The sequence below is a fragment of the Rheinheimera sp. 1928-s genome (genome assembly GCF_029269265.1).
In the GTDB taxonomy this organism is placed as follows: Bacteria; Pseudomonadota; Gammaproteobacteria; order Enterobacterales; family Alteromonadaceae; genus Pararheinheimera.
Genome location: NZ_JARIXP010000002.1, coordinates 1 through 57,671, shown reverse-complemented (window position 1 = coordinate 57,671; position 57,671 = coordinate 1). Strand labels below are relative to the sequence as shown.

Genomic DNA, 57,671 nt, shown 5'->3' with positions numbered 1-57,671 from the left:
TGTCGTCACGACCGACACTTTGCAGGTGGCTGCGTTAAAGCGGCCCTTGCAACTGATTAAGCTGACTAATCCGGCCGGACTTAGTGTGACCTTAAGTAATCTGGGTGCAGGTTTGTGGTCAGTGCTTATGCCAGACTTGATGCCTGAATCAGGTTCCGCTGAAAAAACAGAACTTTTGCAAAACTATCAGGACCCAAGCCATTTTGCCCGCAACCCTTATTATTTCGCCGTGACTATAGGTCGGGTGGCGAACCGCATTGGGGCTGCCGCTTATATGCACAAAGGTCAGGTGCAGTCGTTGCTTGCCAATGAAGGCCCCAATCAATTGCATGGTGGCCCTGATGGTTTAGGCAGTCGTTTCTGGAGTTTTGATATAGACCAGCAAAAAGACAGAGTCAGTGTCACTTTTCGCATCACCAGTTTAGAGGGCGATCAAGGTTTTCCTGGGCAGTTGGATGTGCAGCTGCGATATAGCTTGCTGGCACATCATGAACTGGTACTGGAATACAGCGCTGTGTCTGATAAAGATACGCCGGTCAGTCTGACCAATCATGCGTATTGGGCTATTGGTGGTGTGGGACAAGACACAGTACTTCAGCAGCAATTGCAGCTTGATGCCGATTTTATTCTGGCTTTGGATAAGCAACTGGTACCGACAGGCGAGTTAGTGCCGGCAACTGGCGCTTTTGATTTTAAAGCGGGCAAGCGGATAGGCCAGGATATTGGCCAGCTTGAAAATGGCTATGACCATTATTTTGTATTGAATAAAGACCGCGATCAGAACCGCCCTGCGGCTTTAGTGCGGGATCCTGTTTCAGGCCGAACTTTGCAGCTCTTTACTGATCAACCTGGTATTCAGTTTTATAGCGGTAATTTTCTAGATGGCAGCATAGTGGGTAACCAAGGCACGCCAATAGAGAAATACGCCGCTTTATGTCTGGAGCCTCATGGTTATCCAAATGCGGTCAATAAACCAAATTTTCCAACAGCTTTGCTTAAAGCAGGGCAGTTGTACCGGCAGTGCAGCCGTTTTGTATTGGGGTATAGCTAAAGCTTTAAAACAAAGAGTTCAATCAAAAAATCGCGGGTCCGCCTTTAAAAAAATATCACAAGGGCCTGTTTGACAAGGGGAGTCGACGTATGAAGATCAAATCCATAGTTGCAGGTCTTGGCCTGTGTTTAGTTTGTCACAGCAGTTTTGCCACCACTGTAGGTTTTGCTCAGGTGGGCTCGGAAAGCGGCTGGCGCACCAGTTTTTCCGAATCAGTCAAAGCTGAAGCAAAAAAGCGTGGCATCGATCTGAAGTTTTCTGATGCCCAGCAAAAGCAGGAAAACCAAATCAAAGCGGTGCGCAGTTTTATTGCTCAGGGAGTGGATGCCATTATCATTGCCCCTGTGGTTGAAACCGGCTGGACTCCAGTGCTGAGAGAAGCCAAACGCGCCCGTATTCCAGTTGTGATAGTGGACCGTAATGTGCAAGTGCAGGACGAGTCGTTATTTGTTACCCGTATAGCCTCAGACTTTGTTGAAGAAGGCCGCAAAGCTGCGACCTGGCTAATGAGCCAACCCCAGGCTCAGAGCAAATGCAATATCATCGAATTGCAAGGCACAGTGGGTGCTACAGCAGCAATCGACCGTGCTAAAGGTTTTAACGAAGTCTTGGCGAAACATCCGCAAGCCAAAATTGTCCGCAGTCAAACCGCTGAATTTACCCGAGCCAAAGGCAAAGAAGTGATGGAGTCCTTGCTAAAAGCTGAGCAGGGTGGCAAAGAAATTTGTGCATTGTGGGCTCATAACGATGAAATGGCTTTAGGCGCTATTCAGGCCATTAAAGAAGCTGGCTTAAAGCCAGGCAAAGATTTACTGGTGGTGTCTGTGGATGCGGTACCTGATTACTTTAAAGCCATGGCCGATGGTGATGCCAATGCCACAGTGGAGCTGAATCCGCATTTAGGTGGCCCGGCTTTTGATGTGATTGAAGGGTATCTGAAGGGTAAAAAAGACACAGAAAAGCTGATCCGTACCACAGGGGATTTATTCCTGCAGGATACGSCTGCTGCTGAATATGAAAAAAGACGCCTGAATTAATCAGCTTTGTTGTGCCAGCAGCACTAACTGCTGGCTTTTCAGGAGGTTCTGATGTCAGAACAGATCACTAAGCCAGTGCTACAACTGCGGCAGATAAACAAAAACTTCCCTGGTGTAAAAGCACTGCAGCAAGCCCAGCTGAGTTTATATGCCGGTGAAGTACATGCCTTATTAGGTGAAAATGGCGCTGGTAAATCCACTTTAGTTAAAGTGATGACAGGGGTGCTGCAAAAAGATAGCGGTGAGTTGCTGCTGGATTCAACAGCTTTAAGTTTTGCTACGCCTAAAGATGCGCAACAAGCTGGCATCAGCACTGTGTATCAGGAAGTGAATTTACTGCCGAATTTATCGGTAGCACATAACCTGTTTTTAGGTTCAGAACCTAAGCGTTTTGGCTTAATTGATAAAAAAGCCATGGCAAATCAGGCACGGCAATTATTAAGCAGTTTTGGTCTTGCTATTGATGTCACTGCGCCTTTGTCTGAATTCTCAGTTGCAGTGCAGCAACTGGTGGCTATAGCCCGTGGTATAGCCCCTAAACGTGGTGCAGCTTGTACCAAAGTGCTGGTGCTGGATGAGCCCACCGCCAGTTTAGATGCTGATGAAGTACAAACTTTATTTCAGGTGCTGCGCCAGTTGAAGCAACAAGGTGTGGCCATCGTTTTTATTACCCACTTTTTGGATCAGGTGTATCAAGTCAGCGACCGCATTACGGTCATGCGTAACGGCTGTTTTATCGGTGAATACCAGACTGCCCACTTAAATAAAGCCGAATTGATTGCCGCTATGCTGGGTAAAGAGCTGTGTCAGCAGCGCCATCAAGCGCCTTGTCTGGCAGTGGAACACTCAGAAGCTATTTTAACAGCGCGGCAGCTCAACTCTGGTCAGTCGGTGCAGCAGTTGGATCTGGATTTACCTCAAGGCCAGGCTGTGGGTTTAGCGGGTTTATTAGGTTCAGGCCGCACTGAAATTTGTCGTTTGTTATTTGGTTTGGATCAAGCCGATGGCGGTACGTTAAGTTTTGCAGGTAAGCCCATTAAACTGAGTAATCCGGCACAAGCCATAGCCCTTGGTATTGCGCTGTGTCCTGAAGATCGTAAAACCCAGGGCATGATTGCACCTTTATCCATTCGTGAAAATATCAGCTTAGCGCTGCAGGCCAAACAAGGCTGGTGGCGGGTGCTTTCTAAAAAGAAGCAGCAACAACTGGCTGATTTTTATATTGAAAAACTGCAAATCGCTACACCTGATGCAGATAAGCCTATAGGCCAGTTAAGTGGTGGCAATCAGCAAAAAGTGATTCTGGCGCGTTGGCTGGCGGTAGAGCCACAGCTGTTGTTACTGGATGAGCCCACCCGAGGCATAGACATTGGCGCTCATGCAGAAATTCTGCAGCTGATCCGGCAGCTCTGTCAGCAAGGAATGTCTTTGCTGGTGACATCGTCTGAGCTGGAAGAACTTACGGCATTTTCCAGCAAAGTGGTGGTCATGCGTGACCGGAAAAAAGTAGCTGAGCTAAGTGGTGAAGATCTGAACCCGGATCGCATTATGGCTGCTATAGCGGGAGCCAGCGTATGACGAACGAGGCAACAATTTTGAATTCTACCCCTGATCAGTTAAAAGCAGCCAGGCAGGCGCGTTATAGCCCTGGCCAATCGGCGCATCAATTTAGCTTATACCTCTATCCGTTGCTGGCTTTAGCTTTGTTATTGCTGGTGAATTTACTGTTAGACCCACAGTTTTTCTCTTTGCAATGGCAGGAGGGCCGCTTGTATGGGCCTTTGATTGATATTGTCAATCGCAGTGCACCTGTGGCTTTGCTGGCCATCGGCATGAGTTTAGTCATTGCCACAGGCGGTATTGATTTGTCGGTCGGCGCTGTGATGGCGATTTGCGGCGCAGTGTGCGCTAACTTATTAGTGCTTGGCGACTGGTCTATTCCTGCGGTGATAGGGCTGGCTGTACTGACAGGTTTAGGCTGTGGGTTGGTCAATGGCTTGATGGTCAGTTATCTCGGCATTCAGCCGATAGTCGCCACGCTGGTGTTAATGGTGGCAGGTCGTGGTGTGGCGCAGCTATTAAACCAGGGCCAGATTGTTACCTTTCAGAACCCTGACTTTGCCGCTTTAGGTTCAGGCTCCTTTTTAGGTTTGCCCGTGCCAGTCTGGTTAGTCTTGCTGGCGCTGCTTATTATGCAGTTGCTGCTCAAACGCACAGCCTTGGGCTTATTTATTGAAGCGGTAGGCTGTAATGCTAAAGCCAGCCGCTATTTGGGCATAGATGACAGAGGCATTAAGCTGACTGTGTATTTACTGGCCGGTGGCTGCGCGGCTCTGGCAGGCATTATCGCTACAGCAGATATTCAGGGTTCAGATGCCAATAACGCTGGTTTATGGTTAGAACTGGATGCCATTTTAGCCGTGGTGATAGGGGGCGCAGCTTTAACAGGAGGGCGCTTCTCTCTGCCTCGTGCTGTGATAGGAGTGCTGATTATTCAGGCCTTAAGCACCACCATAGTCGTCAGTGGTTTACCTTCTAAATTTAATTTATTAATCAAAGCTTTAGTCATATTGCTGGTGCTGTTGCTGCAGTCTGAACTCTTTCGTCATCAGCTTAAAACCCTGTTGAGTTTTAACAAGCTGCGTGGAGGAAAAGCCTGATGTCCCGCACTTATTTACCTTTGTGGATCACTTTTGCCCTGGTGCTGTTGATGTTTGGCGCTGGTGCCAGCCAGTTTGATGGTTTTGCCAGTCTGCGAGTGGTTACTAACTTAATTAGCGACAATGCCTTTTTGCTGGTGACAGCTTTGGGTATGACGCTGGTGATTTTATCTGGTGGCATCGATTTGTCCGTCGGTTCTGTGATTGCATTAAGCGGTGTGGCGGCAGCCTTATTGATTGGGCCTTATCAATGGCATCCGCTGCTCGCCTTTGCCCTGATATTGCCTTGTGCTGCGCTGTTTGGCGCAGGTATGGGCGCCTTAATTCAGTATTACCAACTACAGCCTTTTATTGTCACTTTGGCGGGCATGTTTTTAGCCCGGGGTGTGGCGACTTTATTAAGTGAAGAGTCTGTCGCTATTGAACATCCTTTTTATGATGCAGTGGCCGAGTTTGGGCTGGAGCTGCCGGACGGTGGTTGGCTGGGGGCAACTTCTTTGCTGACTATAGCTTTGGTGCTGCTGATGTTGGTACTTACTCACTACAGCCGCTTTGGTTCTTATGTCTATGCCTTGGGTGGTAATAGCCAATCCGCCCAACTGATGGGCGTTCCTGTCGCCCGTACTACCATTTTGTTGTATGCCTCCAGCAGTATGCTGGCGGCCATGGCCGGTATTATTTTTAGTTTTTATACCTATTCAGGTTATGCGCTCTCTGCTGTAGGAGTGGAGCTGGATGCCATAGCAGCAGTAGTGATAGGCGGTACCTTACTGACTGGCGGCAGCGGTTTTATTATTGGCACTGTATTAGGTGTCTTACTGATGGGCCTTATTCAAACCTATATCAATTTTGACGGCAGCTTAAGCAGCTGGTGGAGCAAGATAGTCATAGGCGGTCTGCTGTTTTTCTTTATCGCTTTGCAAAAGCTGCTGAGCAAACAATGGCAAAGTAAAGCCGGAGGAAAGGCATGAGCGACTTTACCTTATTGCATAGCATCCCGCTTAAAAACAAATTAGGTGAAGGTATTGTCTGGCATGGTGCCAGCGAGTCGGTCTGGTGGACTGACATTCATGGCCGCTTTTTGTATCAGCTGTTTTGGCCTTCATTGCAGTTAAATACCTATCCGCTGCCTGAACGCATCAGCTGTTTTGCTTTATTAAACCCAAATGACCCAATGCGCTCTGGCTATTCGATGCTGGTGGCTTTTGAGTCGGGTTTTGCTTTGTATCAGCCAGAAACACAACAAGTGTTTTGGTTGGTTAAACCTGAAACGCATTTATCCGGCAATAGAATGAATGATGGCCGAATCGACCGTCAGGGCCGATTTTGGGCTGGCACTATGAAAGAGCATGATCACGGCCAGCATGGCACTTTATACCGGCTGGATCAGCGGGGCTGTGATGCGGTGATCACCGGCTTACAGATTCCAAATAGTCTGTGCTGGAATAAAAACAGCAGCCTGATGTATCACGCCGACTCACCCACAGGCGTGATTTATTCTTATGGCTTTGATGCAGAACAAGGCACTGCTTCGCAGTCGAAATTGTTTGCCAAAGTACCGACGGGGGCAGAACCTGATGGCGCAATAATAGATGCGGAGGATCATCTGCTTTGTGCTTTATGGGGCGGCGCTGCTATAGCGCGTTATTCGCCTTCAGGGCAGCAAACTGCATTACACACTTTGCCTGTCAGTCAGCCGACTTGCCTGGCCTTTGGTGGGCCTGATTTAAACCTGCTGTTTGTTACCACAGCACTTCAGGGATTAACAGCTCAACAATTAGAGGCAGAACCAGATGCCGGTAGTTTATTGATTTATCAGTCATCTTATCAGGGCTTGCCTGAGTCTGAACTGGCGGTAATGGATTGGATTGCTTTGCAAAAAAGCGGAGGTCTTTATGTTGAAGCTGGTTAATTTTTTACTGATAAGCCTGCTGAGTTTTAATCTGCTGGCGCAAGATGTGATCAAAAGCGACAGCGGATTACTGATTAAAAACCGCGCCGATCCATGGGTATACAGAGCTGCTGCTGATTCCTATTATTTCACAGCTTCAGTACCGGAATTTGATCGTATTGAATTACGCCACAGTTCAAGTATTAAAGGGCTGGCAGAAGCCGCACCTAAAGTCATCTGGCGCAAAAAAGATAAAGGCCCAATGAGCGCTAATATCTGGGCTCCTGAACTGCATCGTATAGACGGAGCTTGGTATATCTACTTTGCCGCGGGTCAGGCCGATCAAGCTTTTCATATTCGCACTTATGTATTGAAAAACAGCTCTGCTGATCCATTGCAAGGAGAGTGGCAAGAGCTGGGGCCGCTCAACACAGGCTGGGATAGTTTTAATCTGGATGCCACTCACTTTGAGCATCAGGGCCAGCATTATCTGGTGTGGGCACAGCAGGATAAAAACAAAAGTTATAACAGCGCCTTGTGGATAGCCAAAATGCGCAGCGCCACAGAGCTTGAATTACCCGCCACTTTACTGACAGAACCCACTCTGGATTGGGAGCGTTTAGGTTATAAAGTCAATGAAGGCGCTGCAGTACTGATCAAACATAACAAAATCTGGCTGGCCTATTCCGCCAGTGCCACCGATCACCGGTACGCTATGGGGCTGCTGAGCGCTTCAACAGATGCTGATTTATTGAAGACTGCAAGCTGGAGCAAAGCGCCGAAACCTGTGTTTTACACCAACGACAGCCTCAAACGTTTTGGCCCGGGTCATAATAGTTTTGTACTGGCTGAAGATGGTGTCACTGACTTAATGCTGTACCACGCCCGTGATTACAAAGAAATTCAGGGCAATCCGTTACAGGATGGTAATCGCCATACTCGTGTCCGCCCCTTGTACTGGACAGATAAAGGCGAGTTAGACTTTGCTCAGGACAAGCCTGACTAACTCATTGTTCCGCTGTGCGTCATCAAAAAATACACGCCTTGTAACAATTTTGTTGCAGGGCGTTTTTGTTTTTCGATTAGTCTTAGACTTTTGCTTTGCTCATTCTCTTTCCGTTACGCCAAGAAGTGAGCGCAGGGCAAAGCTTTGATATAAAACACAGGCAGGGAGAAGGTATGAAGTTAAAACAGTCGGCTTTGGCGCTGATGCTTGGGCTGGTGATCAGTTCGGCGCAGGCAACTGAAGCTAAAGATATTCAAAGCTTTACGCTTAAAAATGGCATGAAAATTCTGGTGCTGGAAGATGCATCTATTCCTAATGCCAACAGCTATTTATTCTGGAAAGTAGGGTCACGCAACGAATACCCTGGCATTACAGGTATTTCACACTTTTTTGAACATATGATGTTTAACGGCGCCAAAAAGTATGGTCCAAAGATGTTTGACCAAACCATGGAAGCCGCAGGTGGCGCCAATAATGCCTATACCACAGAAGATTTAACCGTCTATACCAACTGGTTCCCGGCCAACGCTCTGGAGACTATTTTTGATTTAGAAGCCGACCGCATTGGGCATCTGGATATCAACGCCAAAATGGTCGAAAGCGAACGAGGCGTCGTCACCTCTGAGCGTTCAACCGGCCTTGAAAACTCCAACTTCCGCACTATTCAGGAAGCGCTGAAAGGTGTGGCCTTTTTAGCCCATCCATACAGCTGGTCTGTGATTGGTCATGAGTCTGATATCAAAGCCTGGACTTTGGATGATTTAAAGCGTTACCACAAAACCTACTATGCGCCGAATAATGCGGTGATGGTGGTCGCCGGCGATGTGAAATTAGCCGAAGTGAAAAAGCTGGCGGAGCAGTATTTTGCACCTATTCCCTCTCAGCCAGAGCCTGAAGCTGTGCGTACTGTCGAGCCGGAACAAAAAGGTGAACGCCGGGTTTATGTGCAAAAAGCTTCAGTCACCAGCCCAAATTTACTTTTAGGTTTTCATATTCCGGCCAGCTCCAGCCCGGATTATTATGCGCTGGATTTATTGAATTCTATTCTGAGTCAGGGCAACAGCTCACGTTTGTATCAGGGCCTGGTGGACAAAGAACTGGCGGTGGATGTGTTTAGTTATTTGCCTATGTCCTTTGACCCGAACTTATTTTATATGATGGCCATAGCCAATCCCGGTGTAAAAGCTGCGGATCTCGAGACGGCGCTGATTGGCGTTATTAATAAAGTGGCCAAAGAAGGTGTCAGTCAGGACGAGCTGGAAAAAGCCAAAAACCAAAAGCTGATGCAATTCTATCGGGAAATGGAAACCATCAATGGCAAAGCCGATATTATCGGCACCTACGAGCTGTATTTTGGCAGCTATCAGAAGTTGTTTGATGCGCCGAAAAACTATCAAAAAGTGACACCTGCTGATATTCAGCGAGTGGCGCAAAGCTACCTGAAAAAATCCAACCGCACTGTTGCTGTGCTGGACTCTGCTGAGGATAAAGATCTATGAGCCATTTCACTAAAACTCCAAAAGCTGCGGCGCTGGTTTTACTGAGCTCTTTTGTTTTTGCGTTGCCGGTTATGGCAGAGCAAGCAAAGAACCAAAGTAGCTTCCAGTTACCTGCATACGAGCAATTGAAGCTGGATAACGGCTTAACGGTATTTTTACTGCCTCAACACGAAGTGCCGTTAATTACAGTGCAGGCCACAGTGCGTGCTGGTGCTGTCAACGACAAGGTGGCAGGTTTAGCTCAGTTAACCAGTCAGGCGTTATTATTGGGCGCTGGTGGGAAAAGCAAGGCGCAAATTGAACAGATGGTCGACTTTTTAGGGGCCAGTTTAAACAGTGATGGCTCTATGGAAGGTTCCAGTCTGCGCGCTGATTTTATGGCAAAAGACACAGAACAAATGCTCGCTGTATTTCATCAGGTGCTGACTCAACCTGCTTTTGACGCCACAGAGTTTTACAAGTTAAAAGCACGTCAGGTGGCTGCAGTGGCTCAGGCCAAAGAAAGCCCGCGCATGGTGATGGATCAGTACTTTAATAAACTGGTATTTGGCGCTCATCCTTATGGCAACGCGGTTTCAGGCACCGCAGCTTCATTACAGAGCATCAGTCAGCTGCAGGTGAAAAACTTCCACCAAAGTTATTATCAGCCCAATAATACCGCTATCAGCATAGTGGGCGACTTCAAAGCTGAAGTGATGAAAGCGCAGTTGCAAAAGCTGTTTGCCAGCTGGAAAAACGGTGCAGCAGTGCAGCAACCTGATTTAACGGCAGCTTTGCCAAAGGCAGAGAAAGCCAAAGTCTTGCTGGTGAATAAAGCCGATGCGATAGAAACCACTTTTAGTATTGGTGGTATCGCCATTAAACAGGATAACCCCGATTATGTCGGCATCAGTGTGGTGAACACAGTGTTAGGCGGTCGTTTTACCTCCTGGCTGAACGACGAGCTGAGGGTTAACTCAGGTTTAACTTATGGTGCTGGCTCAGGTTTTGATCGTTATTCAGCCAGCGGTACTTTTAATATCGGCAGTTTTACCAAAACTGAAAGTACTCAGGCTGCTGTAGATTTAGCGCTGAAAACCTATCAGCGCCTATGGGATAAGGGCATCGATCAGGCCACACTGGATTCAGCCAAAGCTTATGTCAAAGGCCAGTTTCCACCTCGTTTTGAAACCAATACGGCCTTAGCTGGCTTGTTAGGTGATATGTATCTGTATGGTTTTAACCAGGACTATATCAACAGTTTCCAAAGCAAAGTGGATCAACTGACAGTGGCTGAAAGCAAACGCCTGATCAACAGCTACTTCCCTAAAGACCAGCTGCAATTTGTGCTGATCGGCAAGGCTGAAGCTATTAAAGACATCGCCAAAACTTATGGTGAAGTCAAACAAGTCGAAATTACCGCAGATAGTTTCTGATCTATACCCAATGGATTTCGACATGGGCGTAGGCGGCCAGGCTGTGCATCCCCATGAGCTTAGCTGTACTAAGTGATTGGGGTGAACAGACGCAGCCAACACCCGCGCATTTTGAAAGACGAATGGTACAAAGCTATGGCCCTGCCGCTGTGCAGGGCCTTATACTCCAGGTATTCCTTCGTTAACTAAGTACAGCGCTTGAAGTCTCAATTCAAACTGCTCAGTCTGTTGCTCAGCCTTTACTTGTTGTGCTCTTGCAGCCCACAAGGCAACTCGGCTTTTTCTCAGCATATTTATATCTGGCAGCGACTCTGGACAGCTGAACACGCCGGGGCTTTGGCACAAAGCAAAACAGATTTCCCTGTATTGAGGGTTTTAGCTTTGCAGCTGCATCAGGCCAAAGCTGGCCCTGTCTGGACAGAAGCTAAGGTAGACTTACCGCTACTGGCTGGCGATGGGCGTGCTGTGCATATGGTGGTGCGGCTTGATGGTCAGCTCAAGCAATTACCACAAGCTTTATTGCAGCAAAAAATCTTGGCTTTGCTGCAGCTATGGCAACATCAAGGCGTAAAGCTGACTCAACTGGAATTGGATTATGACTGTGCCAGCAGCCAGCTCGGCGCTTATGCGCTCTGGATAAAAGAATTACGTCAGTTGTTGCCTCAGACTCTGGCTTTAAGCATTACAGCTTTACCAGACTGGTTAGGCAAGCCGGGGTGGCTTGAATTGCAGCAGCAGGCGGATCAACTGACCTTACAAGTGCATTCAGTATTATCGCCAGAGCAGGGGCTGTTTCAGGCCGGGCTTGCCAAAGATTGGGCACAACAATTAGCGCTACAGGCGCAAAAGCCGTTTTATATTGCTGTGCCTTCGTATCATTCCGCTTTATTGCAACAAGAACAGGGTTGGCTGGTAGAAAGTGAACAGCCACTACAAAGTCAGGGTAAACGGCAGGAGCTATGGTTGGATGCTGCAGCAGTGCAAGATTTTAGTTTGTGGTTGCAGCAACAACACTGGCCGCTGTTACAGGGGCTGGTCTGGTTTCGTTTACCTTTGCCATCCGACAAACGCAGCTGGTCTTATGCGCAGTTGCAAGCTGTTAGTTCGGGCAAACCTTTGACCGCCGATTTAAAGTTAAGTGTGCAGGGCACAGCGCCTCAGTTTGAACTGGTGGCGGAAAACCATGGTTTTGTGGCGGCTCAGTTGCCAGCCCAAATCCGCTTGTCGGGCAGCTCCTGTACTGCTGCTGATGCGGTCTCAGGCTACAAGCTGCACTTTTCAGCAGATAAAAATCAGCTACAGTTTGTTTTAACCAAAACTGAGGCTGTGCTGCAACCTGGTCAATCTTTAGTGGTAGGCTGGGCTTTATGTAAAAACTTAACCCTCTTTCATTCTCAAGGATGATTTTATGCTGAAATTTAACAGAAGCTTGCTGTTCAGCAGCCTTGCGTTATGCAGCAGTGCCTGGGCCTGTGGTCCGGATTTTCCGATGATGCTGAGTTCAGACAGAGCTCACACCTTTGCAGCACTGACAGAACCGGTATTTTTAGTGGAAGTTCAGGCTTTGGCGGCAGCTGTACCTCAGCTTGTCTCTGAGTCATCAAAGCCAGGCGATACGGTTTTTGCAGACAGTTATGATTATCAGAACGAGCGCTGGCTCAGTGCTACAGAACAAGCCGAACAGCAGTTGCTCAGTAAAGAGCAGGCCTTAAAAGTGCAGCAAATGCGTCAAAGCGCCACAGTGCAGCAGGCGTTAGCTGTGGGTGAAACTTTACCTGCTGAACTGCGTTTCTACACTGCAGCTGCTGTGGCTTTTGCACAAAAAGACGATCAGCAGGCCATTGCCTTGTTTCGTCAGGTGTTGGCTTTGCCTTTGGATCAACAGCAGCAAAGACGCAGCTGGGCTTTGTATTCACTCGGCCGGGTTTTGCTTCGGCAATACGATGTGGATCATAGGGCCGAAGTGGCAACTTTGTATAACCAATTACAGCAGGAAGTCGCTGCTGGCCTTGCCGATCCTTTGCAGTTGGCTGTGGCCAGTTTAGGTAAGCAGGCCAGGCTTGCGAAACAACAAGGGGATTGGGCGAGCGCTATAGCTTTGTATGCAGCGCAAAGCCGCTGGAGCGAAAGTGGCCGCGCTTCTTTATTGTGGTTAAGCAAAGAGCTGGCCGCTATGCCGGATCAGGAGTTAATGCCTTTAGTGCAAACTCCAGCTGTGGCTGCATTATTAAGCCGTTACCTGATGACGCAGTTCAGCGCTTTAAGTTATATGGATCCAGAGCAGTTACAGCGTTTGCTTGTTGTGCTGAATCAGGTGCCGGATATTCAACTGCACAATGCAACACAGCTGGCCGTTGCCGCCTATCAGCAAGGTCAGTTCGCTTTGGTTGAGCAGTTATTGCCTCATGTGGATCAAACGGCTTTGGCTTTTACTCTGCGGGCAAAAATGGCGTTAAAAGCCGGTGATAGCCGTAAAGCTGCGGAGTTTTATGCCAAAGCCAGTAAATCTTTTGCCCCAGAGCTCACCCAAACAGAAGTGGTGCCGGTACAGCAAGATTACTACAGCAAAGTTTCAATCGAAGACTTACAACGACAGCAGTATTGTCGTGTGCAGGCCGAACACGGCATTGTCGAATTAAGCCGTGGCGATTATCTGCAGGCGATTTCTCTGCTGACGGCTGCCGGTATGGAGTATTGGCAAGATACGGCTTATATCGCAGAGCGGGTGCTGACGCTGGATGAACTGACAAGTTTTGTGGCTTTGCATCCTGTGGCTGCGGTACCGGAAAAATCTGAGTGGCATTATTTTGGTGATACCCCAGTTGAGGTGTTATTGCATCACTTAACGGCCAGACGATTGATGCGCACTGGTCACTACCAGCAGGCTCAGGCTTATTTTGTCGAGCCGGAATTAAAGCAACTGGCAAAGCAGTATCAGAGCTATGCAGAAGCGGCAAAAAGCAGCTGGACTGACAATGCCAAAGCCCAGGCTTTGTTTGAACAGGCAAAACTGACCAGAGAGCATGGCCTGGAATTACTCGGCTTTGAACTGGCACCTGATTATCAGGTGTTTTATGGCCAGCTTGAACCTTACGAAGATGAAGTGAAAGCAGCCACTTTACCTCTGGCTGAGTTACAGCGTTTAGGCAATTCAGCGCCAAAATACAACAGCAGATTTCATTACCGGCATTTTGCCGCTGACTTGTCGGCACAAGCTGCAAAGCTGGTACCGCAAAACAGCCAGGCTTTTGTGGCAACTTTGTGTCATTCGACAAAATGGCTATTAATACGCCAGCCAGAGCTTGCCAAAGGCTATTATCAGCACTATTTGCAACATGGGCCTTATGTCAGCTGGGGGGCTGAATTTGGTCAAAACTGCCCAGAGCCTGATTTTGTCGCAGCCAAACAACGGCAATACGACAACTGGCAACAGCAATTACGCCAGTCCGTCCGGCCTTTTAAACTGCCGATTTATACAGCCGCTGTTTTGATGGTCGCGGGGCTGGGCGTTTTGCTTTGGCGGCGCAGACAAAAACAGGGCAGGGCTTCATAGCGCCTGACTGATTTTTTTGGAAATCTATATTTGTAATACAATAATATTGAATTATCATTAACCCTGTCTGCTTCAGACGAGCCAGCAGCATAGCTGGCCTATCCAACATGACAGGGGATTTTTATGACGACTTTTACTTTACGATCTACGTTAAGGCCCGCTTTTAAAAAGGCGCCTTTATGGCTGGCGCTGAATTTAGTCTTGCTTTGCGCTTGTGGTGGTGGTTCTGAAACCACTGTAGCTCCGCCAACTATAGGCAACCCGCCGCCTGTGGTGATACCGCCACCTGTGCCTAATGCACCCGCTTTTAGCAATGTGGCAGTACACGACCCTTCGGTTATCAAGGTAGGCTCAGAGTTTTATATCTTTGGCTCTCACTTAGCAGCGGCGAAGTCCACTGATTTACAACACTGGACCTTAGTTGCTGATGGTGTGAACGCCAACAATAAGCTGATGCCCAATGCCGCAACAGAGCTGAAAGAAACCTTTGACTGGGCTCAAACTTCAACGCTTTGGGCTGCCGATGTGATTGAAATCGGTGGCAAGTTTTATATGTACTACAACGCCTGCAAAGGCGATTCACCGCGTTCGGCTTTAGGTATTGCAGTGGCAGACTCAGTCGAAGGGCCTTACAAAAACCAGCAGCTGTTGCTCAAATCCGGTATGTGGGGTGAAGCCAGCGAAGATGGCTCAATTTACGATGCAACCATTCACCCCAATGTAGTAGATCCTGATGTGTTTTTTGATAAAAACGGCCGTTTGTGGATGTTGTATGGCTCCTATTCGGGCGGCTTATTTATTCTGGAGCTGGATAAAACTAGGGGTATTCCTTTACCGGATCAGGGCTATGGCAAACACCTGATGGGCGGTAATCACAGCAGGATAGAAGCCGGATACGTACTGTACAGCCCGGACAGCGATTATTATTACCTCTTTGTATCTTTTGGTGGCCTGGATGCGAACGGCGGTTACAACATACGTGTGGCGCGCTCCAGTAATCCTGAAGGCCCTTATTTCGATGCCTTGGGTAATTCAATGGCTGACGTCAAATCTAACCCGGCTTTGCCGTTATTTGATGACGCCAGCATAGCGCCTTATGCCGAAAAATTAATGGGTAACTTTTTGTTTGAACGCCAAAGCAGCGAGGCCGGCACTGGTATTGGCACTGGTTATGTCTCACCTGGCCATAACTCGGCTTACTATGACGAAAGCTCTGATCAGTATTTTTTGATATTCCACACCCGCTTTCCACAGCAGGGAGAGCAGCATCAGGTACGGGTGCATCAGATGTTTATCAACAAAAACGGCTGGCCTGTGGTAGCGCCGCACCGTTATGCCGCCACTGAAGATAAAACAGTGACAGCAGAGCAAGTCGTGGGCAGCTACAAACTGATTGAACATGGCAAAGATATTTCGGCCGACATTAAAAAGCCGGTCAGTATTAATTTGTTGGCCAATGGCACTATCAGTGGTGATAAAACAGGTAGCTGGGTGTATGGAGTTAATCAGCAGATCAGTATTAACCTGGATGGCAGTTATGAAGGTGTGGTATCACGGCAGTGGCATGAAACACCGGCCAAATGGACTGTGACTTTTAGTGCATTATCCACTGAAGGTAAAACGGTGTGGGGTTCGCAGAACTAGCAAAACAGGGATTGCAGAAAAGAAAAAACCCAGCCGAGGCTGGGTTCCAATTTATGGCAGGGGTACAGGGATTCGAACCCCAGAATGGCGGGATCAAAACCCGCTGCCTTACCGCTTGGCTATACCCCTGCAGAACTGTTGTAGCTAAAATTGTGTAATTTGATGATTACACTGCCACTTCAATTAAATGGCAGGGGTACAGGGATTCGAACCCCAGAATGGCGGGATCAAAACCCGCTGCCTTACCGCTTGGCTATACCCCTGCAGAAACTGCAGAATTCTTACTTGCTTGGTGCGGAAAGAGAGACTCGAACTCTCACGCCTCGCGGCGCTGGAACCTAAATCCAGTGCGTCTACCAATTTCGCCATTTCCGCAAACACTGGACGAACAAATTAAGTGGTGGCTACAGCGGGAATCGAACCTGCGACCCCAGCATTATGAGTGCTGTGCTCTAACCAGCTGAGCTATGTAGCCACTATGTCTTAGTTGTCCTAAGCAAGTGGCGCGTATTATGCTCATCAGGCTTTTTTGCGTCAACCGTTTTTTTGCCACATCTTTATCTATTCGGTTTGTTTGCTGGTTTTCTATGCAAGTTGATGTCAACACAACCAGTTTTTTCGGTTTTTCCGCTCTGTACTTGGGCTTATACGACTGATGGGGTAGTATCGGTTTGTTATTAAAACTAAAAAATAAACTCCGCCGCTATGGAGTCAGTAAGAGGAAAACCAATGTCCACAGATGTAAAACAAGCCCGTTGGCCACGGCAAATCCCCTTTATTATTGCCAGTGAAGCTTGTGAGCGTTTCAGCTTCTACGGTATGCGCAATATTTTAACGCCCTTTTTAATGACAGCTTTGCTGTTATCTATACCTGAAGAAATGCGCGCCTCTATGGCGAAAGAAGTATTTCACTCCTTTGTCATTGGTGTGTACTTTTTCCCTTTATTAGGCGGCTGGCTGGCTGACCGTTACCTTGGCAAATACAACACCATTTTATGGCTAAGTATTGTGTACTGTATTGGTCATTTGTTTTTGGCCTTGTTTGAAACCAGTAAAGAAGGCTTTTACACCGGCTTGTTTCTGATAGCGCTGGGGTCGGGCGGCATTAAACCTTTAGTTTCGGCTTTTATGGGCGACCAATTTGACCAGAGTAATAAAAAGCTGGCGCAAAAAGCTTTTGATATCTTTTATTTCACTATTAACTTCGGCTCCTTTTTTGCGTCCTTGCTGATGCCGCTGACTCTCAAGCACTTTGGTGCTGCCGTGGCTTTTGGTATACCAGGCATACTGATGGCACTGGCCACCTTGTTTTTCTGGCTAGGCCGCAAACGTTATGTGCATATAGCGCCAGAACCTAAAAATCCGCACAGCTTCTTAAAAGTGGTAAAAACCGCTTTATTCGCTAAAGAACAAGGCAAAGCCAATGGCGGCCTCTATCTGGCTTTAGTGGGTTTTGCTTTGGCGATTTTTAGTTTAAGCCAAACCCCAACTTTAGGCTTTGTCGCTGCTTTTTGTTTAGCTTTAGTGCTGGTGATGGGCTTTGGTGGTGCTGGTGCAGCTATTCAGTTGGAAAGAGCTCGGGGTGTTCATCCTGATATAGCCGTAGATGGTGTGCGTTCAGTGCTGCGTATTTTAATTTTGTTTGCGCTGGTCACTCCCTTTTGGTCTTTATTTGATCAAAAAGCCTCGACCTGGATTTTACAAGCCAATGATATGAGCAAACCTGACTGGTTTGAACCTGCCATGATGCAGGCCTTAAACCCGCTGTTGGTCATGCTGCTGATCCCTTTTAATCATATGGTGCTGTACCCGCTGTTGGAGCGTTGTGGTGTGCGTATTACCGCATTACGCCGTATGGGTGCTGGTATTGCCTTTGCGGGCTTAAGCTGGATTGTGATTGGTTCAGTACAGCTGGCGATGGACGGCGGCACTGTAATGTCGATAGTTTGGCAGGTATTGCCTTATGCACTCTTAACCTTTGGCGAAGTATTGGTATCGGCCACAGGCTTAGAGTTTGCTTACAGTCAGGCACCTGCTGCCATGAAAGGCACTATTACCAGCTTCTGGCAGTTATCGGTCACAGTAGGTAACTTATGGGTGCTATTAGCCAATAACAGTATTCGCAGCGAAACAGTTCTGTCGCAAGTAGAAGCGACAGGCTTATCGGAAACCGCCTTTTTAATGTTCTTCTTTGCGGGTTTTGCCTTAGTGGCAGCCGCTATTTTTGCCTTGTATGCACGTAGTTATACTATGTTGGATAATTATCGGGCTGCGGCTTAGTTTTACTTAGCATAACAATAGGGGCAAGACGCAAGACTTGCCCCCGTTTTCAGCTCTTAAGTAGAGGGTGAAGTCGCTGCGGGAAGGGCATAGTCCACGCAGACACGCCGTGAATACATCCATGTAGGGCTGCGTAACGTGTTGTTTCGCTATCCCTGCGAAACATGGTCTGCTCAGCACTATACCCATCCTCGCTTTTTAAGCTGCCAGATAGTAGATAAATCGCCGTGGTATCAACTCAAAACATTGGGGCACACCGCAAGACCCGACCCCGTTTCCGGTTTTCAGGCTCGCCTTTGGCATCCCTGCCAAAGACGGTCTGCTTAGAACCATACCCATCCTCGCTTTTTTGAGCTGCCAGATCGTAGATGAATCGCCGTGGTATCAACTCAAAAGGTTGGGGCACACCGAAAGACTTGACCCTGTTTTTATTCTGAGCTGAGTTAAAGTTATGGGGATGCTGTAGAGGGTTAGGTCGCTGCGGGAAGGGCATAGTCCACGCAGACACGCCGTAAATACATCATGTAGGCTCGCCTTTGGCATCCCTGCCAAAGACGGTCAGCTTAGAACTATACCCATCCTCGCTTTTTAAGCTGCCAGACATAAAAGCAATTAAATTAATCGCCGTGGTTTCAACTCAAAACGTTGGGGCACACCGCAAGACCTGACCCTGAAGTTGGGTTTGACCCCGTTGGTTTGCGTAGGTTAATTCAGTGTGGCGTAATTGAATCTTTCCATGGGAAAAAGAAGATCCGATAAGTTTCTTCCTTTTTTGTTACATGATTGAAATTAGCAAAAACCATTTCATAATGATTCTCGCCGCATGAAAACTCACCATCGAACAACAAACTAACACCGGTCATCTCGCTAAGCTTAATATCAAACTCCTTACCGGTAGCTATTGGATCTAAGTTAAATCTTCTGGCATAGTCGACAACACTTTTACTTGTTCTTTTTAGTGGCAGCAAAGACATGTTGGAAATCGGTACATAAACTTCTGAATCGTAGGTCTTATATTTGTTGACCTTAAATCGTTTACCTTCAGAAAATATTTCCATCTTGGTTAGATCAAGTGAGAGGTACGTATTTGTAAGAAAAATCATAGTCAGCTCATCAGACATAGCCTCTTCACATGTCTCTAGCTTTGGTTTCAAAGATCGTCCCGGAGTACTATAAAAACTAACAGACAACTGGCTATTAAGAAGAAGCTCTGGACTCGCCTCATAATATCGTTTTTGCTGTCTTTCCGTACGCGCTTTTGGTTCCAAAGCATAGCTACTAAATACAGAGGTCATTGTTGTATAGCACCCCCCAATAACAATACAGAGTAACAAAACTATAGCCTTATTCATCTCTGATGTTCCTTGCGTAATATTTGTATTAACGGTCTTTGCTGTCCGGTCTTGCACCGTGCTCGACAAGCTTTCCTGATTTAGTTTCTATGAGTTTAAGGATAAGCTGAAATTAAATAATTCATAGTAAATCCAATCGATTAAGGAAAATGACATAGATTTAAATATGAAGTAAACAAAAAACCGGACTAAAAAGTCCGGTTTTCAAAGATAACGTAAAACTTTAGCGTTAAACGTTAAACAAGAAATGCATGACGTCGCCGTCTTTACAGACGTAGGTTTTACCTTCAACGCGCAGTTTGCCTGCTTCTTTGGCTCCGGCTTCACCTTTACAGGCGATAAAGTCGTCGTATGACACTACTTGAGCACGGATAAAACCACGTTCGAAGTCGGTGTGGATCACGCCTGCTGCTTGTGGTGCTGTTGCGCCAACTGGAATAGTCCAGGCGCGTACTTCTTTTACACCAGCAGTGAAGTAGGTGTGCAGGTTCAGCAGCGAGTAACCACCACGGATTACGCGGTTTAAGCCTGGCTCTTCTAAGCCCATAGACTCTAAGAATTCTGCTTTTTCGCTATCTTCCAGCTCAGCAATTTCAGATTCAATAGCAGCACAAATAGACACTACAATAGCGCCTTCTTTGGCGGCTATGGCTTTTACTACGTCTAAGTGTGGGTTATTTTCAAAACCATCTTCCAGTACGTTAGCGATGTACATAGTAGGTTTGATTGTCAGGAAGTTCATGTACGACACCAGCGCTTTTTCGTCGTCGCTTAAGTCCAGCTGACGTAAAGTTAAGCCTGATTCTAAATGCTTTTTAACTTTTTCCAGCACTTCCATTTCAGCTTTAGCGTCTTTATCACCAGCTTTGGCTTTTTTGCTCACGCGGAAAATAGCTTTGTCGGCGCTGTCCATATCAGATAAGACCAATTCCATATTGATGGTATCGATATCGTCAGCCGGATCAATTTTACCAGCAACGTGGATGATGTTTTCATCATCAAAACAACGTACTACGTGACCGATAGCGTCGGTTTCACGGATGTTGGCCAGGAATTTATTACCTAAACCTTCACCTTTAGAAGCGCCTTTTACCAGGCCTGCTATATCGACGAATTCCATAGTCGTTGGCAGGATACGTTGTGGTTTTACAATGTCGGCCAGTTGCTGTAAACGCAAATCAGGCACAGGCACCACACCGGTATTTGGTTCGATAGTACAAAACGGGAAGTTAGCCGCTTCAATACCAGCTTTTGTCAGTGCGTTGAACAGAGTAGATTTACCTACGTTTGGTAAACCAACGATGCCACATTTAAAACCCATGGGTGTATCCTTTGTGCTTAGACGGCAAAGCCGTGCTGTTTGCGAACCGGACGCGCTTAAACTATTGCTTAAGCCGCGCTAAAACTATGTAACCTGTGCTGCGCTTTAATTAAGCCATCGCTTAACCAGAGCTCAAAACAACGCATCGATTCATCCAAAGCTTCGTCGATCAGCTTCTGTTCGGATAACGGTGCTTTGCCCAGCACATAACCTGTGACTAAATCTTTGTGACCAGGATGGCCAATACCCAGTCGCAGGCGAWAAAAATTGGCATTGTTGCCTAGTTTACTGGTGATGTCTTTTAAACCGTTGTGACCAGCATGGCCGCCACCCAGTTTAAATTTAGCTACGCCGGGCGCTATCGCCATTTCGTCGTGAGCCACCAGAATGTTTTCGGGTAAAAGTTTATAGAACTGCGCCATAGCTGCAACGGATTTGCCACTTAAATTCATGTACGTAGTGGGAATCAGCAGTTTATATTCCTGACCTTGAGTGACAAATTTACCAGTCAGGCCAACAAATTTACTATCAGGACGAAGAGAAACGTTATAGCGGCGGGCAAGTTGTTCTACAAACCATTGACCTGCGTTATGGCGGGTCTGGCTGTATTCTGGGCCTGGATTACCCAGGCCCACAATTAACTGAATTGCTTCAGTCATTACTCAGCTGTGTCTTCGTCTGCTTTGCCAGCAGGCTTGTTCACAGATACAACGGCTTGGTCATGACCAGCGCCTTTGGCTAACTCAGTGATAGTTACGCCAGCAGGAACTTTCAGATCTGACAAGTGTAGAGTTACGCCTACTTCAACGTCTGCTAAATCCACTTCAATGAATTCTGGCAGGTTCTGTGGTAACACAGTGATAGCCAGTTCGTTGATATGGTGAGCAACGATGCCGCCTTTCTTAGTTGCAGCAGCTTCGTTGATGAAGTGTACTGGAACTACAGTGTGTAACTCGTGGCCAGCTTCTACGCGTTGGAAGTCAACGTGCATAACTTTTGGCTTGAACGGGTGACGTTGCATAGCTTTAACGATAGTTTTCACTTCTTCACCGCCAACAACGATAGTCAGGATGTGAGTGTAGAAACCTTCGTTAGCCTGAGCTTGTAACAATTTAGAGTGATCTAAAGTGATAGACAGAGCTTCTTGATGACCACCGTAAATAATAGCTGGTACTTTGTCTGCGTGACGTAGGCGGCGGCTCGCACCTTTCCCTAAATCAGTACGGACTTCTGCATTTAACGTGTAAATGGCGTTTGACATGGTATTCTCCAAAAATTAATAGACCCTGAGTTCCGCGACCTGACCCCAGGAAGAAGCTTTTTCGGTGGGTGAAGTTAAATTCAGCCGACGCAAAAAAGCGCGCTATGGTATCACTGGAGCCTTAAGGCTGCAAATGAAAGCTACAAAAGACAAGTATAAAAAAAGACACCTTTTGATGTCTTTTTTAAATCTGCAGTCTGAAGTTAATCAGGCGTCTGATTAATCAAACATAGAAGAGATAGATTCTTCGTTGCTGATACGACGGATACATTCGGCCAGCATATCGCTTAAGGTCAGCTGTCTTACTTTGCTGACTGCGCGCATTTCTGCACTCAGCGGAATAGTGTCGGTGATGATCAGCTCGTCGATCACTGAGTTTCTGATGTTCTCAGCGGCATTGCCAGAGAAAATCGGGTGAGTGGCGTAAGCAAATACTCGTTTTGCTCCTTGTTCTTTTAAGGCTTCAGCGGCTTTGCATAAAGTGCCGCCTGTATCAATCATGTCATCGACAATAATACAGTCGCGATCTTTTACATCACCAATGATATGCATTACTTGAGACACGTTAGCCTTAGGACGACGTTTGTCGATAATGGCTAAGTCGGCATCGTTCAACAGTTTGGCGATAGCGCGGGCACGTACTACACCACCGATATCCGGAGATACCACTACTGGTGCAACAAATTCACGCTTACGCATATCGTCCAGCAATACCGGGCTACCAAAGACGTTATCAACCGGAACGTCGAAGAAACCCTGAATTTGTTCAGCGTGTAAGTCCACAGTTAAAACACGATCTACACCTACGCTGGATAAAAAGTCAGCCACTACTTTAGCAGTGATAGGCACACGGGCAGAACGCACGCGTCTGTCCTGGCGGGCATAACCAAAGTAAGGGATAACAGCGGTAATACGACCGGCAGAGGCGCGGCGTAAGGCGTCTACCATCACAATGAGTTCCATCAGGTTGTCATTGGTTGGCGCACAGGTAGATTGGATAATAAAAACGTCAGATCCCCTGACGTTTTCATTGATTTGAACACAGACTTCACCGTCGCTAAAACGGCCGACTTCGGCATCGCCCAGCTTGATATATAAACGGCTGGCTATCTTCTTGGCGAGTTCTGGTATGGCGTTACCAGCGAAAATCTTCATGTCGGGCACGGTAGGATCCTCAGGGCAGTTTGTGAGTCCGGTTAATAATGCAGCAGGCTTTTTGTGTCGCCTGCTGTGCGTCATACGGCTTGTTCCAATTCAGTCAGGACAGCAGACTGATTGACCCCTTTAGCAACAAAACCACGCCATGGTGGCGGTAGTTTTGCAAGGGTTTGACGGGCACTTAATTCATCCTGGAACTCGGCAAACACACTGGCACCGGTACCTGTCATTCGGGACGGCGCGTATTCTATCAACCAGTTCAGTACCATTGCAACCTCGGGGTATAGCCGTTTAACCAGAGTTTCGCAGTCATTTTGCCACTGTGAGTCTAGTAGATCTTTGACTGACATGACGGGTGTATTGCGGATTAAATCAGGGTTGCCGAAGACTTCAGCTGTGCTGACATGCACATCTGGCGTCACAATAAGGTAATAGTTTTGCGGCAAACTGACGGGTTGTAATTTTTCTCCAACCCCTTCAGCAAAGGCTGTTTTTCCGAATACAAATACAGGAACGTCTGCACCTAACTTTAAGCCCAGTTCACAAAGCTGTGCGTTTGATAGCTTTAATTGCCATAACTGGTTCAAAGCCAGCAGTGTGGTCGCCGCATCGGACGAGCCGCCACCTAAGCCGCCACCCATAGGCACTTGTTTATCCAGATAAATACGCACGCCTGCGTTTTCTGCGGCAAAGGGCTGTAATAACTTCGCCGCGCGCACCACCAGATTGCTGTCGTTTTCTATGCTTTTATCTGAACAACGAAAGTTAATTTCACCGTCCCTGGTGAGTGTGAAACTAAGCTGGTCGCCACAATCAAGCATTTGAAACAAGGTTTGCAGATTGTGATAACCATCGGCCCTGCGGCCTGTGATATGTAAAAATAAATTCAGTTTGGCCGGAGCTGATAAGGTTAAAGTTGCCATTTACGCACCACTAACTTAATACGGCTGCCATCGGCTTTAGAATCCAACTGAATGCGTTTTGGCAAAGCTAAGGCATCAGGAAAAAACTCGCTGTAACTGACTTGCCAGTCACGCTGCTGGCTGTCTTTCAGCGTAAAGCTGGTTAAACGGCCTTGCGCATCCCACTGATGGTTAAAGCTTTCTGCGCTTGCCACACCTTTGAGCCACAACGGCATTTCTTCAATAGGTAAACTCCAGCCGGATAAATAATCCAGCAAGGCACTGGCCGACTGAGCTTTATGAGTTTCGCCATCAGCTTTGACCTTAGCGCCACGGGCGTCGGTTTCCAGTTCAAAAACACTGATGCCAACAAAGGTGGTCATATTGGCCTGAAAATAAGGCCCTTGTTGTTGCCAGTTTAAACTGCCACTGACGCTTTCCTCAGGCGCTTTTACATTTAAGGCTCCGGTCAGTGTAAACTCCTGCAATTGCTCTAATTGCAGTTGTCTTTGTTGTGCTGATAGGGGAATAACTGGTTTTAGCTGGCTGCTGTTGCTGGCACAACCTGTCAAAATCAGACTGAAAACTACAAAACAACCAGTTTTTATCGCTGCAAACACACTAATTCCTTCTCTACGCTTTTTTTAGTTTGGGCTTTTTCGTACAATTCGCCCTCTTTTGACTAACGCCGGTTTTTTCGAAACGGGCCAAACAGGTGAATGACCATTTTTGCTTTAGGTATTAATCATAAAACTGCACCTGTCTCCTTACGTGAGCAGGTTGCTTTTGCGCCTGAACAAATTTTGGACGCCTTACGGGATCTGACGACGACGACCCAGGTGTCCGACGCTGTGATTTTGTCCACCTGTAACAGAACTGAGCTGTATTTTAGCGGCAGCGCCGAGCAATCGAAACAAGTAATTGACTGGCTGAGCAAATTTCATCAGTTAGACCTGGCCGAATTACAGCATCATTTATACCTGCATCAGGATCAGCAGGCCAGCAGTCATTTAATGCGTGTGGCCTGTGGTTTGGATTCTTTAGTGCTGGGTGAACCCCAAATTCTGGGGCAAGTGAAGCAGGCTTATAGCCATTCACGTCAGGCCGGTACTATTAATCCGGCTTTTGAACGTTTATTTCAAAAGACCTTTTCAGTGGCCAAGCAGGTTCGTACTGAAACGGACATTGGCGCCAGTGCTGTATCTGTCGCTTTTGCTGCGGTAAGTTTAGCCCGACAAATCTTCGGTCAGCTCGGCAAAGTGAAAGTGCTGCTGATTGGTGCCGGTGAAACGATAGAGCTGGTGGCCAAACATTTATTGGAGCAGGGCGCGGAAAAAATTACTGTCGCGAACCGCTCTTATGACAAAGCCGCAGCTTTAGCCAGCCAGTTTAATGGTGAAGCAGTCAGTTTAGCGCAGGTGCCACAAGCCTTGGCTAATGCCGATGTCGTCATTAGTTCGACTGCCAGTACCTTGCCTATTGTCGGTAAAGGTATGGTGGAACAGGCGCTGAAAAAACGCCGCCACAAGCCGATGTTTTTTGTCGATTTAGCTGTGCCACGAGATATTGAAGAGCAAGTATCAGAGCTGGAAGACGCCTATTTGTATACAGTGGATGACTTGCAATCCATAGTGCTGCAAAACCTGCAGAACCGTCAGGAAGCAGCGGCTGAAGCCGAGCAGATGATTTTGCAGGGCGTCAATGAGTTCAATTCGTGGCTGAGTTTGCATGGCCAGTTAGACGTAGTGCGCGATTACCGCGACAAAGGCGAAGCCATTCGGGATGAATTGCTGGCCAAAGCGGGCAAACAAATTGCAGCAGGGCAGGACCCTGAAAAAGTATTAGCTGAACTTGCGACTAAACTCAGCAACAGGTTGATGCATGCACCAACCAAGGCGCTGCGGCAGTTACTGCAGGACGAGCAACCTCAACAACAATCTTTGATCAACACTTTGTTAGATCTGTAATCAGGTAAATAGAAACAACATGAAAGAATCGGTGTACCGCAAACTCGAAGCTCTGGTCGAACGTTATGAAGAAGTTCAAGCGTTATTAAGTGACGCTGGCGTAATTTCTGACCAAAGTCGTTTTCGCGAGTTGTCTAAAGAGTACAGCCAACTGGAAGAACTGAGCCATGCTTTTGGTTTGTATCGTCAGGCGCAGGATGATTTAGCCAGCGCAGAAGAGATGATGAAAGATTCAGATCCGGATATGCGTGATATGGCGCAGGACGAATACAAAGCAGCCAAAGAGCGGATTGAACAGCTGGATCAGGACTTACAGATTCTGTTGTTACCTAAAGATCCAAACGACAGCAACAGCTGCTTCCTTGAAATTCGTGCCGGTGCTGGTGGTGATGAAGCCGCTATTTTTGCCGGTGACGTGTTCCGTATGTACAGCCGTTTTTGTGAACGCAAACGCTGGAAAGTTGAAATTGTTAGCTGCAACGACGGCGAGCACGGTGGTTATAAAGAAGTGATCGCCAGCATTCAGGGCGAAGGCGCTTACGGTATTTTGAAATTTGAATCCGGTGGTCACCGCGTACAACGTGTGCCAGCCACTGAGTCTCAGGGCCGGGTGCATACTTCTGCCTGTACAGTGGCCATTATGCCGGAAGTACCGGAAAGCGAAGCCATTGAAATTAACCCTGCTGATTTAAAAGTAGATACCTACCGCGCCTCTGGTGCCGGTGGTCAGCACGTTAACCGAACTGACTCTGCCATTCGTATCACTCACTTACCGACTGGTATAGTGGTGGAATGTCAGGACGAGCGTTCACAGCATAAAAACCGCGCCCGCGCTATGAGCGTGTTGCAGTCACGTATTCAGGCCGCTGAAGATGAAAAACGTCGTTTAGTCGAAGAATCACATCGTCGTTCTTTAGTCGGCAGTGGTGACCGTTCAGAACGTATCCGTACTTACAACTTCCCGCAAGGCCGCTTAACGGATCATCGTATCAACCTGACGATCTACCGTTTATTAGATGTGATGGAAGGTGATTTAGATTTGGTGATTGGCCCATTAAGCCATGAACACCAGGCTGACTTGTTAGCTGCTTTGGCTGATGAAAACCGTTAACAATCCTTCCTTAACGCAGTGGCTGCAACAAGCTACTGCGTTACTTACTCCTTTGCTTGAAACCGGCCCTGTACCTGCGGATGCAAAACAGGAAGCCCGGCGTATTTTGCTGGAAGTGCTGGATATTAATGCCACCACCTTGATGTTGTATCCAGAGCGTGAGCTTACCCAAGCGCAGTTGCTGTTAGTTGAACCTGTGTTGACACGCCGTCTGACCGGTGAGCCTTTGGCCCATATTCTGGGCTACTGGTATTTCTGGGATTTTAAACTCGCTGTTGCCCCTTGCACCTTAATACCAAGGCCAGATACCGAATTGTTAGTTGAGCAGTCTTTAGCTTTGCTTTTGCCTGCTAAAGCCAAAGTGCTGGATTTAGGCACTGGCACAGGAGCTATAGCTTTAGCTTTAGCCAAAGAAAAGCCAAACTGGATTGTGACTGGCGTTGATTTACAACCCGATGCAGTGGATTTAGCAAAGCAGAATGTTGAGCTTTTGGCTTTAGCCAATTGCCACATCAAACAAAGCAGCTGGTTTGATGCGTTAGAAGGGCAGCAGTTTGATTTAATCGTCAGCAACCCACCTTATATAGATGCACAAGACCCGCATTTAGCTTTAGGTGATGTACGCTTTGAACCCGACTCGGCTTTAGTAGCACCAGAGCAAGGCCTGGCCGATATCCGCCATATCTGCACCCAAGCCCCACAATTCCTGACCCCATCCGGCTGGTTATGGCTGGAACACGGCTACCAGCAAGCCGACGCAGTACAGCAGATTTTAACCGAAGCTGGTTTTACATCAGTGCAATCAGTAAAAGACTACGGCGACCAGTGGCGTATCACCGGTGGGAAGCTTCCCGCTTAAGTTTTGTTTGTCCTTTCTTTGAATTACTTCTCCTGAAATCTACTGTAGGGCGCGGTTTATCCGCGCCTGTCAGGCGTTAAAATCCTTATATAACAGAGCCTATTTAGTTGTTGCTGAACATTGAAAGCTAAGTTAATTTAGGTACTTACAGCAGCGAGCTTAAAAAAACAGCAGACTCAGGCAGAGAAGCAGCGTACAAACACTGCACTCAAATGTTAGTGCGTACAATTGTTTGAATAATGGAGAATTTATGAGAATTTCAGGATTAAGTGCAATAGCGTTAAGTCTGTCTTTGGCTGGGTGCTCAGCAGCATTGGTTCATTCAACTTCAGAACCAAGACAAAAAATTAACCAAGCTTATGAGCTAATCAATGCAGGTAGAGCTATACCTGCAGAAAAGTTAGCATTAGAAGCCGTCAATATTTATCTAAAAGAATCAAATTTTATCGGAGCCGGAAATGCGGAAACCGTGCTGGGGGTACTTTACTCAAGCTCTGCTTATCATGCAGCTGAAGCTCACTATCGTGAGTTAGGTACTTTTGATCCAACGCCGGAAAAATCAAAATTGAGCTTTAGAAAAGCGGTCGATTTGTATAAAAAAGGCGGAGAGTATTGGGGCGCGGCAAATGCTTTAATTGGTGTTGGGGATGCGTTTTCAAAGCAAGGGGATCATGCTAACGCATGTTTAACTTATCGTGAAGCTTTGCAGACTTATTTGGACCCCAATGCAATATTTACCGGAACTGCCTTTACCTGGAATCCTAAGTATCCGTCTTACCAAGCCATGCTTGAAGCAATTATTCAGGATACTTGCAAAGCAACATAAGCTCGCTGAGCTTGCCCGGATTAGGCTAATGATCTTCAGGTTGGGTTGAGACGCAGTCTCACTAGAGACTTATGATCCTGTGTGGCATGTTGCAACTTTTTGAATGGAAGTCATAACAAACATTTGCCGGTTGAGGCTCAAGGCCCAACCTAAATGACCCATTGAGTGACGTAAGGACATAGTTTGAAAAAATACATGGTGGTAGAAAACTTCAAGCCTGGGCTAATGGCAGAAAACTACAAAGTGTATAACGCCAAAGGTCGCCAGTTTCCTGATGGCTTGTACTATTTAAACTCATGGGTGAATACAGAGAAAAACATCTGTTTTCAGCTAATGGAGTCGAATGACGAAGCTCTGTTCTATCAGTGGTTTAAAAAGTGGGAAGAGTTCGTTGAGTTTGAGCTTTATCCTCTTGATTAAGCTGGATAGCCCTTCACTCATTTGGACGCGAAATGACACCTGAAATCCAGGCTAAATTTTCCAGCTATCCGCCAGCGGCACAACAGCAGCTTGAAGAGGTGCGCCGTCTTATCCTTGCTGTTGCAGAGGAAAATGCGTTAGGTGTAGTGGAGGAAAGTCTGAAATGGGGTGAACCCAGCTATCAGGTCAAAGGCGGTAGTGCGATTCGAATCGACTGGAAGCCAAAAGATCCTGATGTGATTAAGGTCTATTTTCATTGCCAGACCAGCTTGGTTGAAACCTTCAGGGAAATATACCGGCAGGAATTTGAGTATGAGGGAAAACGAGCCATTGTTCTGCCATTAGCTGCACCTGTGTCTGACGCACCATTCAAGCATTGCCTGCAACTGGCACTGAAATACCATAGCCTGAAACACCTCCCACTACTGGGTGCTTGATATGGGCACTTTCTTGCTGCGCTCACTGAAGGTTAGTCAACCTACCTGTTCCAGTTACTGCACAAGTCAGGGCTTTGAGCCTATACTTGTCCTGTAAGTTGTACATATGGAGGTTTTATGAGAATTGTGTCTTTTACAGAAGCAAGAAATAGCTTAAAAGCGGTATTAGATTCAGTGGTGAATGATGCTGATACTGCAGTAATAACGCGTCGTGATGCAGACGATGCCGTTGTGATGTCACTCGATTAGTACAACAGCCTGATGGAAACAGTGCATTTATTGCGTTCCCCCGCAAATGCTGAGCATTTGAATCGCTCAATTGCACAATTCAAAGCTGGTCAAGTGACTCAGCGGGATTTGAGTGATGAGTAGTCGCCTGTTTTCATTGACGGACGAGTTCATGGACTGACTACTTGTATTGGCAAACTAAGGATAAGAAAACGCTTAAACGTATCAACAAACTGATCAGTGATGTAAAGCGTTCACCTTTTGAGGGTATTGGTAAACCAGAACCGCTCAAAGAAAACTTGGCCGGTTTTTGGTCTCGTCGTATAGATGATACAAACAGATTGGTCTTCGCAGTGGATGAGCATGCAATTACGATTATTTCGTGCCGTTACCACTATTAAATTAAATCTTTTATCGAATTAGACTCGCTGGCATTTTATCTCTGAATCAGAGCGATCCCCACGACTCAGTGCTCCTTCTCTCAATACCCCCACTCTAAAATATTTATATTTTCAACGACTTTGTTTTGACCCTTCCCTGTTTAACGCATATAAATAAACACACAGCAGTAAAGCGCGCGGCAAGCTAAGGAGTGTTACATGGCGAATGATTTTTTATTTGCTGAGGAACCCGAGGAAGTTGTACAGATTTCTCGTGGCAGTTGGAAAGTTCTGATAGTGGACGATGAGCCTGAGGTTCATGCCGTTACTAAGCTGGCATTAAGTGACTTTTCCTTTCAGAGCAAACATCTCGAATTTATCAGCGCTTATTCAGGTCGGGAAGCTCGCGAGATGTTGGCGAAGCATACCGATGCCGCCATTGTGCTTTTGGATGTGGTGATGGAAACCGACGATGCCGGATTACTGGTGGCACGTTATATCCGCGAAGAGCTGCATAACCATTACGTGCGTATTATTTTACGTACCGGCCAGCCTGGGCAGGCGCCTGAGCGTCAGGTAATAGTCAATTACGATATCAACGACTACAAATCCAAAACTGAGCTGACGGCGCAAAAGCTCTTTACTGTGGTGATGTCGAGCCTGCGTTCCTATCGCGATATTCTGGCCATTGATCACAGCCGTCAGGGCCTTGAGAAAATTATTACCGCCTCTGCTGATTTGTTTTCGGCCCACTCGATGGAGCAGTTTATTGATGGCGTGTTGCAGCAATTGACCTCCATTTTAGGCTGTAACGACAATGCTTTGCTGGTGACCTCATCGCTGGTGGCAGGCAATATCAATGAAGAAGCCGACCCGGAGCGTTTGGTGGTGTTTGCCGGTTTAGGCCAGTTTGAAAAGCAGGAAGGTAAACAAATCAGTGAAGTACTGGAACCGGCGTTACTGGATGCTTTTCATCAGGCCTTAAATAGCCGCAGCATTGTGTACCGGGACAATTATCTGGTGGCCTATTGCACCAGTAAATTTACCTCTGGTTCTCTGCTTTATGTGTCTGGTTTACCGAACCAGATGACAGATACGCAAAAACGTTTAATTGAGCTGTTTTCACAAAATGTGCAAATTGCTTATGAAAACGTGCAGCTGCAAAGCGAAATTGAAGATACGCAACGTGAAATTGTTTATCGCTTAAGTGAAGCGGTGGAGCATAGATCCATCGAAACCGGCAATCATGTAAAGCGGGTCGCCTTTATTTGTTACGACTTAGCTAAAGCTTATGGCTTACCGGAAGAAGAAGCTGAAAAGCTGATGTTTGCGTCTCCTTTGCATGATGTCGGCAAAGTAGGTATACCAGATGGCATTTTAAATAAGCCGATGAAGCTGCATGGCCAGGAATGGGAAGTGATGAAAACCCATGCCAGCATAGGCTATGAAATTTTAAAGAACTCAAAACGTACCATTATTCAGGCAGGCGCTATCATAGCGCAAGACCACCATGAGAAATGGGATGGCTCTGGTTATCCCAGTGGCAAAAAAGGCGAAGAAATTCATATTTACGGCCGTATTGCTGCTTTAGCTGATGTTTATGATGCATTGCGCCACAGACGCTGTTATAAATCGGCCTGGACCTTAGAGCAGGTGCTTGAGAAGATCAGCAGTGAGTCGGGCAAACATTTTGACCCTAAACTGGTCGAAATTTTTAAAACCCGGGTCGACAAACTCGAAGCAATACTGCAAAAATATCCCGATGACGAGTAAGTCGCAGTTATCACTTATTCCAGGCCACCTGCGGGTGGCCTTGTTATTCCGCAGACGTTAAATGATTTTTAAGGACTATTTTTATGTATATGGCACTAAAACATTCTCATATGTTGTTTATCGCGCTCAGCGTTACTTTTTTAGCAGTGCGGTTTTTATTGAGTTTAAAATCCCCGGCTTTGTTGCAGAACAAGTTCTTAAAAATTGCGCCTCATGTGGTGGATACCTTATTACTGCTGACGGCTATTGGCCTGATGCTGACTATTCAGCAATACCCATTTCAGACGCCATGGCTGACCGATAAACTTTTTGGTTTATTTGCTTATATTGGCTTAGCTGTGATGGCATTAAAAGGCCGCACTCTGCTGATGCGCTGGGTAGGTTTTTTAGGTGCTTTAAGCTGGCTGGCTCTGGTAGGCAAAGTCGCTATTACTAAAACCCCTTTACTGTTTGGTTAAGGGGTTATTTGGCTAAAACAGCCGTGTTTTTAAGTATGCTTTTTGTGATGTTGTTTCTTGTCGTAGTGGATAGTAGATGAAGTCTGAGTTAAAGCAGCAGGGCCTGGCCCTGCTTGAATTATTGTTAGCAATTGAACAGCAGTGGACTGATGCAGAGCAAATTCAGCAAGCAAAAGAGTGCTGGCTGGCAATGGCACCTGCCAAAGCTGAAACAAAGCTGACAATGAATGCGTTAGCCCGCCATGTGGACAGCTTTTACCGGGATGCTTTTTTTACCCCTCCAGTTAAACCTTTGCTGATTGAAGAGATGCATCAGCCCACATTGCTTAGCTATGCCATTAATCAGCGTGAAGCCGACCCGCTGGTGCTGATACTGCTGCTGTTATGCTGGTTACAACAAGCTGGCTTTCAAAGCGATATAGTGCGCTACAAAGGTGAATATTTAGTGCAGGTGCGTTTATCCAAAGCTGAAAAGGTTTGGGTTGATCCATATACAGGGGCCTGGCAATGTTTGTTAAGCCCTGAAAATGGTCTGGCGCTGAGTATTACTCAGGAACTGGCGACGCAATCTGTCGATTTTCCGACCTTTTGTGACGGGCTGTGGCAACTGCAAAAGCAGCTGTTGTTGGCTTTAGGTAAACGTGAACAAGCCATGGCCGTGGTGCAACATTTGCTGGAGCAAAAACCGGGCGATCCCTACTTGCACCGGGAACGGGGTTTATTATCTGAACTGTTAGATCACTGGTCTTTGGCGATCAGCGACTATCAGTATTTTGTTGATCAAAAACCGGATGACCCGTCCAACGATCATATGAAACAGCAAATCCGCCAGCTGTCGTCCTACCCACAATGGCTGCATTAAGAGTATCATTGCCGCAGTATCCAGTATTTTGTCTGAGGAATTGAAAGTGACGAACCAACATACTATTCAGGTTGGCGCTATTGAAGTCGCCAATAACAAACCTTTTGTGCTCTTTGGTGGCATGAACGTTTTAGAGTCGCGTGATTTAGCCATGCAAGTGGCGGAATACTACGTCAAAGTCACAGAAAAGCTGGGCATTCCTTATGTCTTTAAAGCCTCTTTTGACAAAGCCAACCGCTCTTCTGTGCATTCGTATCGTGGTCCTGGCATGGAAGAAGGTTTAAAGATTTTTGAAGAAATTAAAAAAACCTTTAACGTACCGCTGATCACCGACGTGCACGAACCTTATCAGGCCGCTATTGTGGCTGAAGTGGTGGATGTAATTCAGTTGCCGGCCTTTTTGGCCCGTCAAACCGACTTAGTCATAGCTATGGCGCAAACCGGTGCTGTGATTAATGTGAAAAAACCACAGTTTTTAGCACCGCACGAAATGCGTCATATCATCACCAAGTTTCAGGAAGCGGGTAACGATAAAATTATCCTTTGCGAACGTGGCTCCAGCTTTGGTTATAACAATCTGGTGGTTGACATGTTGGGCATGGACGATATGAAGCAATACGCTCCGGTGATTTTTGATGCAACCCATGCGTTACAGCGTCCTGGTGGCCGTGCTGATTCGGCTGATGGTCGTCGCGCTCAGGCGGCTCAGTTGGCCCGTTCTGGTATGGCGTTGGGTTTAGCTGGCTTATTTATTGAAGCGCACCCGAATCCAAATGAAGCCAAATGCGATGGCCCTTGTGCTCTGCCATTGAATAAACTGGAAGCCTACCTGCAACAAATGAAAGAATTGGATCAGTTAGTCAAATCTTTTGCGCCTTTGGATACATCAGCAAATTAAAAAACCACTGTAGGGGCGGGTCTTGTAACCGCCCGCTTAAATGCCAATTAAATTTCGTTACTTTGAGTAAGAAGGGGATGAAAAACGCCCTCTTTGCTCAAGTATTAAGCTAACGATTCGAGCAGCTAAAAAATAAGTTGACTTGGATCGCCGAAATCCGTTTAATACCCCCCGTTGCCCAGATAGCTCAGTCGGTAGAGCAGCGGATTGAAAATCCGCGTGTCGGTGGTTCGATTCCGCCTCTGGGCACCATAAATTTTTGTGATGTGATTCCTTTCAAATCCTGTCACCCAGTTTAGGTTGCCGCTTTAGCTCAGTTGGTAGAGCAACTGACTTGTAATCAGTAGGTCATCCGTTCGACTCGGATAAGCGGCACCATTCACGTTTTGCCCAGATAGCTCAGTCGGTAGAGCAGCGGATTGAAAATCCGCGTGTCGGTGGTTCGATTCCGCCTCTGGGCACCAATAAAAACAAAAAGCCCGTCTTTGTGACGGGCTTTTTGTTTTCTGTTATTCAAAGGCTAGATCTTGGTTACAAATTTACTGCTGTCAGGTTCATTTTACTCAGCCGTGATCTCCTGTTGCTTTTGACGCAACAACACAACCCCAAACCACAACTGCCAAACCAATTGAGACAAGCCAAAAGCTTCTTTCAGGTAAGGCAGGGTATGAAAAACGGTAAGTATCGCAAAGCTGCCTGTGAGCAGACCAAGCCCATGTAGTTTTGCCTTTTGTGGTTGTTGCTGCAGTCCGGCCAGGCTGAAAAGCAAGATCCACAGACCACCCACCAATTCAATACCGCCGCCCAGAGCATGGGTCATCAGCCCCATAACAGAAAAGAGGGTTACTGCGAGATCTGGATCTGTATTGACCAGATTGATCACTCGCTCCAAACCTGTCAGGGCTATCATGCCAGACGCCATCATTAAGACCACCCAAACCTTGCCAAACAACCCAGAGACTTGCACTAAGGCTGATCGCGGCTGAGGCAACTGCTGAGGGATAGCAATCACCATCACGGCCAGTAAAAAACCAAACAGCAAATAACCTATGGCATAACCTGCCGCTACCAAAAACTGATGCTGCTCTATGTATTGAATTTTCTGTAAAGGTTCCGCTTGCTCGGGTTGAGATAAAAACACAAAAAAGATCAGTGCCACTGTGAAGTAACACAAAGCCATGCCTAAAGCGGCTAAACCGCCACAGCGTTGTAAGGTAAAAAAGGATGCTGAATTGGATGTGCCTTGATAAAAGGACATAATGACTCCTGAAAAAACTGAATTAATGTGGTAAAGGTTCGCATAAAATCTTATGCAAAGCTGAAGCTGATGTCGTCCGCGACTATAAGCGCGGACAGTTTTTATGCCGCAGTTAGCTGTTATTACTTAGACTGATGGGGTTCTTCATCGCAAACGACAAGGTAGGGAAGTCTGTTGATGCTTGAGTTGGTTTTTGCCGCTATGGCCTTGGGGATTGTGCTGCTGGTTGTGCCTTACTTTTGCTTGCAACTGCTGCAGAATAAGCACTTGATGCCGCTTCTCATCGTGCTTTTGTCATTGGCCTTTATAGCCACTGGACCTGTGGTTTTTACCCTGCGGCCTTCATTGGTTTTTGTATATATCGCACTGATGCCATTAGCTTTTTTTGCTCTGAACCCTGCCTTGTGGTTCTACATCAAAGCTTTAACTGCAGAACAGCCCTGGCGCTTCACAGCTGCAGACGGCTGGCATGTTTTACCTCTGGGTTTTGCCGGGGTACTGGCGGTGCTGATCCAGAGCTTGTCTTATGAACAACAGCAGTTGTTATTTTTTTCTGAGGCGTCAAATGTGGCTGGTTACACTTTGCTGGTTGCTATCGTATTTTTAGCGGCTGTGTTGCTATGGCTGGGGCAAAGTTGTTTTTACCTGCGGCAGATGCTCAGCACGGTCAGACGTTACAGACGAAAGCTGCGTCAGGTCTTTGCCGAGGACAGTGGTAAACGGCTGGCATGGCTGGAAATGCTGGTGCTGTTGCTACTGTTCAGCTGGAGTTATGCAGTGCTGAACCTGATGCTGGCTGAGCGCTTGAATTCGGTATGGTTGTCGGATGCAGTGGTGCTGTTTTGCTTGTTACTGGTAGTGTGGTTAGTCGCCTGGTGTGGTTTAACGCAGCAACCGGGTTTTAGTGAAACCTATAAACTACAGATTGTTTCGACTGAAGCTGAAGAGTTAAAGCCTGATCAAACTGAAATGACAGATGCAGCTCAAGGCCTCACAAAATACCAACGCTCAGCCTTGGGCGAGCAACAGTCTGCCCGTATTGCTGCCAGGCTTCAGCAAACTATGCAGTCTGAGTTGTTATATCTGGATGAAACACTGACCTTGTATAAACTGGCCGAACATCTTGCGGTGCCTGCACACTATTTATCCCAAACGTTAAATCAACACCTGAGGATGTCATTTTTTGAGTATGTGAATCAGGCTCGTGTAGAAGCTGCCAAACAAAAGCTCAAACAAAGCGATGATTCAGTGTTAAGCATCGCTATGTCTGTAGGTTTTAATGCCCGCTCGTCTTTTTATACCGCCTTTAAAGCCAATACAGGCCAAAGCCCGGCGCAGTTCAGAGCTGCCAATCGGCAGGATAAACAGCTGTTATAAGCCCGTTAACTTTGCCTGAAATCCCCACACTTGAAAATGCTCCGGCTGAATGTCGCTAAAACATTTTAAGCGGCTTTCGGCCTGATCGTATTCAGTCCTGTGCCAGTGGTGTTCGGCCGGCAGGGCTACTACTTTCATGCCTGCTGCTTTGGCTGCTGTTAAACCTGTGATTGAGTCTTCAAACACCAGACAATGTTCTGAAGCTACACCAAGCTTGCTGGCTGCCAGATGGTAAATTTCAGGTTTAGGTTTGCCTTGTGTCACCAGCTCGATAGAACATAGTGCTTGAAAGTACGGACGAATTTGCAGTTTATCCAGCACAGTGTTCATCAGTGATCCCGGTGAATTGGTGGCAAGCGCTACCGGAATTTGCCAGCTTTGCAGTTGTTGCAATAGCTCCACTACACCTTTTTTCACCACTCCACGCTCAAGCACAGCCAAAGCCACATAATCAATAACGGCTTGTTCGGTTTGTTCAATGGTCAAATCCTGCCAGGGCGAATGCTTAAACCAAAGTTCAGTAACAGCTCTGGTGGTCATGCCACTGGTCTGTGATGTAATGGCCGGATCCAGTGTTACGCCTAATTGGCGAAACACATGCTGCTCGGCTTCAGCCCAATAAGGCTCAGAATCAATCAGTACCCCATCCATATCAAAAATAACTGCCTGAACCACCTGACGGCTCCCTCTTTTGCTGTCTCTGGCTTATTATTCAACAGCACAACACTCTGCACCACAGCTTTATCCGCTTTCGCAGGCTAAATTCTGTACTTGGCTTTATTTTTGCGGTGAAGTGCAAAAATCCAGATTGGAGTCTGGGGGCAATTGCTCTATGGTAAAGCGTCACTTGTTAAAAAAGGATCTTGTAGTGCGCCTGTCTTTTGCCTTGTCTTGCGTATTTTTGTGCAGTTTCAGCCTGTTGGCAGCAGAAACCTCAGTTAAACCAGCGGTTAGCTATCAGTTATCATTTGCTAATGCGGCGCATCATGAAGCCGTCATTCAAGCGCGATTTGATGGTGTCAGTTCGGCCAATTTGTTGCTGAGTATGAGCAGTGCTTCACCTGGCCGTTATGCACCTCATGCTTTTGCCAAAAATATCTACGATTTAAAAGCCACAGACAGTACAGGCAAAGCATTACCACTGCGGCGTATCAGCCCAAGTCAATGGTCTGTGGGGCAACACGATGGCACTGTGATTGTGAATTACCGGCTTTATGGTGACAGAGCCGATGGCACGTACAACCAAATCGACCGCTCTCATGCACATTTAAATATGCCTGCTACCTTACTGTTTGCCCATGACTATGCATCCTTGCCGTCATCTTTGCGTTTTGATTTGCCCGATCCACGTTGGAAAATAGCCACTCAGCTGCAATCACAGAGCGATGGCAGTTACACTGCGCCAAATTTACAGTATCTGATGGATAGTCCGGTTGAATTGAGTGCTTTTAGCCGCCGTAGCTGGCAAGTGGCAGATCATCAGTCGGAAGCCACTATTCATCTGGTTATGCATCACCAGGGCACAGAGCAACAACTCGATACCTTCACTGAAAAAGCCAAAGCTGTAGTGGCAGAGCAGCAAAAGATTTTTGGTGAATACCCCAGGTTTGATTATGGCCAGTATGTATTTATTGCTGATTACCTGCCGCATGTGGATGGTGACGGCATGGAACATCGCAACTCTACTATTCTGACCGATGAGCGTTCATTACTTGAAGCGAACTATGCTCAGATCGAAACTTTGTCGCACGAGTTTTTTCATGCCTGGAATGTGGAGCGGTTACGCCCGGCCGATTTAGAACCTTTTGATTTTCAGCGCGCCAATATGAGTCGCAATTTATGGTTTGCCGAAGGGGTGACCAACTACTATGGCAAACTAACCTTAAGCCGTACTGGTCATTTTGATTTAGCTACTTATCTTGAGAAAACAGTAGCGGCACTGAACAGAGTGCAACTATCACCTGGCCGACAGTTTTTTGCTGCAACAGGGATGAGTGAGCTGGCACCTTTTGTTGATGCTGCAGTATCTGTCGACCCGACTAACTATGCCAATAGCTATATCTCTTATTACACCTATGGTGAGGTGTTGGGTCTGGCGCTGGATTTAACCTTGCGTACTGAATTTGACGGGCTGAGCCTGGATTTGCTGATGCGAAAACTGTGGCAAGACTTTGGCAAAACCGGCCGCTTTTACACCGAGCAGGATTTGCTGCAGGCTTTGGCAGCACTAACGGCCAATCCGGATTTTGCAAAGAACTTCTTTAGCCGTTATATCGATGGTCAGCAACTACCTGATTTCGAAGCTTTATTTTCTGCTATGGGCTTGAAGTTAGCAGCAGCCAAGCCAACACAGGCTTTTTTAACTGCTGCAACTTTGCTGGAGCAGGACAAGCAACTCAAAGTCGACAGCAATACGCTGATAGGCACGCCTTTGTATCTGGCTGGTGTAGACAAAGGAGATGTGCTGTTAAAACTGGGACGGTATAAATTAAGCTCTAAAGCTCAATGGGATAAAGCCTTGTCCTATTACAAAGTGGGGGATACAGCAGAGCTGAGTTTTAGCAGCCGGGGGAAAAACTACAGCACTCAAGTGACGTTTACTGCGGATCCCAGCTGGGCTTTAACTGAAGACAAAGACGCGACAGCAGAGCAGTTAGCAAAAAGGGCTTTATGGTTAAAAGCCCAGCGTTGAAGTTAGATTTTATTTTGCTAAAAACTGCGCCAGTTTCACCACAGCCTGAATTTGCTGACCTTTGCGGTTGGCATAATTTGCATCAGTGTAACCCCACCAATCCCAACAGGCTTGTGGGTTCATTGGCATCAGGGCTGAGGCGCGGGTTTGTGGATACAGCACCACTATGTTGTTGCTGTCGGCATAGCGGTTGAAACCCGCTTTTTCGACATAAGCCATGCCTACCACATCGGCATGCTGGTTACAGCCGTGAAAGCTGATATGCAAAGTACAGCTTTGGCCTTGCTCACAACTTTTGGGCACATAGACAAGACCTTGTCCTGCCATAGTGGCGGCCAAATCTCCTGCTATTTTTTGCTGCTCAATTGGATAAATAGTGCCGCTGCTATTATCCGCAGGGGCTTTCAAACCGGGCTGAATAAATTTCAGCGCTTCCCCTGCTGCATCGTAACTACATTTGCCTAAAAACGGTGCTTCGGAGCTGTCACATGCGCTGCCCTCGTTTAAGGTTGGCATATGATGAGCAAAGTTTTTATCCTGCACATAACTTAGCTGTGCTGCTGGTAGCCACTCTTGGTACTGTTGATAAAGGGCGTCAGCTACTTCTTTGCTGATTTTTTGATCGGCAGTGCCGTGCAGTAACCAGATTTTACTTTGTTTAATCTCTGCTTCAGAAGCCAACAAACCTTGGGCTGACCAGTCTTTTAGCTGCTTATTGAGATCAGCCAAAGGGATAGGGCTGTCTACTTTATTGATGCAGTGATCCAGAGCTGTCATTAAGTTGTTCTGTGCGCAATACACCGGACCTGCTGCCACTATGGCCGCGCCTTTTACCCAATCGGCATGAGCAAGCTGAAACTGCGCTGCCATATAACCGCCGCTGGATAAACCCGACACTGTGGTTTGGTCTAAATTCAGTTTTAATGCAGGCAAAGCCGCATAAGCCGTGCTGCTCAGAGCGAAGGCGAAAGAAGATAAAACAAAAGGCAAGGTTTTCATCTGAACTGTCCTTTTAAGGGCTAAAACTTGACGGATCCCATTCTGATTGCTTTAGGCTGATGTCGCTATAGCACTAAGGTACAGTAAGTGGCCAGAACTGCTGCAGTAAAAAGATCCGCTAAAGCAGTGATACAATTTGCAGCAAAAGCCGTACTATAAAGGCACTTTGCTTTGGGTAGAAATAAATGATGTTGTCCAGCTCCAATGAACTGTTAATTCTCGGCTGTGGTCATTCAGAATCCGATACCTTGTTTAATAACAATGCCTTGGTGACAAACGCCAAAGGCAATATGCTGATTGACTGTGGGTACACCATCAAACCTGCTTTGCAGGCTCAGGGCTTAAAGCTGCAGGATATAGACGCAGTGTTTATCACTCACGTGCATGCCGATCATGTGTTTGGCCTGGAGCGGCTGGCGAATGAAGGCCGTTACAAATACCATAAAAAAGCCCGGCTGATTTTGCATCATGAGTTGTATGACGAGTTATGGCATCAGTGTCTAAAGGGCGTGTTGGCGAAAAATGGCGAAGGCGAAAATCAGCTTGCTGATTACTTTGATCTGGTGCTGTTACAAAACGATGAGTTCGAGCTATTTGGTAATCGGTACCAACTGCATCGGGTGTCTCATACGCCGGGCAAAGTCTGTTTTGGCGTGATGATTAACCAGAGTATCTTCTATTCCGGCGATACGGTGGCCATACCGCAGTTGCTGATGCAGTTAAAACCAGAGCTTATTTTTCACGATGTCACTCTGACTGACTATAACCCTGTACATGCTTCGGTGCATTCACTGTTAAGCTTGTACCCGGCTGAGCTCTGCAAAAAAACCTATTTAATGAGTTATGAAGACCATTGGCCAGACTATCAGCAGATGGTAGATCAGCATTTTGCTGGTTTTGCCCGGCAAGGGCAGCGGGTGCTGTTAAGTAAGGAACATCAGACGGATACAGCTGCAAGCTGAGTCACAAGGAGTTTTATGTATTATGTGATTTCGATAGGCTCAAATATTCAGCCTGAACACCATGTGGCCGCTGCTGTCAGCACGCTGGCTAAAAGCTTTGGATCTTTGTATCTGTACCGGCGGGTTTATACTCAGGCTGAACTGGTGGAGTCTAATCATGTATTTATTAATTCGGTGCTGGTGCTGAGTTCAGGCTTGTCTGCTATACAATTAAAAACAGAGCTTTGCCGTATTGAAGAGTTGCTTGGACGGGACAGAAGCGATCCATTACGTAGTGTCAAAGATCGCAGCTGTGATTTGGATATTATCTGGTATCAGCAGGCATGGTCAGAGGTTTGGCAAAAAGAGTTGACAGAGTCCTATATTCAACAAGTGTTTGACCCGGCAAGCAAACAAGCCCCTATTCAGCTGGGCTGTCAGTTATTTTCCGAGCGACCTGCCGCCATCTATTTTCAGGCTGAGGCCAGTGACAAATTTATTATCGATCAAAAACCGGACGCCCTGAAAAATTGGCTCAAAGCCGGCTTCTTCAGCAATTAGGGTTTGTTGCATCACCTGTTGCTTTTCGCTGTTGCTGTGTTCTGGCAAAAACATAATAGGACCTGGTTGAATACTGTTCACCCGTATTTTTGGTGCATATGCTTTGGCCGCCGACTTCATTAAATTCTCAAGCCCGGCTTTGGTGCTGCAATACAGTGAAAAAGCAGGGTTTGGGTTTTCGCTGTAAATATCTGTGATATGCACAATCAGACCGCAGCCCTGAGTTGTGGCGATTTGTGGTGCTAAGTGTTGGTTTAAAAGTGCAGGCAGCTGCATATGTACGGCAAATAGCGCCTGATAAAACTGAATGCTGTCATGAGCATGTAACTCATCTTTCTCAAATAAGGATGCGTTATGGATCAACAGGTCAATACTGTTTTGTTGTTGTAACTGATGGATCGCAGACATCACCGAATCGGCCGATTGATAATCCACCACAATTTGAGTTAAATACTGCTGCTCTGGATTCAGTTGTCTGGTAAGGCCGAAGACCTGATAGCCCTCTGCACTGAGTTTTTCTGCCAGATAAGCGCCTAAGCGCCGGCTTGTTCCTGTAATGACTGCGGTTTTCATTGCCAAACTCCATCAATTTATCTGCTGCTTTATACGCTGTTGCCTGTATTCAGTTCAGTACAGCCCTTCAGTTGACTGATTTTACAAAGCTTAAAACTTTTTTGAACGAAATTTGGCAAAAAGTCATTCTGTTATCAATACTTAGTGAAGTATTACACCCTTCCAAGGACTCATTATGAATCTTCACAGTATCAGAGTTAAAAGCAGCTTACCTATGCTTATTCTGGCTTTTACTTTATTGATAGTCGTTTCCATGTTCAGTTATTTATCTGGCTTGCAAAAAAACGCTTTGGCAGTGCAGGCGGAAAATTTCCTGCAAGCTATTTCTGTGGTGTTAAATGCCGATCGCGATTTATATCAGGCTAAACTGGCTTCCACTATGCACTTAAGTAAACAGGGCGATAGCGCCACGCTTGAAGCTGAAGTCGAAGAAAATGCCCAGCAGGTGAAACAGCGTTTTAACGAGTATTTGCAGTTATTAAAAGATTATCCGGACATCAAGCAGCAGTTTATTGGTTTTGAACAGGATTATCAGCAGTGGTATCAAAGTGCTATAGCCTTAGTGAATGCCAGTAAAACCGGCAGCGCAGGAGCTGATTTAATAGCGGAAGAACAAAACCAGTTTACCGCTTTACGTACCGTATTGGACCAAGCGGGCGAGGCGGCGCTGAATAAATCTGTTAGTGAACAACATGATTTGACTGCAGAGATCAGTTTTTTTCAAAATACGACTTACACCGTCACCGCTATTATACTGCTGATAGCTGGCTGGTTTAGCTACAGCGTACCTAAGTCACTGACCACCCAAATTAATACACTGACAGCTCGTTTATCTGAAATTGCTTCAGGTGACGGTGATTTAACTGCGCGGCTTGATACCAACTCGCAGGATGAGTTTGCCGCTTTAGCTGGGCAGTTTAATGGTTTTGTTGCTAATTTATGCCAGCTGATTGCCTCAGTTCTGCAGCAAGCCGCACAGCTGAGCAAACTAACGCAGGTGTTGTCTGAATCTGCGATTAAAACCAATGATATTACCCGTTCGTTGAATGTGGCGTCCGATTCTATTGTCAGTGCTGTGCATGAGATGACACTGGCAAATAAAGAAATGGCTCAGGTAGCCACTGATTCCGCTCATGAAGCAGACGAAGCAAAGATCAGCGCAGAACGTGGTTTGGTGGTGGTAAACAGCGTCACTCAAAGTATGGCGAGTTTAACCAAAGACGTAGACAAGGCTTTAGCCTGCTCAGGTGAATTGGAAAACAGCTCTGAAAATATAGCCTCAGTGCTGGATGTGATACGAGGTATTGCCGAACAAACCAATCTGCTGGCTTTAAATGCTGCAATTGAAGCAGCCCGCGCTGGTGAACAAGGCCGTGGTTTTGCTGTGGTGGCGGATGAAGTTCGTACTTTAGCCTCAAGAACTCAGCAAAGTACTAACCATATTCAGGAAATGATCCAGGCCCTGCAAAGCCGCGTCAATGAAGCCGCCACTGCGATCAGTAGTGGTAAAACCAATGCAGATTTAACCGTCAGCAGTTTTTCTCAGGCAGAACAAGTGTTCCGTGAGTTACAACAATCCTCTATCAAAGTGAATGATATGGCTACCCAAACTGCGGCCGCTACAGAAGAGCAAGCTGTGGTATCTGAGGAAATTACCAAGAACCTGTATGCGCTGCATGATCAGGCCAGTGCTGCGGGAGATATAGCCAAAGACAATGATCGTTTGTCGAATGAAATCCGTCTGCTATCTGATACCTTATTTGGTTTAGTAGGTAAATTCAAAATCAGTTAGCAGAATGTAAAAAGTTGGGATTGCCAAAGGGTGCGTTTTTGCATAAGCTGCGTGCCCTTTTTAATTTTTGCCACTTGTGGCTGGCTTTACCGAACCTCATGATCATTTATGTGATGAGGGTTGATGTAATAGGTAGGTAAGTATGTCAAAGGCAGTAATTTTAGTAATGGATAGCTTTGGGATTGGCAGTGCGCCTGATGCTGGTAAGTTCGGTGACGTCGGTGCCAATACTTTTGCCAGTATCAGTAAAGCATTTTTTCAGGCCAAAGGCCGCCAGTTGCAGTTGCCTAACCTGGCCAGTTTAGGTTTGGTCAAAGCAGGTTTTGCTGCCAGCGGTGAAATGGCATTAGTCGAAGACAGTCCAGCTCTGCTTGGCAGCTACGGTTATGCCCGTGAATTATCCAGTGGTAAAGATACGCCAAGCGGTCACTGGGAAATTGCTGGTGTGCCTGTATTGTTCGACTGGGGATATTTCCACGACAAACAAAACAGCTTTCCTGCTGAACTGGTTGACGAGTTAGTGCGCCGCACTGGTGTGCCAGGTATATTGGGCAACTGCCATGCTTCAGGCACTGATATTCTGGTCAAGTTGGGTGACGAGCATATTAAAACCGGTAAACCTATTTGTTATACCTCGGCTGACAGCGTATTTCAGGTGGCGGCTCATGAAGAACATTTTGGTTTGGAAAAGCTTTTACAGTTCTGTGAAATCGCCCGTGAGCTTCTGGACAGTTACAATATTGGCCGTGTGATTGCCCGTCCTTTTCTTGGCACTGATACCAGTAACTATGCCCGCACTGGTAACAGAAAAGATTATTCAGTATTACCTCCTGCACCAACAGTGCTCGATACCCTGACTCAGTCTGGTGGCACTGTGGTCAGCATTGGTAAAATTGCCGATATATATGCGCATCAGGGCATCAGCAAAGCAGTCAAAGCCAATGGCTTAGCTGCTTTGGTGGATACAACTTTAGCTGAGATGGCGATAGCGCCAGAGCGTAGTTTGGTCTTTACCAATTTGGTCGACTTTGATCAGAACTACGGTCATCGCCGCGATCCTATAGGTTATGGTGAAGCGCTGGAGTATTTCGACAGCCGCTTGCCGGAAATTATGGCTGCACTGGATGAAGATGCCGTGCTGCTGTTAACAGCTGATCATGGTTGTGACCCTACTTGGGTTGGTACTGAACACACCCGCGAATATGTACCAGTACTATTCTATGGCAAAAATCGTGTTGCCAAAGATTTAGGCGAAAGAGCAAGTTTCGCTGATATGGGCCAAACCATGGCCGAGTATTTTGATTTAGCGGCCATGCCTTATGGCCAGTCCTTTTTAGCTTCTTAATTTAGAGTAACTCATGGCAACTCCTCATATTAACGCGCCAGAAGGCGCTTTTGCAGAAACCGTATTAATGCCTGGCGACCCGCTGCGCGCTAAACATATTGCCGACACCTTTTTGCAGGATGTTGAGTGTGTGAACACAGTACGTAATATGTTTGGTTATACCGGTACTTATCAGGGCAAAAAAGTCAGCGTGTTAGGTTCAGGCATGGGTATTCCTTCCATGTCGATTTATGCCACTGAACTGGTGAAGTTTTATGGTGTAAAAAACATTATCCGTATTGGCTCCTGTGGCGGTTTACCGTTGGACGTGAAAGTGCGTGATGTAGTGATAGCTATGGGCGCAAGCACAGATTCTAATGTGAACCGTAACCGTTTAGGTGGTGGCCTGGATTTTGCTGCTTTAGCAGATTACGGTTTGCTGGAGCGTGCTGTTGCAGCAGCCCGGGCTAAAAACATTGATGTGAAAGTAGGTAACTTATTTACCTCAGATTTATTCTACAACCCGGATCCAACTTTGTTTGATCGTCTGGAGAAATACGGTGTATTAGGTGTTGAAATGGAAGCTGCTGGTTTATACGGCGTAGCTGCAGAGTTTGGCATTAAAGCGCTGGCGATTATGACGGTTAGCGACCATATCCGTACTGGCGAAGCATTAAGTGCTGAATTGCGTCAAACCTCGTTTAACGAGATGGTTGAAATTGCGCTGGCTCTGGTTTAAGGAACTGTTATGTCACTGACCACCAACAAAATGTTTTATGTGTCATGGGAAGCCTTTCACAGAGCAACGAAAGAGTTAGCTAAAGGTTTATTAAACCGCGATTTTGACAGCATAGTTGCGGTCAGCCGTGGCGGTTTGGTGCCTGCTGCTATTCTGGCGCGTGAGCTGGATATTCGTGTGGTGGACAGCATTTGTGTCTCCAGTTACGACTATGATCAACAACGTGAATTAAAGGTATTGAAAGATGCCTCTTTAGCCGACAGCCCACGTTTACTGATAGTGGACGATTTGGTCGATACAGGCGAAACAGCAAAAGCGCTGCGGGAACATTTTCCTACCGCTTGTTTTGTCACTGTGTATGCCAAACCTCAGGGCAAACCGCTGGTTGATCACTATGTGACTGACATAGAGCAGGACACCTGGATCCAACTGCCATGGGATATGGAACTTGCTTACAGTGTGCCACTGGCTGAGCAGAAATCTTAAGTGATGTACTAAGCAAAAAAACGGAGCTGTTAAGCTCCGTTTTTTTATCTGTGTATTATTTAGTTAGTTTAAGCTTTATCCACACCAAACGATGATCTGAACTTGCTGACCTGTCAGCCACTAATTCATAAAATGGCTGACCAGTTGCTGGCCAGAACACGCCGCTGGACATTACTTTAAAACCTGCTTTGGAAGGCAACACATAATCTGCTCTCATTCGCCAGCCCGCAGTGTGAGTCGCACCATAAGGACTGTCAGGGCTATGCATTTTGCCGCCCGCACTTTGAGGCGTAAAACTGCTGTTTACTCTCGGGTGCATCAGTAAATTACCAATACCTTCTTTATAAGCATTTCCTTCTACAGGGGATGAGTTTAAATCCCCCAACACCACAAAACGCTTATCTTCGCCCAAGCCACCTTTTTGCCCTCTGTCATCATAGATATACCCCGCTTTTTCAGGGCTCAGATAGTCAGTCCAAAATCGTACTTCGTCATGGTTACGTTTGCCATTTCGGTCTTCCTCTCCGTCAAACACAGGCGGAGTAGGGTGACTGATCAGCAAATGCACAGCTTTCTTATTAATAAGTACAGGTACATCCCAATGCGATTTTGATGACAGTGGCATTAATTGCCAGGCATCCGGACTATACCAGGGAGAGCCATCAGCTTTCGTCGTTTGCAAAGCACCCGGCATATCTTTCCACTTAAATTGCTGGAAGGTTCTGACCTTACTGGTATTAATAGGATACTTCGACAATAGCATCATGCCGTACTGACCCGGATACTGACCAAACCCCCAGGCATCAGCACCTTTGTTCGTTAGTTGGCCGTCGTTATCCAAATCAAAACCGCTGGGTTGACCTGTGTTGACCGTGCTGTAATAGAAATAGGGGTAATCAATAGTTTTACCATCAGCGCTTTGGGCTTTATTTAGATAATTGCGGATAAACAGTTGCACCCCTGCAGCAGAGTCTTCGATGTAATCAAACTCGTTCAGCAGCAGGATATCAGGCTGTATTTGCTGAATGATGGCCGCTACATTTTTAATTTGTGGATGCTTTCCCTCTGCGAGCAGAGTACTCAAAACCTGTGGGCTTCCTGCAACACCTTTCGCCAGATAGTTTTCGGATTCCATGCTGACATTAAATGTGGCGAACGTCAGTGTTTGCTCTTTAGCCATAGCTATTCCGCTGAGTGATAAAAAAGATGTAACTAAAATAGATGAAAAAATATAATTCATAAGAGACAGGCCAGTTAAATAGTTTCGCAAGCATATCCTGAATCCACGTTAAAACCCAGTTTCCGCGTTGATTTTGCTCGCAAACAAGTTGTTCTGCTTTGAGTTGAAGATGGAGTTGATTAAGTGCAGCAAATGTACGATTTTTAAAGTTGATATGTTACACTTGCGTGACAAATCGGACCTGACAGCCAAAGTTGGTATAAGTTCAACGGCGATCTGGTTCGATGTAAGAAAAACGTAATAAAACTTCGTTATAGTTGTCGCCCAAATTGGAAGCAGGAAGTTTTCAGCTTGGCTGAAACAAAATAATTTACAACTACCAGGTGAAAAACGATATGAAACTTAAACATTTAGCTTTAGCTGTTGCTTTCGCTCTCGGCGCAAGTAACGCTGCAATGGCGAACACCTCGTCCGCTATGCGTGGGATGATTACAACTCCTGCTGGTGCTCCAGCTGTTGGTACAAAAGTGACTGTTATCCATGTGCCTACGGGTTCTAAAACAGTTGTTACAGCTAATGCTGGCGGTGTGTTTAATGCGACAGGTCTGCGAGTTGGCGGTCCTTATCAGATTTTGGTTGATTCTGATACTTATTCAGACGAGACGATCAATGACGTTTTTTTAACGCTGAATGAAACTTCGAACATTAATGTGAGTTTGCAAGCTGACACCGGTGTTGAGAGAATTGCTGTAACGGGATCTAGAATTTCTGCACTGAACCTTGATGCCAGAGGCCCGAGTTCAATTTTTACTGCTGCAGATATTCAGAATACTCCGACTATAGACCGTGATATTAAAAGTGTTGTAGAGCAAGACCCGCGTATTACTATTGATGCTTCAAACGCAAACGCTATTCAGTGTGCTGGCGGACATAACAGATCAAACAGCCTGACTGTTGACGGTCTGGAAATGAATGACAACTTTGGTTTAAATTCAAATGGTTACCCAACAGAACGTCTTCCTTTTCCTTTTGACGCTATTGATCAAGTTGCGGTTGAATTAGCTCCATTTGATGTAACTTATGGTAATTTCAGCGGTTGTGCTATCAACGCTGTAACTAAGTCCGGTACTAATGAGATCTCTGGTAACGTTTTTGTAGATTATAAAAATGATTCTATGCAGGGTGACAGCATCGACGGCAGAGACATTAATGTAGCTCCATTCAGCGAAAAACGTTACGGCTTTACTTTGGGTATGCCATTACTTGAAGATGAATTGTTCTTTTTCGCCGCTTATGAGAAACACAATCCGAGTACAGTTTTCAGTTGGGGTCCTACAGGTTCTGGCTTCCCTTCAGAGATCGAAGGTTTAGATTTGGCTACTATACAGCAAGTTGCTGATATAGCTCAGAGTCGTTATGGTTATACGGTTGCTCCATTGGAGACTCAAACCAATAACAACGAAGAAAAAGTTCTGTTAAAACTTGACTGGCAGATCAATAACGATCATCGCGCTTTCCTGACCTACCAAAACACTACTGGTGATACTACTGCAACGACAGACAGTGGTTCAACTCAGTTTGCCTTTAATGATCACTTCTACACAAGAGCTAACGAGCTGACGTCTTATTCCACTCAGTTTTTCTCAGATTGGACGGAAGCTTTCTCTACAAGTGTTCGAGTCTCTTACCAGGAAGTTATAAATGGTCAAGATCCTAGAACAGGACAAGGCAATTTTGGTCATTTCCAGATCAATAATGTCAATGGCAACCGAATTCACTTTGGACCAGACCAGTTCCGCCACGCGAACGAGTTGGCTTATGATACTTTCAACTTAAATGCTCAAGGTAAATACTTCTACGAAGACCACGAAATCACTGGTGGTTTCGAGTATAAGACCGTCAGTATATTTAATATGTTTGTACCGCAATCCAAAGGCTATTTTCAGTTTAATTCACTAGCAGATTTTGAAGCTGGTATTGCATCCAGTATTGGTTACAGCAACGCAGCTTCTCTGAATCCTGCTGATGCTGCAGCTGAATTTAAACTGCCATCTTATGCACTGTTTATTCAGGATCAATTTAGCCTGACTGATGATCTGTCAGTGACTTTGGGTTTACGTTGGGATCGTTGGACAGCTGATTCGCGTCCAAACTCAAATGCAAATTTCGCTACCCGTTATGGTTTCGACAACGCTCAAAAGCTTGATCTGGATTTATTCCAGCCGCGTTTAGGTGTGAATTACATCGTTGATGACACCATGGTTGTTTATGGTGGTATTGGTCTGTTTTCTGGTGGTAACCCGAATGTTTGGATATCTAACATTTATTCGAATGACGGTGTTGCAGCATTAGCTTCCAGTACAGCGGCCTTACCAGCTGATATTCGTACTGCTGCATTAAACGCAGCGAATACGCCTAACTTTGGTTCTGAAGTTCCTGACATTCTGAAATCCCCAACTTATTTGCGTGGCGGTGATGGTAACGTAGCGTCTCTTGACCCTAACTTTAAGGCTCCAGCAAACTGGAAATTTAACGTTGGTACGCAAAAAGAGTTGACGGAAGATTTGGTCATAGGCGCGGACTTGATCCTTTCTAAAGAGAAAGACCCGCTGAAGACTGTTGATTTGCGTTTACAATCTAACGGTACTGCACCTGATGGTCGCCCTATTTATCGCAATTGTGTTGTGAATGTGGCTGATATCTCTGGTGCATGTGTATCACGTAACAACTGGGATTTATTGCTGACAAACTCTGATGAGTCAGGTTTAAGTAAAATAGCTAGTACTTTTGTTGATTGGACTATAGCTGAGGGCTTAAAAGCACGTTTTAGTTATGCTTATCAGTCAACGGAAGAAACTCATCCAATGACTAGTACAACAGCGAACTCTAACTATGATCGTTTGGTAACTGATGATCCGTTAAATCCAACGCCAGCGCCTTCAAACTATGAGACGCCAAATCGTTTCACTCTTAACTTAAACTATTCTGCAAACTTGATTGATGGTTACCCAACCAATTTCAACGTGTTTGCTCAACGTACAGAGGGTCGTGCGTATAGCTATACCTTCATCGGTGACCCAGGTTTTGGCGATGCTTTAGGTCGTTCTCGTGACCGTAACCTGCTTTATGTTCCAACGGCTAACGACAGTAAAGTTGTTTATGGCGCAGATTTTGATTTGGATGCGTTTAACAGTTTTATTGCTGATAACGGTCTGGAAGGTAATCGTGGTGGAATTGCTCCTCGTAACGGTTCCAACTCAGATTGGTGGACTCGTGTTGACTTAAAAGTGACACAAGAGATCCCTGCGTTCAGCGAAGAGCACCAAGGCTTGTTGTACTTCAGCATCATGAACGTTGGCAACTTGCTGAATGATGAGTGGGGTTCACGTCGTCAAATTGGTTTCCACTATCAACAGGCTGTAGTTGCAGCAACTATGAATGATGATGGTCAATATGTGTACGAGACTTTCCGTGCTCCACGTGATCAAAGTGTCTTAGACAGCAGTTCAGTGTGGTCGATGGTACTTGGTTTAGAATATAAGTTCTGATTATTGTTCTGAAATGAAAAAATGCCGGTGTAATACCGGCATTTTTTATTTAATCCAAAGCTAAAATCCGCGATAATGCGCTAAGTTAAGTTTTGAAATAGAAGTGACACTGTGCCAAAAAGTACCATTATTGCTATTGCCGGCGCCTCGGCCTCTGGTAAAAGTTTGTTTGCATCTACTGTTTATCAGGAACTTGTCGCTGAACTGGGTGGTGAGCGTATTGCTGTATTGGCTGAAGATGCCTATTATCGGGACCAAGCGCATCTGTCTTTTGATCAACGTACGTTGACTAATTACGACCATCCTGCCGCTTTTGAGCATGAGTTACTGGCTTCACATCTACAGCAGTTAAAAGACGGTCAATCTGTGTCTATGCCACAGTATTGTTATAAAACTCATACTCGCAAATCAGAAACCATTACTGTGCATCCGGCCAAAGTAGTGCTGGTAGAAGGTATTTTATTACTGACCGATGATAAATTACGTCAGCAATTTAATATTACCGTTTTTATGGATACGCCTTTGGATGTCTGTTTATTGCGTCGTATTAAACGCGATATGGAAGACAGAGGTCGTAGTTTAGGTTCTATTACAGAACAATACGAAAACTATGTGCGCCCAGCATTTTTTGAGTTTATTAACCCATCCAAACAATACGCCGATTTAGTGGTGACTCGTGGTGGCAAAAACGAAATTGCCATCGACATAATCAAAACAAAAATTCGCCAGTTGTTGCAGGAATAACCTTCCTGAATGTACGCAGTAACGACAATCAAAGTGCAGTTTTGGTTGTCGCTTTCATCCATCTTCCTCATGCAACATTTGCTTTGCAAGCTTTTCAATTCTGTTATAATCGCGCGGCAAAACGTCAAGTTTAGACAACCCCTGAACAGCAACTACAAGTGTTTGAAGCCGGCTACGGTGGTTAACACTCCCGCTCGGAAACTGTAACTACTTGATCTTTTGATGCTATTCTAGGATTTGGCATCACAAGAACAAAAAATCTGCGCCTTGCTTGGCCAGACCCTATATCCAAGGAATAACTATGATGAGTTTGGTTGGCATTCTTGCCATCTTAGTAACTGCGTATTTAGCTTCTGCTAACAGAAGTCGCATCAAATGGCGCACTGTCGTAGGTGCTTTTGCGATCCAATTGGCAATAGGCGCTTTTGTGCTTTATGTGCCTTTTGGTAAAGACGTGCTGTTAAGCATTTCAGCCTTTGTTGGCAATATTATCTCTTACGCTCAGGCCGGTATCATCTTCTTATTTGGTGATGCGGGCGCGCAGAAATATGGCTTTGTATTTGCCATTCATGTGCTGACGGTTATTATCTTTTTCTCCTCTTTGATAGCTGTGCTGTACCACATAGGTGTGATGCGTATCATCATTACTGTGTTAGGTGGTGGTTTGCAAAAACTGCTTGGCACCAGTCGTCCTGAGTCTATGAGTGCTGCAGCTAATATCTTTGTTGGCCAAACAGAAGCTCCGCTGGTTGTTCGACCTTTTATTCCCACTATGACCCGCTCAGAATTATTTGCGGTGATGGTAGGGGGCTTGTCTTCAGTGGCAGGTTCTGTGCTGGCAGGTTATGCCGGTATGGGAATTGAATTGAAATACCTGATTGCCGCCAGCTTTATGGCCGCCCCTGGTGGCTTATTGATGGCAAAACTGTTGTTACCAGAAACTGAAGCGCCAAAAAATGATTTAACTGACATTGGTATGATGGAACAAAATACCAACGTGATTGACGCTGCAGCTTCAGGTGCTGCCAGTGGTTTGCAACTGGCATTAAACGTTGGCGCTATGTTGTTGGCTTTTGTCGGTTTGATTGCATTAGTGAACGGTTTAATTGGCTGGGTAGGCACTTTAGTTGGATTTGAAGGCTTAACTCTGCAACTGATCTTCGGCTATATTTTCCAACCACTGGCATTCATCTTAGGTGTTTCATGGGAAGAAGCCCGTTTGGCAGGTAGCTTTATCGGCCAGAAATTGGTGATTAATGAGTTTGTGGCTTACCTGGACTTTATCCAGTATGTCAAAGCCGGACAGTTGAGTGAACATACACAAATTATCGTCACTATAGCGTTATGTGGTTTTGCAAATTTCTCATCGATTGCCATTTTGTTAGGTGGCTTAGGAGTGATGGCTCCGAATCGTCGGTCAGATATTGCAGAGCTGGGTTTAAAAGCTCTATTAGCTGCTACTCTGGCTAACCTGATGAGTGCGGCAATAGCAGGCTTTTTCTTTTCGTTAAGTTAAATAGGTTATAACTATGACTCAACAACAAGTCCCTACGTTGGACATCAGACGGTTTGCCACCGACAAAGCTAGCTTTGTTGCCGAGATTGGCAAGGCCTATACTGAGTTTGGTTTCTGTGGCATTAGCGGCCACGGTATCCCGGATGACGTTGTGGACAATACCTACAAAGCAATCAAGAAATTTTTTGCTTTACCGACTGAAGTAAAACAAAAATACTATGTGCCTGGCCAAGGCGGCGCACGTGGTTATACGGGGTTTGGTGTTGAAAAAGCCAAAGACAGTAATCATCCGGATTTAAAAGAATTCTTCCACGTTGGCCGTGAGTTATCAGGCCCGGCGCCACACCCAAGTTTGTATCCAAACCTGTGGCCGTCTGAAGTGGCAGAATTTAAAGAGGCAACTTACGGCTTGTACTCTGCGCTGGAAAACTTAGGCAATACGGTACTGGAAGCTTTGGCTTTATTCTTAAAGCAGGATCAGGCGTATTTTGCCGACAAAGTGAATTACGGCAATTCGATTTTACGTCCTATTCATTATCCGCCAATTAAGGATACCTCGACTCAGTCTATTCGTGCTGGCCAGCATGAAGATATCAATCTGATCACTTTATTGGTTGGCTCACACGAATCAGGTCTGGAAATTTTGCGTCGTGATGGTAGCTGGTTACCTGTCACTACTATTGAAGGCACTATAGTAGTGAATATCGGTGATATGTTGCAGCGCTTGACGAATCACTTGTTGCCGTCGACCACTCACAGAGTTGTCAATCCGGCGGGTGCTGCGGCAGGTCAGCCTCGTTACTCTATTCCGTTTTTTATGCACCCGAATCCAGACTATGTCATCGAAACTTTGGATAGTTGTATCAGTGCTGATCAGCCAAACCGTTACCCTGAACCTATTAACTCAAACGACTACCTGATGCAGCGTTTGGAAGAAATTGGTTTAATAAAAAAAGCTAAGTACTGATGGCGTCCTGCTAACTTAATAATAAAAGGCGAACTCTGGTTCGCCTTTTATTTTTGTGATGCGCTAAAGCCTGGTCTTTGATGTAAAAGCCAACACTTTGCTGAATATTTCAGCAGTGACGGTGAAAACAACTGAAAATTTGCATCAGACAGTTGACGATTGCCCACTTGACGCATAACATGCACGCCGTCAACGACGCTTTGCGCCGCGGTGGTGGAATTGGTAGACACACTAGCTTCAGGTGTTAGCGCTTCACGGCGTGGGGGTTCGAGTCCCCCCCCCGGCACCAAAACTTCGTTGACAGAGACAAATTGAGTTGCCGCGGTGGTGGAATTGGTAGACACACTAGCTTCAGGTGTTAGCGCTTCACGGCGTGGGGGTTCGAGTCCCCCCCCCGGCACCAACTCTCTTTCTTCATGTTATTCTTCTGTTTTACTTCCTTATGTATTCTGAAAAATCACACTTCCTTTATTGTTAAGTTACTAACTAAATATTCTTGTTCGTTTTGCCCTTGCTTGCTATTTCCTATCTTCAGCCTATTCTTTACAAAACAAACAGATACGTCTTGTAAAGGTTGGGGCATGTTAAAGAATTTGAGTATTAAAACCCGTCTTTTTGCCATAGTTGGCGTGGCCGTTCTTGGTCAAATCCTGGTGTGCTGGTTAGTCCTTTCTGGTTTAAAGCAAAGTATTCTGGAAGAGAAACGCCTCTCTACTCTTTATTTGTCTCAGGTTGCAGTTGCTTTGGTTAATAACTATCACAGTAAAGTAGGCAGCGGAGAATTAGACGAAGCCAAAGCTAAACAACTGGCGTTAGCCGAACTGAAATCCCTTCGCTATAAAGAGAACGACTATTACTTTGTTATCGATCAGCAGGTGACTATGCTAATGCATCCATTCAGGCCTGACCTGGATGGTAAAGATGTTGCGAGTTTTAAAGATAAACAAGGCGAACCTTTGTTTCAGAATATGGCCGATGGTGTGGCGGATGATGGTTCACATTCAGTGTTCTATAACTGGCCTAAACCTGGTGCAACTGAAGAAGTGCCCAAAATCACCCATGTGGAGTTGTTTAAACCCTGGGGCTGGATAGTAGGGACCGGTATTTATATAGATGATGTGGAGGCCTCTTTTTATGAGGTTGTGATGCAACTTGCCATTTTGGTGTTTCTGGTTGTGGGCTTGATGTTGGCATTAAGCTGGTATGTGACACGCTCAGTAGTTAAACCCATGACAGATGTTGTTGCTGCTATGCAGGACATAGCTTCTGGCGATGGCGATCTGACGGTCAAACTTAGTTATGACGGCAAAGATGAATTAGCAGCACTGGCTACAGCATTTAACCTTTTTGTCGGCAAAATCCGCCAGTTGATTACTTCAGTAGGTGTCACCGCTTCTGATGTCAGTGAAAGTGCATTGGATGTTGCTCGAATTTCGCAACAAATCTCCAAAGAGAGTGTGCAGCAACAACAAGAAACCGATATGGTTGCTACTGCTATTACAGAAATGAGTTCGGCTATAGCTGAAGTGGCACAAAGCGCAGAACAAGCCAATCATGAAACTGGTCAGGTTGAAAGCTTGGTTCAGCAGGGCATGAAGCTGATGAAAGCATCAGTAGAGAGTATTCATACCCAAAGCCAGACCATAGAACAAAGCTCGGTAGTTGCCTCGTCTTTATATAGCTCGTCACAAAATATCAGCCATGTATTGAACATCATTAATAAGCTGGCAGATCAAACTAACTTACTTGCTCTCAATGCGGCCATAGAAGCAGCGAGGGCAGGTGAACATGGCCGAGGCTTTTCAGTGGTCGCTGATGAAGTTCGCACCCTCGCACATCAAACGCAAAAATCAACTCAGGAAATCTCCGGTATTATTGCAGAGTTGCAACAAGGCACTCAGCAAATGACCGCTGCTGTGCAGGAAAGTAAAACTGCAGCAGAACTTAATATCAATCTGGCATCTCAGGTTCAGCAAGCGTTGACGGATATTGCCAATTCGATAGCACAGATTTCCGATATGAATGCGCATATAGCTACTGCAGCAGAACAACAAAGTGCAGTGGCAGGCGAAGTGGATCAGAACGTGCATACCATTAGCCAGTTGGTGCATCAGACCGCCGGAGCTATTAAAGGCAGCGATCAGTCGACTCAGCGTTTAACTCAACTAAGCAAGGATTTAAAAGATCTGGTGAAGCAATTTAAGGTGCAATAACAGCTTTTTCTTTGGTAAGCGTTATTTCTGTTAATAAAACGGGCAAAAAAGACTCTTTTTTGCCCGTTTTGCTTTATTTCTGAGCGAACGATCACGGATATCATCAAATTGTCATTTTAGGGGTTGTGCAGGATTAAAAACTCCCTATAATGCGCGCCATGCCAACGGGGTGATGCGAAAGCAGCTCTGGGGTGGTTTTGAGATGAAGTGAAAAATGATGCAAAACATCGCTTGACACGGAGTTGAAAATCACTAAAATGGCCGCCTCGCAGCGCGGTGGAGTCGAAAGGCTCAAAAGTGAAGCGAAGCTGCTAAGGCAGTAAGTCGAAGGTGAGTTTGATAAATAAATTCAAATCGCTGGCTTGACACAAATTCTGGGAAGTGTAAGATACGCCTCCCGCTGAACAAGGTAATAACCGGTTCAGCACTGCTCTTTAACAATAAGCAATCAATCATCTGTGTGGGCACTCACGGTTTAGATTCTGCAGCGAGCAATCGCACAAAGAATATAT

General features: G+C 46.2%; 48 protein-coding genes, 9 tRNA genes and 2 pseudogenes (1 of these 59 running past the window's edge). 43 read left to right on the top strand and 16 right to left on the bottom strand.

Annotation, left to right across the window (positions count from 1 at the left end; genetic code table 11):
- From P3C17_RS05135 to P3C17_RS05080, 12 genes are all read left to right on the top strand, one after another.
- Positions 1-1,051, top strand: partial view of an aldose epimerase family protein gene (locus tag P3C17_RS05135; RefSeq protein ID WP_300928408.1) — the 3' portion only. It extends 8 nt beyond the left edge of the window; 1,051 of the gene's 1,059 nt are visible here — the last part of the coding sequence; the start codon falls outside the window, past its left edge; its stop codon occupies positions 1,049-1,051.
- Positions 1,052-1,140: 89 nt separating this feature from the next.
- Positions 1,141-2,088 (top strand): ABC transporter substrate-binding protein, encoded by a 948-nt coding sequence (locus P3C17_RS05130; RefSeq protein WP_300928407.1) that lies wholly within the window; start codon positions 1,141-1,143, stop codon positions 2,086-2,088.
- Between the two features lie 51 nt (positions 2,089-2,139).
- Positions 2,140-3,666, top strand: a complete 1,527-nt coding sequence (locus tag P3C17_RS05125; protein ID WP_300928406.1) for a sugar ABC transporter ATP-binding protein — start codon at positions 2,140-2,142, stop codon at positions 3,664-3,666.
- Positions 3,663-4,748 carry an ABC transporter permease gene (locus tag P3C17_RS05120; protein ID WP_300928405.1) on the top strand — a complete coding sequence of 362 codons (1,086 nt, stop codon included), beginning with the start codon at positions 3,663-3,665 and terminating at the stop codon, positions 4,746-4,748. The genes P3C17_RS05125 and P3C17_RS05120 overlap by 4 nt, the downstream gene beginning before the upstream one ends.
- Positions 4,748-5,719 (top strand): galactofuranose ABC transporter, permease protein YjfF, encoded by a 972-nt coding sequence (yjfF, locus tag P3C17_RS05115; protein ID WP_300928404.1) that lies wholly within the window; start codon positions 4,748-4,750, stop codon positions 5,717-5,719. Before P3C17_RS05120 ends, yjfF begins: the two co-directional genes overlap by 1 nt.
- Entirely contained in the window at positions 5,716-6,660 is a 945-nt protein-coding gene (locus P3C17_RS05110; RefSeq protein ID WP_300928403.1) for an SMP-30/gluconolactonase/LRE family protein, read from the top strand. Before yjfF ends, P3C17_RS05110 begins: the two co-directional genes overlap by 4 nt.
- A complete protein-coding gene (locus P3C17_RS05105; RefSeq protein WP_300928402.1) occupies positions 6,644-7,645 on the top strand; it encodes a family 43 glycosylhydrolase in 1,002 nt (333 codons plus the stop codon). Before P3C17_RS05110 ends, P3C17_RS05105 begins: the two co-directional genes overlap by 17 nt.
- 173 nt (positions 7,646-7,818) lie before the next feature.
- Positions 7,819-9,144: a pitrilysin family protein gene (locus P3C17_RS05100; protein ID WP_300928401.1), complete on the top strand. Its 1,326-nt coding sequence runs from the start codon at positions 7,819-7,821 to the stop codon at positions 9,142-9,144.
- Positions 9,141-10,559, top strand: coding sequence for a pitrilysin family protein (locus P3C17_RS05095; RefSeq protein ID WP_300928400.1), 1,419 nt, complete (start codon positions 9,141-9,143; stop codon positions 10,557-10,559). The genes P3C17_RS05100 and P3C17_RS05095 overlap by 4 nt, the downstream gene beginning before the upstream one ends.
- 198 nt (positions 10,560-10,757) lie before the next feature.
- Positions 10,758-11,963: a DUF3142 domain-containing protein gene (locus tag P3C17_RS05090; RefSeq protein WP_300928399.1), complete on the top strand. Its 1,206-nt coding sequence runs from the start codon at positions 10,758-10,760 to the stop codon at positions 11,961-11,963.
- Positions 11,964-11,967: 4 nt separating this feature from the next.
- Complete coding sequence (locus P3C17_RS05085) at positions 11,968-14,112, top strand: hypothetical protein (RefSeq protein ID WP_300928398.1); 2,145 nt, start codon at positions 11,968-11,970, stop codon at positions 14,110-14,112.
- A 123-nt stretch (positions 14,113-14,235) separates the two neighbouring features.
- Positions 14,236-15,756 carry a glycoside hydrolase family 43 protein gene (locus tag P3C17_RS05080; protein WP_300928397.1) on the top strand — a complete coding sequence of 507 codons (1,521 nt, stop codon included), beginning with the start codon at positions 14,236-14,238 and terminating at the stop codon, positions 15,754-15,756.
- Between the two features lie 54 nt (positions 15,757-15,810).
- Here the strand turns inward: P3C17_RS05080 and P3C17_RS05075 are convergent.
- From P3C17_RS05075 to P3C17_RS05060, 4 genes are all read right to left on the bottom strand, one after another.
- Positions 15,811-15,885, bottom strand: a tRNA-Gln gene (locus P3C17_RS05075).
- A 59-nt stretch (positions 15,886-15,944) separates the two neighbouring features.
- Positions 15,945-16,019: transfer RNA gene (locus P3C17_RS05070), tRNA-Gln, on the bottom strand.
- Between the two features lie 27 nt (positions 16,020-16,046).
- Positions 16,047-16,131 (bottom strand) — tRNA-Leu (locus tag P3C17_RS05065).
- Between the two features lie 23 nt (positions 16,132-16,154).
- Positions 16,155-16,231 (bottom strand) — tRNA-Met (locus P3C17_RS05060).
- 254 nt (positions 16,232-16,485) lie between these two features.
- On the opposite strand from P3C17_RS05060, the gene P3C17_RS05055 reads away from it, so the two are divergent.
- Positions 16,486-18,036 (top strand): POT family MFS transporter, encoded by a 1,551-nt coding sequence (locus tag P3C17_RS05055; RefSeq protein WP_300928396.1) that lies wholly within the window; start codon positions 16,486-16,488, stop codon positions 18,034-18,036.
- A 710-nt stretch (positions 18,037-18,746) separates the two neighbouring features.
- On the opposite strand, the gene P3C17_RS05050 is transcribed toward P3C17_RS05055, so the two are convergent.
- The 7 genes from P3C17_RS05050 to lolB form a co-directional block, all read right to left on the bottom strand.
- On the bottom strand, positions 18,747-19,388 hold the full coding sequence (locus P3C17_RS05050) for a hypothetical protein (protein WP_300928395.1): 642 nt from the start codon (positions 19,386-19,388) through the stop codon (positions 18,747-18,749).
- A gap of 229 nt (positions 19,389-19,617) precedes the next feature.
- Entirely contained in the window at positions 19,618-20,709 is a 1,092-nt protein-coding gene (gene ychF, locus P3C17_RS05045; protein ID WP_300928394.1) for a redox-regulated ATPase YchF, read from the bottom strand.
- 68 nt (positions 20,710-20,777) lie between these two features.
- Positions 20,778-21,368, bottom strand: a complete 591-nt coding sequence (gene pth, locus P3C17_RS05040) for an aminoacyl-tRNA hydrolase (RefSeq protein WP_300928393.1) — start codon at positions 21,366-21,368, stop codon at positions 20,778-20,780.
- Positions 21,368-21,970 carry a 50S ribosomal protein L25/general stress protein Ctc gene (locus P3C17_RS05035; RefSeq protein ID WP_300928392.1) on the bottom strand — a complete coding sequence of 201 codons (603 nt, stop codon included), beginning with the start codon at positions 21,968-21,970 and terminating at the stop codon, positions 21,368-21,370. The genes pth and P3C17_RS05035 overlap by 1 nt, the downstream gene beginning before the upstream one ends.
- A 219-nt stretch (positions 21,971-22,189) precedes the next feature.
- A complete protein-coding gene (locus tag P3C17_RS05030; protein WP_346015656.1) occupies positions 22,190-23,125 on the bottom strand; it encodes a ribose-phosphate pyrophosphokinase in 936 nt (311 codons plus the stop codon).
- An 80-nt stretch (positions 23,126-23,205) separates the two neighbouring features.
- Positions 23,206-24,051, bottom strand: coding sequence for a 4-(cytidine 5'-diphospho)-2-C-methyl-D-erythritol kinase (gene ispE / locus P3C17_RS05025; RefSeq protein ID WP_300928390.1), 846 nt, complete (start codon positions 24,049-24,051; stop codon positions 23,206-23,208).
- Positions 24,039-24,650, bottom strand: coding sequence for a lipoprotein insertase outer membrane protein LolB (gene lolB, locus P3C17_RS05020; RefSeq protein ID WP_300928389.1), 612 nt, complete (start codon positions 24,648-24,650; stop codon positions 24,039-24,041). Before lolB ends, ispE begins: the two co-directional genes overlap by 13 nt.
- Before the next feature lie 99 nt (positions 24,651-24,749).
- Here lolB and hemA point away from each other — a divergent pair, with 99 nt between their 5' ends.
- The 15 genes and pseudogenes from hemA (at position 24,750) to P3C17_RS04945 (ending at position 34,713) form a co-directional block, all read left to right on the top strand.
- Entirely contained in the window at positions 24,750-25,997 is a 1,248-nt protein-coding gene (hemA, locus tag P3C17_RS05015; RefSeq protein WP_300928388.1) for a glutamyl-tRNA reductase, read from the top strand.
- Positions 25,998-26,016: 19 nt separating this feature from the next.
- On the top strand, positions 26,017-27,108 hold the full coding sequence (gene prfA / locus P3C17_RS05010) for a peptide chain release factor 1 (protein WP_264343325.1): 1,092 nt from the start codon (positions 26,017-26,019) through the stop codon (positions 27,106-27,108).
- Positions 27,095-27,967, top strand: coding sequence for a peptide chain release factor N(5)-glutamine methyltransferase (gene prmC, locus P3C17_RS05005; protein WP_300928387.1), 873 nt, complete (start codon positions 27,095-27,097; stop codon positions 27,965-27,967). Before prfA ends, prmC begins: the two co-directional genes overlap by 14 nt.
- A 250-nt stretch (positions 27,968-28,217) precedes the next feature.
- Positions 28,218-28,793: a hypothetical protein gene (locus tag P3C17_RS05000; protein ID WP_300928386.1), complete on the top strand. Its 576-nt coding sequence runs from the start codon at positions 28,218-28,220 to the stop codon at positions 28,791-28,793.
- 183 nt (positions 28,794-28,976) lie between these two features.
- Positions 28,977-29,213, top strand: coding sequence for a DUF3303 family protein (locus P3C17_RS04995; protein ID WP_300928385.1), 237 nt, complete (start codon positions 28,977-28,979; stop codon positions 29,211-29,213).
- A gap of 32 nt (positions 29,214-29,245) precedes the next feature.
- Complete coding sequence (locus P3C17_RS04990; RefSeq protein WP_300928384.1) at positions 29,246-29,650, top strand: DUF1801 domain-containing protein; 405 nt, start codon at positions 29,246-29,248, stop codon at positions 29,648-29,650.
- 117 nt (positions 29,651-29,767) lie between these two features.
- Positions 29,768-30,022 (top strand): annotated as a pseudogene (locus P3C17_RS04985) (type II toxin-antitoxin system prevent-host-death family antitoxin).
- Positions 30,015-30,279, top strand: a pseudogene (locus P3C17_RS04980) (Txe/YoeB family addiction module toxin). The pseudogenes P3C17_RS04985 and P3C17_RS04980 overlap by 8 nt, the downstream one beginning before the upstream one ends.
- Positions 30,280-30,477: 198 nt before the next feature.
- On the top strand, positions 30,478-32,031 hold the full coding sequence (locus P3C17_RS04975; RefSeq protein WP_300928383.1) for a response regulator: 1,554 nt from the start codon (positions 30,478-30,480) through the stop codon (positions 32,029-32,031).
- Between the two features lie 83 nt (positions 32,032-32,114).
- Complete coding sequence (locus tag P3C17_RS04970) at positions 32,115-32,489, top strand: SirB2 family protein (protein ID WP_233081426.1); 375 nt, start codon at positions 32,115-32,117, stop codon at positions 32,487-32,489.
- Between the two features lie 76 nt (positions 32,490-32,565).
- Positions 32,566-33,351 carry a tetratricopeptide repeat protein gene (locus P3C17_RS04965; protein WP_300928382.1) on the top strand — a complete coding sequence of 262 codons (786 nt, stop codon included), beginning with the start codon at positions 32,566-32,568 and terminating at the stop codon, positions 33,349-33,351.
- A gap of 46 nt (positions 33,352-33,397) precedes the next feature.
- On the top strand, positions 33,398-34,249 hold the full coding sequence (gene kdsA, locus P3C17_RS04960) for a 3-deoxy-8-phosphooctulonate synthase (RefSeq protein WP_233010775.1): 852 nt from the start codon (positions 33,398-33,400) through the stop codon (positions 34,247-34,249).
- Positions 34,250-34,425: 176 nt separating this feature from the next.
- Positions 34,426-34,501, top strand: a tRNA-Phe gene (locus P3C17_RS04955).
- Between the two features lie 50 nt (positions 34,502-34,551).
- A tRNA-Thr gene (locus tag P3C17_RS04950) sits at positions 34,552-34,627 on the top strand.
- Between the two features lie 10 nt (positions 34,628-34,637).
- Positions 34,638-34,713: transfer RNA gene (locus P3C17_RS04945), tRNA-Phe, on the top strand.
- 95 nt (positions 34,714-34,808) lie between these two features.
- Here P3C17_RS04945 and P3C17_RS04940 read toward each other — a convergent pair.
- A complete protein-coding gene (locus P3C17_RS04940; RefSeq protein ID WP_300928381.1) occupies positions 34,809-35,507 on the bottom strand; it encodes a hypothetical protein in 699 nt (232 codons plus the stop codon).
- Between the two features lie 177 nt (positions 35,508-35,684).
- On the opposite strand from P3C17_RS04940, the gene P3C17_RS04935 reads away from it, so the two are divergent.
- Positions 35,685-36,884 (top strand): AraC family transcriptional regulator, encoded by a 1,200-nt coding sequence (locus tag P3C17_RS04935; RefSeq protein ID WP_300928380.1) that lies wholly within the window; start codon positions 35,685-35,687, stop codon positions 36,882-36,884.
- Here the strand turns inward: P3C17_RS04935 and hxpB are convergent.
- On the bottom strand, positions 36,879-37,559 hold the full coding sequence (gene hxpB / locus P3C17_RS04930) for a hexitol phosphatase HxpB (RefSeq protein ID WP_300928379.1): 681 nt from the start codon (positions 37,557-37,559) through the stop codon (positions 36,879-36,881). The genes P3C17_RS04935 and hxpB overlap by 6 nt on opposite strands.
- Before the next feature lie 193 nt (positions 37,560-37,752).
- Here hxpB and P3C17_RS04925 point away from each other — a divergent pair, with 193 nt between their 5' ends.
- Positions 37,753-39,576, top strand: a complete 1,824-nt coding sequence (locus P3C17_RS04925; RefSeq protein WP_300928378.1) for a hypothetical protein — start codon at positions 37,753-37,755, stop codon at positions 39,574-39,576.
- Positions 39,577-39,585: 9 nt separating this feature from the next.
- On the opposite strand, the gene P3C17_RS04920 is transcribed toward P3C17_RS04925, so the two are convergent.
- Positions 39,586-40,575 (bottom strand): PHB depolymerase family esterase, encoded by a 990-nt coding sequence (locus P3C17_RS04920; protein WP_300928377.1) that lies wholly within the window; start codon positions 40,573-40,575, stop codon positions 39,586-39,588.
- Positions 40,576-40,760: 185 nt separating this feature from the next.
- On the opposite strand from P3C17_RS04920, the gene P3C17_RS04915 reads away from it, so the two are divergent.
- Both P3C17_RS04915 and P3C17_RS04910 read left to right on the top strand, forming a co-directional pair.
- Entirely contained in the window at positions 40,761-41,537 is a 777-nt protein-coding gene (locus P3C17_RS04915) for an MBL fold metallo-hydrolase (protein ID WP_300928376.1), read from the top strand.
- A gap of 15 nt (positions 41,538-41,552) precedes the next feature.
- Positions 41,553-42,077, top strand: a complete 525-nt coding sequence (locus tag P3C17_RS04910) for a 2-amino-4-hydroxy-6-hydroxymethyldihydropteridine diphosphokinase (protein WP_300928375.1) — start codon at positions 41,553-41,555, stop codon at positions 42,075-42,077.
- Here P3C17_RS04910 and P3C17_RS04905 read toward each other — a convergent pair.
- Positions 41,958-42,650, bottom strand: coding sequence for an SDR family NAD(P)-dependent oxidoreductase (locus P3C17_RS04905; RefSeq protein WP_300928374.1), 693 nt, complete (start codon positions 42,648-42,650; stop codon positions 41,958-41,960). The two genes, P3C17_RS04910 and P3C17_RS04905, sit on opposite strands and share 120 nt — an antisense overlap.
- 175 nt (positions 42,651-42,825) lie before the next feature.
- Between P3C17_RS04905 and P3C17_RS04900 the strand changes: the two genes are divergently transcribed.
- From P3C17_RS04900 to gpt, 4 genes are all read left to right on the top strand, one after another.
- Positions 42,826-44,442 carry a methyl-accepting chemotaxis protein gene (locus P3C17_RS04900; protein ID WP_300928373.1) on the top strand — a complete coding sequence of 539 codons (1,617 nt, stop codon included), beginning with the start codon at positions 42,826-42,828 and terminating at the stop codon, positions 44,440-44,442.
- Between the two features lie 142 nt (positions 44,443-44,584).
- Positions 44,585-45,787 carry a phosphopentomutase gene (locus P3C17_RS04895; RefSeq protein ID WP_300928372.1) on the top strand — a complete coding sequence of 401 codons (1,203 nt, stop codon included), beginning with the start codon at positions 44,585-44,587 and terminating at the stop codon, positions 45,785-45,787.
- 13 nt (positions 45,788-45,800) lie between these two features.
- Positions 45,801-46,505 carry a purine-nucleoside phosphorylase gene (gene deoD / locus P3C17_RS04890; RefSeq protein WP_008899616.1) on the top strand — a complete coding sequence of 235 codons (705 nt, stop codon included), beginning with the start codon at positions 45,801-45,803 and terminating at the stop codon, positions 46,503-46,505.
- 9 nt (positions 46,506-46,514) lie between these two features.
- Positions 46,515-46,991 carry a xanthine phosphoribosyltransferase gene (gpt, locus tag P3C17_RS04885; protein ID WP_127025495.1) on the top strand — a complete coding sequence of 159 codons (477 nt, stop codon included), beginning with the start codon at positions 46,515-46,517 and terminating at the stop codon, positions 46,989-46,991.
- A gap of 55 nt (positions 46,992-47,046) precedes the next feature.
- Here the strand turns inward: gpt and P3C17_RS04880 are convergent, their stop codons facing one another.
- Positions 47,047-48,171, bottom strand: a complete 1,125-nt coding sequence (locus tag P3C17_RS04880; RefSeq protein ID WP_300928371.1) for an endonuclease/exonuclease/phosphatase family protein — start codon at positions 48,169-48,171, stop codon at positions 47,047-47,049.
- Positions 48,172-48,566: 395 nt separating this feature from the next.
- On the opposite strand from P3C17_RS04880, the gene P3C17_RS04875 reads away from it, so the two are divergent.
- From P3C17_RS04875 to P3C17_RS04845, 7 genes are all read left to right on the top strand, one after another.
- On the top strand, positions 48,567-51,719 hold the full coding sequence (locus P3C17_RS04875) for a TonB-dependent receptor (protein ID WP_300928370.1): 3,153 nt from the start codon (positions 48,567-48,569) through the stop codon (positions 51,717-51,719).
- 111 nt (positions 51,720-51,830) lie between these two features.
- Entirely contained in the window at positions 51,831-52,463 is a 633-nt protein-coding gene (udk, locus tag P3C17_RS04870) for a uridine kinase (RefSeq protein WP_300928369.1), read from the top strand.
- A 301-nt stretch (positions 52,464-52,764) separates the two neighbouring features.
- Positions 52,765-53,979 (top strand): NupC/NupG family nucleoside CNT transporter, encoded by a 1,215-nt coding sequence (locus P3C17_RS04865; RefSeq protein ID WP_233081401.1) that lies wholly within the window; start codon positions 52,765-52,767, stop codon positions 53,977-53,979.
- 13 nt (positions 53,980-53,992) lie between these two features.
- On the top strand, positions 53,993-54,946 hold the full coding sequence (locus P3C17_RS04860; RefSeq protein ID WP_300928368.1) for a 2-oxoglutarate and iron-dependent oxygenase domain-containing protein: 954 nt from the start codon (positions 53,993-53,995) through the stop codon (positions 54,944-54,946).
- 204 nt (positions 54,947-55,150) lie between these two features.
- Positions 55,151-55,235: transfer RNA gene (locus P3C17_RS04855), tRNA-Leu, on the top strand.
- 29 nt (positions 55,236-55,264) lie between these two features.
- Positions 55,265-55,349 (top strand) — tRNA-Leu (locus P3C17_RS04850).
- A gap of 178 nt (positions 55,350-55,527) precedes the next feature.
- Positions 55,528-57,159: a methyl-accepting chemotaxis protein gene (locus P3C17_RS04845; protein ID WP_300928367.1), complete on the top strand. Its 1,632-nt coding sequence runs from the start codon at positions 55,528-55,530 to the stop codon at positions 57,157-57,159.
- Positions 57,160-57,671: the final 512 nt, after the last annotated feature.

Excerpts from the sequence above, each read along its gene's own strand:
- P3C17_RS05095 (WP_300928400.1), top strand. The coding sequence starts at position 9,141 with ATGAGCCATTTCACTAAAACTCCAAAAGCTGCGGCGCTGGTTTTACTG.
- P3C17_RS05120 (WP_300928405.1), top strand. The coding sequence starts at position 3,663 with ATGACGAACGAGGCAACAATTTTGAATTCTACCCCTGATCAGTTAAAA.
- P3C17_RS04940 (WP_300928381.1), bottom strand. The coding sequence starts at position 35,507 with ATGTCCTTTTATCAAGGCACATCCAATTCAGCATCCTTTTTTACCTTA.
- P3C17_RS05035 (WP_300928392.1), bottom strand. The coding sequence starts at position 21,970 with ATGTCAAACGCCATTTACACGTTAAATGCAGAAGTCCGTACTGATTTA.
- P3C17_RS05030 (WP_346015656.1), bottom strand. The coding sequence starts at position 23,125 with ATGAAGATTTTCGCTGGTAACGCCATACCAGAACTCGCCAAGAAGATA.
- P3C17_RS05125 (WP_300928406.1), top strand. The coding sequence starts at position 2,140 with ATGTCAGAACAGATCACTAAGCCAGTGCTACAACTGCGGCAGATAAAC.
- P3C17_RS05110 (WP_300928403.1), top strand. The coding sequence starts at position 5,716 with ATGAGCGACTTTACCTTATTGCATAGCATCCCGCTTAAAAACAAATTA.
- P3C17_RS04875 (WP_300928370.1), top strand. The coding sequence starts at position 48,567 with ATGAAACTTAAACATTTAGCTTTAGCTGTTGCTTTCGCTCTCGGCGCA.
- P3C17_RS05050 (WP_300928395.1), bottom strand. The coding sequence starts at position 19,388 with ATGAATAAGGCTATAGTTTTGTTACTCTGTATTGTTATTGGGGGGTGC.
- P3C17_RS04895 (WP_300928372.1), top strand. The coding sequence starts at position 44,585 with ATGTCAAAGGCAGTAATTTTAGTAATGGATAGCTTTGGGATTGGCAGT.
- P3C17_RS04975 (WP_300928383.1), top strand. The coding sequence starts at position 30,478 with ATGGCGAATGATTTTTTATTTGCTGAGGAACCCGAGGAAGTTGTACAG.
- P3C17_RS04905 (WP_300928374.1), bottom strand. The coding sequence starts at position 42,650 with ATGAAAACCGCAGTCATTACAGGAACAAGCCGGCGCTTAGGCGCTTAT.
- P3C17_RS04935 (WP_300928380.1), top strand. The coding sequence starts at position 35,685 with ATGCTTGAGTTGGTTTTTGCCGCTATGGCCTTGGGGATTGTGCTGCTG.
- prfA (WP_264343325.1), top strand. The coding sequence starts at position 26,017 with ATGAAAGAATCGGTGTACCGCAAACTCGAAGCTCTGGTCGAACGTTAT.
- P3C17_RS05100 (WP_300928401.1), top strand. The coding sequence starts at position 7,819 with ATGAAGTTAAAACAGTCGGCTTTGGCGCTGATGCTTGGGCTGGTGATC.
- ispE (WP_300928390.1), bottom strand. The coding sequence starts at position 24,051 with ATGGCAACTTTAACCTTATCAGCTCCGGCCAAACTGAATTTATTTTTA.
- P3C17_RS05000 (WP_300928386.1), top strand. The coding sequence starts at position 28,218 with ATGAGAATTTCAGGATTAAGTGCAATAGCGTTAAGTCTGTCTTTGGCT.
- prmC (WP_300928387.1), top strand. The coding sequence starts at position 27,095 with ATGAAAACCGTTAACAATCCTTCCTTAACGCAGTGGCTGCAACAAGCT.
- gpt (WP_127025495.1), top strand. The coding sequence starts at position 46,515 with ATGTCACTGACCACCAACAAAATGTTTTATGTGTCATGGGAAGCCTTT.
- deoD (WP_008899616.1), top strand. The coding sequence starts at position 45,801 with ATGGCAACTCCTCATATTAACGCGCCAGAAGGCGCTTTTGCAGAAACC.
- P3C17_RS04915 (WP_300928376.1), top strand. The coding sequence starts at position 40,761 with ATGATGTTGTCCAGCTCCAATGAACTGTTAATTCTCGGCTGTGGTCAT.
- P3C17_RS05105 (WP_300928402.1), top strand. The coding sequence starts at position 6,644 with ATGTTGAAGCTGGTTAATTTTTTACTGATAAGCCTGCTGAGTTTTAAT.
- hemA (WP_300928388.1), top strand. The coding sequence starts at position 24,750 with ATGACCATTTTTGCTTTAGGTATTAATCATAAAACTGCACCTGTCTCC.
- P3C17_RS04970 (WP_233081426.1), top strand. The coding sequence starts at position 32,115 with ATGTATATGGCACTAAAACATTCTCATATGTTGTTTATCGCGCTCAGC.
- P3C17_RS04920 (WP_300928377.1), bottom strand. The coding sequence starts at position 40,575 with ATGAAAACCTTGCCTTTTGTTTTATCTTCTTTCGCCTTCGCTCTGAGC.
- P3C17_RS04910 (WP_300928375.1), top strand. The coding sequence starts at position 41,553 with ATGTATTATGTGATTTCGATAGGCTCAAATATTCAGCCTGAACACCAT.
- yjfF (WP_300928404.1), top strand. The coding sequence starts at position 4,748 with ATGTCCCGCACTTATTTACCTTTGTGGATCACTTTTGCCCTGGTGCTG.
- P3C17_RS04900 (WP_300928373.1), top strand. The coding sequence starts at position 42,826 with ATGAATCTTCACAGTATCAGAGTTAAAAGCAGCTTACCTATGCTTATT.
- P3C17_RS04845 (WP_300928367.1), top strand. The coding sequence starts at position 55,528 with ATGTTAAAGAATTTGAGTATTAAAACCCGTCTTTTTGCCATAGTTGGC.
- ychF (WP_300928394.1), bottom strand. The coding sequence starts at position 20,709 with ATGGGTTTTAAATGTGGCATCGTTGGTTTACCAAACGTAGGTAAATCT.
- P3C17_RS04880 (WP_300928371.1), bottom strand. The coding sequence starts at position 48,171 with ATGGCTAAAGAGCAAACACTGACGTTCGCCACATTTAATGTCAGCATG.
- P3C17_RS04860 (WP_300928368.1), top strand. The coding sequence starts at position 53,993 with ATGACTCAACAACAAGTCCCTACGTTGGACATCAGACGGTTTGCCACC.
- P3C17_RS05080 (WP_300928397.1), top strand. The coding sequence starts at position 14,236 with ATGACGACTTTTACTTTACGATCTACGTTAAGGCCCGCTTTTAAAAAG.
- P3C17_RS04990 (WP_300928384.1), top strand. The coding sequence starts at position 29,246 with ATGACACCTGAAATCCAGGCTAAATTTTCCAGCTATCCGCCAGCGGCA.
- P3C17_RS04965 (WP_300928382.1), top strand. The coding sequence starts at position 32,566 with ATGAAGTCTGAGTTAAAGCAGCAGGGCCTGGCCCTGCTTGAATTATTG.
- P3C17_RS04865 (WP_233081401.1), top strand. The coding sequence starts at position 52,765 with ATGATGAGTTTGGTTGGCATTCTTGCCATCTTAGTAACTGCGTATTTA.
- P3C17_RS05085 (WP_300928398.1), top strand. The coding sequence starts at position 11,968 with ATGCTGAAATTTAACAGAAGCTTGCTGTTCAGCAGCCTTGCGTTATGC.
- P3C17_RS05055 (WP_300928396.1), top strand. The coding sequence starts at position 16,486 with ATGTCCACAGATGTAAAACAAGCCCGTTGGCCACGGCAAATCCCCTTT.